General features: G+C 70.0%; 55 protein-coding genes (2 of these 55 only partly in view). 11 read left to right on the top strand and 44 right to left on the bottom strand.

All coding sequences use genetic code 11. From position 1 onward, the window contains the following. From carA to pyrR, 5 genes are all read right to left on the bottom strand, one after another. Nucleotides 1-400: the 5' portion of a glutamine-hydrolyzing carbamoyl-phosphate synthase small subunit gene (carA, locus tag ACWDAG_RS23120; RefSeq protein WP_450697433.1), read on the bottom strand. Its footprint begins 758 nt before the window's first position; only the first 400 of its 1,158 coding nucleotides appear in the window; it begins with the start codon at nt 398-400; its stop codon lies off the left edge, out of view. After that, the gene (locus ACWDAG_RS23115; protein WP_450697432.1) at nt 397-966 is read right to left on the bottom strand and encodes a PH-like domain-containing protein; all 570 of its coding nucleotides are present in this window, start codon (nt 964-966) and stop codon (nt 397-399) included. Before ACWDAG_RS23115 ends, carA begins: the two co-directional genes overlap by 4 nt. After that, complete coding sequence (locus ACWDAG_RS23110; RefSeq protein ID WP_450697431.1) at nt 963-2,249, bottom strand: dihydroorotase; 1,287 nt, start codon at nt 2,247-2,249, stop codon at nt 963-965. Before ACWDAG_RS23110 ends, ACWDAG_RS23115 begins: the two co-directional genes overlap by 4 nt. Nucleotides 2,250-2,254: 5 nt before the next feature. Next, nucleotides 2,255-3,235, bottom strand: a complete 981-nt coding sequence (locus ACWDAG_RS23105) for an aspartate carbamoyltransferase catalytic subunit (RefSeq protein WP_450697430.1) — start codon at nt 3,233-3,235, stop codon at nt 2,255-2,257. A gap of 136 nt (nt 3,236-3,371) precedes the next feature. Next, the gene (pyrR, locus tag ACWDAG_RS23100) at nt 3,372-3,962 is read right to left on the bottom strand and encodes a bifunctional pyr operon transcriptional regulator/uracil phosphoribosyltransferase PyrR (protein WP_365835585.1); all 591 of its coding nucleotides are present in this window, start codon (nt 3,960-3,962) and stop codon (nt 3,372-3,374) included. Nucleotides 3,963-4,215: 253 nt separating this feature from the next. On the opposite strand from pyrR, the gene bldD reads away from it, so the two are divergent. Beyond that, nucleotides 4,216-4,716 carry a transcriptional regulator BldD gene (bldD, locus tag ACWDAG_RS23095; RefSeq protein WP_030946861.1) on the top strand — a complete coding sequence of 167 codons (501 nt, stop codon included), beginning with the start codon at nt 4,216-4,218 and terminating at the stop codon, nt 4,714-4,716. Nucleotides 4,717-4,915: 199 nt separating this feature from the next. Here the strand turns inward: bldD and nusB are convergent, their stop codons facing one another. The 13 genes from nusB to ACWDAG_RS23030 form a co-directional block, all read right to left on the bottom strand. Continuing rightward, nucleotides 4,916-5,350, bottom strand: a complete 435-nt coding sequence (gene nusB / locus ACWDAG_RS23090; protein WP_450697429.1) for a transcription antitermination factor NusB — start codon at nt 5,348-5,350, stop codon at nt 4,916-4,918. 2 nt (nt 5,351-5,352) lie between these two features. Continuing rightward, on the bottom strand, nt 5,353-5,919 hold the full coding sequence (gene efp / locus ACWDAG_RS23085) for an elongation factor P (protein ID WP_020117452.1): 567 nt from the start codon (nt 5,917-5,919) through the stop codon (nt 5,353-5,355). 109 nt (nt 5,920-6,028) lie between these two features. After that, on the bottom strand, nt 6,029-7,135 hold the full coding sequence (locus ACWDAG_RS23080) for an aminopeptidase P family protein (protein ID WP_450697428.1): 1,107 nt from the start codon (nt 7,133-7,135) through the stop codon (nt 6,029-6,031). A 151-nt stretch (nt 7,136-7,286) separates the two neighbouring features. Continuing rightward, a complete protein-coding gene (locus ACWDAG_RS23075) occupies nt 7,287-8,147 on the bottom strand; it encodes a Pro-rich N-terminal domain-containing protein (protein WP_450697427.1) in 861 nt (286 codons plus the stop codon). A gap of 165 nt (nt 8,148-8,312) precedes the next feature. Then, the gene (gene aroB / locus ACWDAG_RS23070) at nt 8,313-9,404 is read right to left on the bottom strand and encodes a 3-dehydroquinate synthase (RefSeq protein WP_450697426.1); all 1,092 of its coding nucleotides are present in this window, start codon (nt 9,402-9,404) and stop codon (nt 8,313-8,315) included. After that, nucleotides 9,401-9,916: a shikimate kinase gene (locus tag ACWDAG_RS23065; protein ID WP_450697425.1), complete on the bottom strand. Its 516-nt coding sequence runs from the start codon at nt 9,914-9,916 to the stop codon at nt 9,401-9,403. Before ACWDAG_RS23065 ends, aroB begins: the two co-directional genes overlap by 4 nt. Beyond that, on the bottom strand, nt 9,913-11,097 hold the full coding sequence (aroC, locus tag ACWDAG_RS23060; protein ID WP_450697424.1) for a chorismate synthase: 1,185 nt from the start codon (nt 11,095-11,097) through the stop codon (nt 9,913-9,915). The genes ACWDAG_RS23065 and aroC overlap by 4 nt, the downstream gene beginning before the upstream one ends. Before the next feature lie 154 nt (nt 11,098-11,251). After that, nucleotides 11,252-12,067 (bottom strand): shikimate dehydrogenase, encoded by an 816-nt coding sequence (locus ACWDAG_RS23055; protein WP_450697423.1) that lies wholly within the window; start codon nt 12,065-12,067, stop codon nt 11,252-11,254. Next, a complete protein-coding gene (mltG, locus tag ACWDAG_RS23050; protein WP_450697422.1) occupies nt 12,067-13,728 on the bottom strand; it encodes an endolytic transglycosylase MltG in 1,662 nt (553 codons plus the stop codon). Before mltG ends, ACWDAG_RS23055 begins: the two co-directional genes overlap by 1 nt. A 121-nt stretch (nt 13,729-13,849) precedes the next feature. After that, nucleotides 13,850-14,314: a Holliday junction resolvase RuvX gene (gene ruvX, locus ACWDAG_RS23045; protein ID WP_450697446.1), complete on the bottom strand. Its 465-nt coding sequence runs from the start codon at nt 14,312-14,314 to the stop codon at nt 13,850-13,852. A 2-nt stretch (nt 14,315-14,316) separates the two neighbouring features. Continuing rightward, nucleotides 14,317-16,989 (bottom strand): alanine--tRNA ligase, encoded by a 2,673-nt coding sequence (alaS, locus tag ACWDAG_RS23040; protein WP_450697421.1) that lies wholly within the window; start codon nt 16,987-16,989, stop codon nt 14,317-14,319. After that, nucleotides 16,989-17,351 carry a hypothetical protein gene (locus ACWDAG_RS23035; protein ID WP_351466613.1) on the bottom strand — a complete coding sequence of 121 codons (363 nt, stop codon included), beginning with the start codon at nt 17,349-17,351 and terminating at the stop codon, nt 16,989-16,991. The genes alaS and ACWDAG_RS23035 overlap by 1 nt, the downstream gene beginning before the upstream one ends. Nucleotides 17,352-17,359: 8 nt before the next feature. Next, the gene (locus tag ACWDAG_RS23030; protein ID WP_099934017.1) at nt 17,360-17,806 is read right to left on the bottom strand and encodes a DUF948 domain-containing protein; all 447 of its coding nucleotides are present in this window, start codon (nt 17,804-17,806) and stop codon (nt 17,360-17,362) included. Nucleotides 17,807-17,967: 161 nt separating this feature from the next. On the opposite strand from ACWDAG_RS23030, the gene ACWDAG_RS23025 reads away from it, so the two are divergent. Then, entirely contained in the window at nt 17,968-20,121 is a 2,154-nt protein-coding gene (locus tag ACWDAG_RS23025) for an ATP-binding protein (protein WP_450697420.1), read from the top strand. Nucleotides 20,122-20,145: 24 nt separating this feature from the next. On the opposite strand, the gene rpsD is transcribed toward ACWDAG_RS23025, so the two are convergent. From rpsD to ACWDAG_RS23010, 3 genes are all read right to left on the bottom strand, one after another. Further along, complete coding sequence (rpsD, locus tag ACWDAG_RS23020; RefSeq protein ID WP_062674288.1) at nt 20,146-20,760, bottom strand: 30S ribosomal protein S4; 615 nt, start codon at nt 20,758-20,760, stop codon at nt 20,146-20,148. Between the two features lie 303 nt (nt 20,761-21,063). Then, nucleotides 21,064-22,419: a replication-associated recombination protein A gene (locus ACWDAG_RS23015; protein ID WP_450697419.1), complete on the bottom strand. Its 1,356-nt coding sequence runs from the start codon at nt 22,417-22,419 to the stop codon at nt 21,064-21,066. A gap of 71 nt (nt 22,420-22,490) precedes the next feature. After that, entirely contained in the window at nt 22,491-23,147 is a 657-nt protein-coding gene (locus ACWDAG_RS23010; protein WP_450697418.1) for a vitamin K epoxide reductase family protein, read from the bottom strand. A gap of 146 nt (nt 23,148-23,293) precedes the next feature. On the opposite strand from ACWDAG_RS23010, the gene ACWDAG_RS23005 reads away from it, so the two are divergent. From ACWDAG_RS23005 to ACWDAG_RS22990, 4 genes are read left to right on the top strand one after another with little or no spacing between them, the layout of a single operon-like run. Continuing rightward, nucleotides 23,294-24,160: an ABC transporter ATP-binding protein gene (locus ACWDAG_RS23005; RefSeq protein ID WP_450697417.1), complete on the top strand. Its 867-nt coding sequence runs from the start codon at nt 23,294-23,296 to the stop codon at nt 24,158-24,160. Beyond that, nucleotides 24,157-25,002, top strand: coding sequence for an ABC transporter permease (locus tag ACWDAG_RS23000; RefSeq protein ID WP_450697416.1), 846 nt, complete (start codon nt 24,157-24,159; stop codon nt 25,000-25,002). Before ACWDAG_RS23005 ends, ACWDAG_RS23000 begins: the two co-directional genes overlap by 4 nt. Beyond that, on the top strand, nt 24,999-26,210 hold the full coding sequence (locus ACWDAG_RS22995; protein WP_450697445.1) for a sensor histidine kinase: 1,212 nt from the start codon (nt 24,999-25,001) through the stop codon (nt 26,208-26,210). Before ACWDAG_RS23000 ends, ACWDAG_RS22995 begins: the two co-directional genes overlap by 4 nt. Then, on the top strand, nt 26,207-26,830 hold the full coding sequence (locus ACWDAG_RS22990) for a response regulator (protein WP_450697415.1): 624 nt from the start codon (nt 26,207-26,209) through the stop codon (nt 26,828-26,830). Before ACWDAG_RS22995 ends, ACWDAG_RS22990 begins: the two co-directional genes overlap by 4 nt. A gap of 177 nt (nt 26,831-27,007) precedes the next feature. Here the strand turns inward: ACWDAG_RS22990 and hisS are convergent, their stop codons facing one another. Further along, nucleotides 27,008-28,270, bottom strand: a complete 1,263-nt coding sequence (gene hisS, locus ACWDAG_RS22985) for a histidine--tRNA ligase (protein ID WP_450697414.1) — start codon at nt 28,268-28,270, stop codon at nt 27,008-27,010. A gap of 11 nt (nt 28,271-28,281) precedes the next feature. After that, entirely contained in the window at nt 28,282-28,989 is a 708-nt protein-coding gene (locus ACWDAG_RS22980) for an MBL fold metallo-hydrolase (protein ID WP_450697413.1), read from the bottom strand. Nucleotides 28,990-29,156: 167 nt separating this feature from the next. Between ACWDAG_RS22980 and ACWDAG_RS22975 the strand changes: the two genes are divergently transcribed. Beyond that, nucleotides 29,157-30,011 (top strand): peptidylprolyl isomerase, encoded by an 855-nt coding sequence (locus tag ACWDAG_RS22975; protein ID WP_450697412.1) that lies wholly within the window; start codon nt 29,157-29,159, stop codon nt 30,009-30,011. Between the two features lie 135 nt (nt 30,012-30,146). Then, nucleotides 30,147-31,376 carry a DUF349 domain-containing protein gene (locus ACWDAG_RS22970; RefSeq protein WP_450697411.1) on the top strand — a complete coding sequence of 410 codons (1,230 nt, stop codon included), beginning with the start codon at nt 30,147-30,149 and terminating at the stop codon, nt 31,374-31,376. A gap of 75 nt (nt 31,377-31,451) precedes the next feature. Here the strand turns inward: ACWDAG_RS22970 and ACWDAG_RS22965 are convergent, their stop codons facing one another. The 17 genes from ACWDAG_RS22965 to pgsA form a co-directional block, all read right to left on the bottom strand. Next, entirely contained in the window at nt 31,452-33,986 is a 2,535-nt protein-coding gene (locus tag ACWDAG_RS22965) for a RelA/SpoT family protein (RefSeq protein ID WP_450697410.1), read from the bottom strand. 1,056 nt (nt 33,987-35,042) lie between these two features. Next, on the bottom strand, nt 35,043-35,582 hold the full coding sequence (locus ACWDAG_RS22960; protein WP_450697409.1) for an adenine phosphoribosyltransferase: 540 nt from the start codon (nt 35,580-35,582) through the stop codon (nt 35,043-35,045). Further along, nucleotides 35,579-36,697 (bottom strand): protein translocase subunit SecF, encoded by a 1,119-nt coding sequence (secF, locus tag ACWDAG_RS22955; protein WP_450697408.1) that lies wholly within the window; start codon nt 36,695-36,697, stop codon nt 35,579-35,581. Before secF ends, ACWDAG_RS22960 begins: the two co-directional genes overlap by 4 nt. A gap of 1 nt (nt 36,698) precedes the next feature. After that, a complete protein-coding gene (gene secD / locus ACWDAG_RS22950) occupies nt 36,699-38,474 on the bottom strand; it encodes a protein translocase subunit SecD (RefSeq protein ID WP_450697407.1) in 1,776 nt (591 codons plus the stop codon). Nucleotides 38,475-38,608: 134 nt separating this feature from the next. After that, nucleotides 38,609-39,097, bottom strand: a complete 489-nt coding sequence (gene yajC, locus ACWDAG_RS22945) for a preprotein translocase subunit YajC (RefSeq protein ID WP_450697444.1) — start codon at nt 39,095-39,097, stop codon at nt 38,609-38,611. 187 nt (nt 39,098-39,284) lie between these two features. Beyond that, nucleotides 39,285-40,355: a Holliday junction branch migration DNA helicase RuvB gene (gene ruvB / locus ACWDAG_RS22940; protein WP_450697406.1), complete on the bottom strand. Its 1,071-nt coding sequence runs from the start codon at nt 40,353-40,355 to the stop codon at nt 39,285-39,287. Between the two features lie 34 nt (nt 40,356-40,389). Further along, entirely contained in the window at nt 40,390-40,995 is a 606-nt protein-coding gene (ruvA, locus tag ACWDAG_RS22935; protein ID WP_450697405.1) for a Holliday junction branch migration protein RuvA, read from the bottom strand. Continuing rightward, nucleotides 40,992-41,531, bottom strand: coding sequence for a crossover junction endodeoxyribonuclease RuvC (gene ruvC, locus ACWDAG_RS22930; protein WP_099927474.1), 540 nt, complete (start codon nt 41,529-41,531; stop codon nt 40,992-40,994). Before ruvC ends, ruvA begins: the two co-directional genes overlap by 4 nt. 124 nt (nt 41,532-41,655) lie before the next feature. Next, nucleotides 41,656-42,408: a YebC/PmpR family DNA-binding transcriptional regulator gene (locus ACWDAG_RS22925; RefSeq protein ID WP_344405749.1), complete on the bottom strand. Its 753-nt coding sequence runs from the start codon at nt 42,406-42,408 to the stop codon at nt 41,656-41,658. 65 nt (nt 42,409-42,473) lie between these two features. Next, nucleotides 42,474-43,073 (bottom strand): pyridoxal 5'-phosphate synthase glutaminase subunit PdxT, encoded by a 600-nt coding sequence (pdxT, locus tag ACWDAG_RS22920; RefSeq protein WP_450697404.1) that lies wholly within the window; start codon nt 43,071-43,073, stop codon nt 42,474-42,476. Between the two features lie 13 nt (nt 43,074-43,086). Next, nucleotides 43,087-43,998 carry a pyridoxal 5'-phosphate synthase lyase subunit PdxS gene (gene pdxS, locus ACWDAG_RS22915; RefSeq protein ID WP_123963898.1) on the bottom strand — a complete coding sequence of 304 codons (912 nt, stop codon included), beginning with the start codon at nt 43,996-43,998 and terminating at the stop codon, nt 43,087-43,089. A gap of 128 nt (nt 43,999-44,126) precedes the next feature. Then, entirely contained in the window at nt 44,127-44,399 is a 273-nt protein-coding gene (locus ACWDAG_RS22910) for a DUF6210 family protein (protein WP_450697403.1), read from the bottom strand. 9 nt (nt 44,400-44,408) lie between these two features. Then, a complete protein-coding gene (locus ACWDAG_RS22905; RefSeq protein WP_450697402.1) occupies nt 44,409-44,555 on the bottom strand; it encodes a hypothetical protein in 147 nt (48 codons plus the stop codon). Nucleotides 44,556-44,568: 13 nt separating this feature from the next. After that, nucleotides 44,569-45,111, bottom strand: a complete 543-nt coding sequence (locus ACWDAG_RS22900) for a hypothetical protein (protein ID WP_450697401.1) — start codon at nt 45,109-45,111, stop codon at nt 44,569-44,571. A 164-nt stretch (nt 45,112-45,275) separates the two neighbouring features. Next, nucleotides 45,276-46,445 carry a glycosyltransferase family 4 protein gene (locus tag ACWDAG_RS22895; RefSeq protein ID WP_450697400.1) on the bottom strand — a complete coding sequence of 390 codons (1,170 nt, stop codon included), beginning with the start codon at nt 46,443-46,445 and terminating at the stop codon, nt 45,276-45,278. After that, on the bottom strand, nt 46,442-47,371 hold the full coding sequence (locus ACWDAG_RS22890; RefSeq protein WP_450697399.1) for a phosphatidylinositol mannoside acyltransferase: 930 nt from the start codon (nt 47,369-47,371) through the stop codon (nt 46,442-46,444). The genes ACWDAG_RS22895 and ACWDAG_RS22890 overlap by 4 nt, the downstream gene beginning before the upstream one ends. Then, nucleotides 47,368-48,048 carry a phosphatidylinositol phosphate synthase gene (gene pgsA, locus ACWDAG_RS22885; RefSeq protein WP_450697398.1) on the bottom strand — a complete coding sequence of 227 codons (681 nt, stop codon included), beginning with the start codon at nt 48,046-48,048 and terminating at the stop codon, nt 47,368-47,370. Before pgsA ends, ACWDAG_RS22890 begins: the two co-directional genes overlap by 4 nt. Before the next feature lie 271 nt (nt 48,049-48,319). Here pgsA and ACWDAG_RS22880 point away from each other — a divergent pair, with 271 nt between their 5' ends. Then, a complete protein-coding gene (locus ACWDAG_RS22880; RefSeq protein WP_450697397.1) occupies nt 48,320-50,518 on the top strand; it encodes an elongation factor G-like protein EF-G2 in 2,199 nt (732 codons plus the stop codon). Nucleotides 50,519-50,732: 214 nt separating this feature from the next. After that, the gene (locus ACWDAG_RS22875; RefSeq protein WP_450697396.1) at nt 50,733-52,394 is read left to right on the top strand and encodes a hypothetical protein; all 1,662 of its coding nucleotides are present in this window, start codon (nt 50,733-50,735) and stop codon (nt 52,392-52,394) included. 3 nt (nt 52,395-52,397) lie between these two features. On the opposite strand, the gene ACWDAG_RS22870 is transcribed toward ACWDAG_RS22875, so the two are convergent. Further along, nucleotides 52,398-52,958, bottom strand: a complete 561-nt coding sequence (locus ACWDAG_RS22870; RefSeq protein ID WP_450697395.1) for an HIT family protein — start codon at nt 52,956-52,958, stop codon at nt 52,398-52,400. A gap of 67 nt (nt 52,959-53,025) precedes the next feature. On the opposite strand from ACWDAG_RS22870, the gene ACWDAG_RS22865 reads away from it, so the two are divergent. Then, the gene (locus ACWDAG_RS22865) at nt 53,026-53,682 is read left to right on the top strand and encodes a potassium channel family protein (protein WP_450697394.1); all 657 of its coding nucleotides are present in this window, start codon (nt 53,026-53,028) and stop codon (nt 53,680-53,682) included. 27 nt (nt 53,683-53,709) lie between these two features. Here ACWDAG_RS22865 and thrS read toward each other — a convergent pair whose 3' ends face one another. The 3 genes from thrS to ACWDAG_RS22850 form a co-directional block, all read right to left on the bottom strand. Further along, the gene (gene thrS, locus ACWDAG_RS22860; RefSeq protein ID WP_450697393.1) at nt 53,710-55,686 is read right to left on the bottom strand and encodes a threonine--tRNA ligase; all 1,977 of its coding nucleotides are present in this window, start codon (nt 55,684-55,686) and stop codon (nt 53,710-53,712) included. A gap of 121 nt (nt 55,687-55,807) precedes the next feature. Continuing rightward, the gene (locus ACWDAG_RS22855; protein ID WP_450697392.1) at nt 55,808-57,034 is read right to left on the bottom strand and encodes a hypothetical protein; all 1,227 of its coding nucleotides are present in this window, start codon (nt 57,032-57,034) and stop codon (nt 55,808-55,810) included. Further along, nucleotides 57,031-57,088, bottom strand: partial view of a DUF4365 domain-containing protein gene (locus ACWDAG_RS22850; protein WP_450697391.1) — the end only. The gene runs 509 nt beyond the window's last position; 58 of the gene's 567 nt are visible here — the last part of the coding sequence; its start codon lies beyond the right edge, outside the window; it ends in the stop codon at nt 57,031-57,033. Before ACWDAG_RS22850 ends, ACWDAG_RS22855 begins: the two co-directional genes overlap by 4 nt.

Here is a 57,088-nt window from a genome sequence, read left to right as displayed (position 1 = left end):
CGCGCTCGCGCAGATGGCGCGTGAGCGCGCGCGTGTCGATGCCGGAGATCCCGACGACGCCCTGGTGGCGCAGCTCGTCGTCGAGCGAGCGGCGGGAGCGCCAGTTGGACGGCACGCGCGCGGGGTCGCGCACCACGTATCCGGCGACCCAGATCCGCTTGCTCTCCGGGTCCTCGTCGTTGACGCCGGTGTTGCCGACGTGCGGGGCTGTCATCACGACGACCTGGCGGTGGTACGAGGGGTCGGTCAGGGTCTCCTGGTAGCCGGTCATGCCGGTCGAGAAGACCGCCTCGCCGAAGGTCACCCCCACGGCCCCGTAGGCGCGACCGCGGAAGATCCGGCCGTCCTCCAGGACGAGTACGGCGGGAACCTTGGCGGCTCCCCTGGTGGAGGTTGTCATCGTGCGCCTTCCATCTTGTTGATCATGTGGTTCAGGGTTTCGACCCACTCGGTGTGCTCAGCGGCACGGTCGGAGCGGAACCCGGAGTCGATCAGCCGCTCACCGTGCGCCCAGGTCACCACGAGCAGCCCGCCCTCGGTGAGGACCTTGCCGGCGATGCCCTTGTCGAGCCGGGCCTCGCGCAGCTGCGCGGCCGGGACGAAGAAATCGCTCGCACCGGGGCGTACGACGTCCAGTCCCGCGTCCGTCAGGGTGAGCTCGACCCGGCTGCGGGTTCCGAGGCCGTGCGCCACGATGCGGTCCAGCCACTGCCCGGCGGTGGTGGAGCCGTGATAGCGGCCGCTCATCGACAACACAGTCAGTCTCGCCTCGCCCGGCTCGTCCGGCGCGCTGGGCAGCTCCGGCAGGTCGCCCTGGAGCGTGCCGCGCCACTTCCAGCCCTCGCGCATCAGCCAGTAGACGAGCGCGATGAAGAGAGCTAGTCCGACGAGCCAGCCGGCACGGGCGGCCCAGTCGGTGACCTCGGCCGACTTCTTCTCGGCTGCGAGCAGGATTACAGGTGTCACGTGAGCTTCCCGTCGACGAGCGTGGCCTTGCCCCGGAGCCACGTGTGCGTGACACGGCCCGGCAGCTCACGCCCCTCGTACGGAGTGTTGCGGCTGCGCGAGGCGAAGCCCGCGGGGTCCACGGACCCACGGTATTCCGTGTCGACGAGCGTGAGGTTGGCGGGCTCACCAGCCGAGACGGGACGCCCGTGCCCCTTCGCCTGCCCGATCTCGGCGGGCCTGAAGGACATGCGCTCGGCGACCCCGGCCCAGTCGATCAGCCCGGTGTCCACCATCGTCTCCTGCACCACTGACAACGCGGTCTCCAGGCCGACCATCCCCATGGCGGCCGCGGCCCACTCGCAGTCCTTGTCCTCGTGCGGGTGCGGGGCGTGGTCGGTGGCGACGATGTCGATCGTGCCGTCGGCGAGCGCCTCGCGCAGGGCCATCACGTCCCGCTCGGTCCGCAGCGGCGGGTTCACCTTGTAGACCGGGTTGTACGTCCGCACCAGCTCGTCGGTGAGGAGCAGGTGGTGCGGGGTGACCTCGGCGGTGACGTCGATGCCGCGGGACTTGGCCCAGCGCACGATCTCGACGGACCCCGCGGTCGACAGATGGCAGATGTGGACGCGGGAGCCGACGTGCTCGGCGAGCAGGACATCCCGGGCGATGATCGATTCTTCGGCCACCGCGGGCCAGCCGCCGAGCCCCAGCTCGGCGGAGACGATGCCCTCGTTCATCTGGGCGCCCTCGGTCAGCCGGGGCTCCTGCGCGTGCTGGGCGACGACCCCGCCGAAGGCCTTCACGTACTCCAGCGCCCGCCGCATGATCACGGCGTCGTCGACGCACTTGCCGTCGTCGGAGAAGACGGTGACACCGGCTGCCGACTCGTGCATGGCGCCCAGCTCGGCGAGCTTCTTGCCCTCCAGGCCGACGGTGACGGCGCCGATGGGCTGCACATCGCAGTAGCCGTGCTCCTGGCCCAGCCGGTAGACCTGCTCGACGACGCCGGCGGTGTCGGCGACCGGGAAGGTGTTGGCCATGGCGAAGACGGCGGTGTAGCCACCGGAGGCGGCCGCGCGCGTGCCGGTCAGCACGGTCTCGGAGTCCTCGCGCCCCGGCTCGCGCAGGTGGGTGTGCAGGTCGACGAGCCCCGGCAGCAGCACCTTGCCGGCCGCCTCGACGACCTCGGCGCCCTCGTCACTCAGTCCGACACCCACCTCGGCGATGGTCTGGCCGTCGATCAGCACGTCCTGCGGCTCGCCGCCGAGCACCTTCGCACCACGGATCAGGATCTTGCTCATGAGTCTTACTTCTCCTCGGTGGTACGGGCGTGGGTGACGGCGGGTTCGTTGCCGCCCAGGAGCAGGTACAGGACAGCCATCCGGATGGAGACTCCGTTTGCGACCTGCTCGACGACGGTGCAGCGCTCGGAGTCGGCGACCTCGGCGGTGATCTCCATGCCGCGGACCATCGGGCCGGGGTGCATCACGATGGCGTGCTCGGGCATCCGCGCCATGCGGTCGCCGTCGAGGCCGTAGCGCCGCGAGTACTCGCGCTCCGTCGGGAAGAACGCGGCATTCATGCGCTCGCGCTGGACCCGCAGCATCATCACCGCGTCGGACTTGGGCAGTACGGCGTCCAGGTCGTACGACACCTCGCAGGGCCAGCGCTCGACGCCGACCGGCACCAGCGTGGGCGGCGCTACGAGGGTGACCTCGGCGCCCAGCGTGTGCAGCAGGTCGACGTTGGAGCGGGCGACTCTGCTGTGCAGCACGTCACCGACGATGGTGATCCGCTTGCCGGACAGGTCGTGCCCTATCCCGGCGTCCCTTCCGACCAGCCGGCGGCGCATGGTGAACGCGTCGAGCAGGGCCTGGGTGGGGTGCTGGTGGGTGCCGTCGCCGGCGTTGATGACGGCCGCGTCGATCCAGCCGGAGTTGGCGAGCCGGTACGGGGCCCCGGAGGCGCCGTGCCGGATGACCACGGCGTCGACACCCATGGCCTCCAGGGTCTGGGCGGTGTCCTTCAGGGACTCGCCCTTGGAGACGCTCGACCCCTTGGCGGTGAAGTTGATGACGTCCGCAGAGAGGCGCTTCTCGGCGGCTTCGAAGGAGATACGCGTGCGCGTGGAGTCCTCGAAGAAGAGGTTGACGATCGTGCGGCCGCGCAGGGTCGGCAGTTTCTTGATCGGCCGGTCGGCGACCCGGGCCATCTCCTCGGCGGTGTCGAGGATCAGGACGGCGTCGTCGCGGGTGAGGTCGGCGGCCGAGATGAGATGACGCTGCATCTGTCAGGCTCCGTAAGGCAGTTCAGGTTTTGGGGAGGCCGGGGCTCTGGGGGTGTCCCCCAGAAAGCACAGCCGGGCAGACGGGCTCGCACAGAGCGCACGGAACAGGCGTACGGCGGTGACGTACGCGCGCGTGCTACTGCTGCTCGCCCGGGGCGGCCGGCTTCGCACCGAGCAGCACGGTGTCGCGACCGTCCTCCTCGGCGAGCTGGACCTTGACCGTCTCCCGCAGCGACGTGGGGAGGTTCTTGCCGACGTAGTCGGCGCGGATGGGCAGTTCGCGATGGCCCCGGTCGACGAGGACCGCGAGCTGCACGGCGCGCGGACGCCCGATGTCGTTCAGGGCATCGAGGGCCGCGCGGATGGTACGACCGGAGAACAGCACGTCGTCGACGAGGACGACCAGGCGGCCGTCGATGCCGTCACCGGGGATCTCGGTCCGGGCCAGCGCACGCGGCGGATGCATGCGCAGGTCGTCCCGGTACATGGTGATGTCGAGAGAACCCACCGGGATCTTGCGGTCGGTGATCTCCTCCAGCTTGGCGGCGAGCCGCTGGGCGAGGAAGACCCCTCGGGTCGGAATGCCGAGGAGCACCACGTCGTCGGCGCCCTTGGCGCGCTCGACGATCTCGTGGGCGATGCGGGTCAACACCCGCGCGATGTCGGGGCCTTCGAGAACGGGCCGCGCATCGGACGCCGGAATTCCGGATGTGTCCTGCTTGTCCATACGAAACGGACCTCCTTCTCCGCCTCACGGGACGGACCTTAAAGGACGTCGGATTTGCGCCATCCACGGTAGCAGGCCCCGGCGACGCCCCTGATCACCCCCATGGCGTAATCGGCCACCGCAGCCTCGGAAGAGTCGGTGTGGACCATTCGGCTTGACGCAGAAGAGTCACGCTGCGTAACCTCACAGTGAGTTACCAGACGCGCGGCTCGGAACCTCTGCAGCCGCGTCGACACAGTGTCCGGGGAGCTATATGTCCAGCGAATACGCCAAACAGCTCGGGGCCAAGCTCCGGGCCATCCGCACCCAGCAGGGCCTTTCCCTCCACGGTGTCGAGGAGAAGAGTCAGGGACGCTGGAAGGCGGTCGTGGTCGGTTCGTACGAGCGCGGCGACCGTGCCGTGACCGTACAGCGCCTCGCCGAACTGGCGGATTTCTATGGGGTCCCGGTGCAGGAGCTGCTGCCGGGCACCACCCCGGGCGGCGCCGCCGAGCCGCCGCCGAAGCTGGTCCTGGACCTGGAGCGGCTGGCGACCGTGCCGGCCGAGAAGGCGGGCCCGCTGCAGCGCTATGCGGCGACGATCCAGTCGCAGCGCGGTGACTACAACGGCAAGGTGCTGTCGATCCGCCAGGACGACCTGCGCACACTCGCCGTCATCTACGACCAGTCCCCCTCGGTCCTCACCGAGCAGCTGATCAGCTGGGGCGTGCTGGACGCGGACGCGCGCCGCGCGGTCGCCCACGAAGAGGTCTGACATCGTCCGAGAGCCCTTGGGGGCTCTCAGCAGAAACGTGCCGCCGGGGTGGCTGGAATTTCACTGTTCCGGCCACCCCGGCGGCTTTCTGCGGCCTTCGGGAGGCGCACAGGTACGGGAACGCCAGGGGGCCCGCAGCAGTCACGCTGCGGGCCCCCTGGCGATGTCTGCCTCTTGCGACCTGAAGTGCAACAGGTCGTTACGCCTCGTCCCGGCGCAGTGAGGGCTTCAGCTCCTTGAGCCGGCCCAGCAGGCCGTTGACGAACGCGGGCGACTCGTCCGTGGAGAACTCCTTCGCCAGCTGCACCATCTCGTCCAGCACGACGGCGTCCGGGATCTCGTCGGCCCAGATCAGCTCGTAGGCGCCGAGACGCAGGATGTTGCGGTCCACGACGGGCATCCGGTCGAGCGTCCAGCCGACCGAGTACTGCGCGATCAGCTCGTCGATGCGCTTCGCGTGCTTCGCGTAGCCCTCGACCAACTGCATCGTGTACTCGCTCACCGGCGGCTGCCGGGTGTCGTCCCGGGAGAGCCGGATCCAGTCCGCGAGGACCGTCAGGACGTCCGCGCCGCGCTGGTCGCCCTCGAAGAGGATCTGGAAGGCGCGCTTGCGGGCCGTGTTGCGGGCAGCCACGGTTAGCTGTTCACCCGGCCGAGGTAGTCGCTCGTGCGGGTGTCGACCTTGATCTTCTCACCGGTGGTGATGAAGAGCGGGACCTGGATCTGGTGGCCGGTCTCCAGCGTGGCGGGCTTGGTGCCGCCGGTGGAGCGGTCGCCCTGCAGGCCCGGCTCGGTCTCCTGGACGACGAGCTCGACGGCGGCCGGGAGCTCGACGAAGAGCACCTCGCCCTCGTGCTGCGCGACCGTCGCGGTGAAGCCCTCGATGAGGAAGTTGGCGGCGTCGCCGACAGCCTTGCGGTCGACCATGAGCTGGTCGTAGGTCTCCATGTCCATGAAGACGAAGTACTCGCCGTCCATGTACGAGAACTGCATGTCGCGCTTGTCGACAGTGGCCGTCTCGACCTTGACGCCGGCGTTGAACGTCTTGTCGACGACCTTGCCGGAGAGCACGTTCTTCAGCTTGGTGCGCACGAAGGCCGGGCCCTTGCCGGGCTTGACGTGCTGGAACTCGACGACGGACCAGAGCTGGCCGCCTTCGAGCTTGAGCACCAGGCCGTTCTTGAGGTCGTTCGTGGAAGCCACGGTTGCGGAATCTCCTGGACTGACGTGGACGACCCCGGCGCACGCACCTGCCGGCGGCGCCGGGGAAGGCCGGGCGTCGTGGGGACGAGCCTGGTCTTCCCTGGGGTCGCTAGAGTGCGAGCAGCTCCTTGGTCGTGATGGTGAGTAGCTCGGGTCCGCCGTCCGCCTCGGGGCGGACGACGAGCGTGTCATCGATCCGGACGCCGCCCCGGCCCGGGAGGTGGACCCCCGGTTCGACGGTGACCGGCACGCAAGCGTCCAGTTTACCCATGGCCGCAGGGGCAAGCTGCGGGTCCTCGTCGATTTCGAGCCCCACGCCGTGCCCCGTCAGGGCCGGGAGCCCTTCCGCGTACCCCGCGGAGTCCAGGACCTGACGTGCGGCGCGGTCCACATCACGGCAGGCCGCGCCGGGCATCAGGGACTCCCGTCCGGCGCGCTGGGCGGCGAAGACGAGGTCGTACAACTCGATCTGCCAGTCCGCGGGAGACGTGCCGATGACGAAGGTGCGGCCGATCTCGCAGCGGTAGCCGCGGTAGGCGGCGCCCAGACAGACGGAGAGGAAGTCACCCTCCTCGACACGGCGGTCGGTGGGCCGGTGGGCGCGCCTGCCGGCGTTGGGGCCGGTGGCCACGGAGGTCGGGAAGGCGGGGCCGTCGGCGCCGTGGTCGACGAGGCGGCGCTCCAGCTCCAGGGCGAGATGGCGTTCCGTGCGGCCGACGAGGATGGACTCCAGGAGTTCACCGAGGGCCTGATCGGCGATTTCGGCGCCGATACGGAGGCAGGAGATCTCCTCCTCGTCCTTGACCACCCTGAGCTGCTCCACGGCTGGGCCGAGGTCGGTGAGGCGCAGGCGCGGGACGACCGAGCGGATCTCCCGGTGCCGGGCCACGGTGAGGTGGTGTTCCTCCACGGCGAGGGTGTCGGCGCGCTGGGCTTCGGCGAGGTCGGCGGCGGCCACCGCGGGATCACCTGCGCTGCCGGGCAGGGTCTGGACGCGCAGCGCCTCGTCCGGCCGGCCCTCGGCGGGGCGGTCGTCCGGCGGGCCGGCGCAGAGCAGCAGGTCTTCGGTCTTGCCCAGGAGCAGGACGGCGCCCCGCGGGGCGGTGCCCGCGAGGTAGCGGACATTGGCGGGCCGGGAGATCAGCGCGGACTGGCTGCCGCCGGCCTTGCAGCGGTCTCTCAGCCTTGCTCGGCGGAGTGCGTACACCTCGGACATGAGATGAGCGTAGGAGCGGTGGGGGATTTGTGCCGGTTGGGGTGCCGATTGGGGGATGGGGGTGCCTCAACGGTTGTTCGCCCTCTACGGCCGAGTGGGGGCTGGTCGCGCAGTTCCCCGCGCCCCCAAAAGCCTTCCGGTTCCCCTGCGGTTACCAGTTCGGGGGGCTGGCTATCGACCTTGCCAGTACGTCGTCCAGCACCCGTGCCGTCTGCGGTACGTCCAGTTGGCTGTTGTCGATGATCGGGAGGCCCGAGCCGTACCAGCCCGCCATGCGGCCGTGGATGCGGGCGACCTCCTCGTCGGTGAGGCGGCGGTTGCCGGAGCGTTCCGCGTTGCGTTCCAGGACGATCTCCAGGCCGGGGAGGAGGACGACCGGGAGAAGGCCGGGGCCCACATGGCGCTTCCAGCCGCCGAGGCCGACGACCGGGCGGTCGGGGAAGACGGCGTCGTCGAGGATGCAGGAGATGCCGTTGGCCAGGAAGTTCCGGGCGGCGAAGCCGCAGGTGCGGCGGGCCAGGCGGTACTGCGCCTCCGAGTGGTCGTTCCACCCCGACTGCGGGTCGGCGAAGCCGGAGCGGACCCATTCGCGTACGTCGTCGAGGCTGATGTGGGCGGTGGGGACCCTGCGGTGGTCCGCCCAGTACTTGGCGACGCTCGTCTTGCCGGCGCCCGCGGGCCCGATGAGCAGCACCGCGAGGGTCGTGGCGGTGGGGTCGGGAGCGGTGGTGGCGGGCGCTGCGCTGGGCATGGCGACCGGGCCGCCGGGTGGCAGCGGGACGTGGCCGGTGGTGTCCGGGGCCGGCGGGGCCGGCATGTGCTGCGGCGCCGGCGGGACCGGGGGCGTTTGGGGATAGCCCGGTGCCGGGGGCGGCGGGGGCACGGGGACGGAGCCCTGGTGCGGACCCGGCTGGTGCGGACCCGGCTGGTGTGCGGCCGGCGACCAGCCTCCGGCCGGTCCGTGCCCCGGCTGATGGGGCGGCGGCAGCGGAGAACCCACTGCGTGCTGCATCCGGTGCCACTCCGTCTCGTACAGGCAATTGGTGCTGGCAGCGGGGTCAGAGGCCCGCTCCCTACCGAACGGTACCTGCCCCGGCCGCCGTTTGGTGAACGGCCGGGGACGGCCCGAAGTGCCCATGTCCGTAAGGCAAATCGGACGGACGACACTCCGGCGGACTTACTCGCCCACTTCGCCGTAGGCGGCCAGCAGGACGGCCGGGTCGGGGCTTTCCAGGACGGTCGGCTTGGCCAGGCCGTCCAGGACGATGAAGCGCAGCAGGTCGCCTCGGGACTTCTTGTCGACCTTCATCGCCTCCAGCAGCTTGGGCCACTGGTCGTAACGGTAGTGCAGGGGAAGGCCGACGGATTCGAGGACCGTGCGGTGCCGGTCGGCCGTGGCGTCGTCCAACCTCCCTGCCAGGCGGCCGAGTTCGGCGGCGAAGTGCATGCCGACCGAGACCGCGGCGCCGTGCCGCCACTGGTAGCGCTCGTTCTTCTCGATGGCGTGGCCCAGGGTGTGGCCGTAGTTGAGGATCTCCCTGAGGCCCGCCTCCTTCAGGTCGGACGAGACGACTTCGGCCTTGACCCTGATGGAGCGCTCGATGAGCTCGGCGGTGTGCGGGCCCGCAGGGGTCCGGGCGGCCTGCGGGTCGGCCTCGATCAGCTCCAGGATGGTCGGGTCGGCGATGAAGCCGGCCTTGATGATCTCGGCGAGCCCGGAGACGTAGTCGTTGACCGGCAGGGAGTCCAGCGCCGCGAGGTCGCACAGCACACCGGCGGGCGGGTGGAAGGCGCCGACGAGGTTCTTGCCCTCGGCGGTGTTGATGCCGGTCTTGCCGCCGACCGCGGCGTCCACCATGGCCAGCACGGTGGTCGGGATCGCGATCCAGCGCACCCCGCGCAGCCAGGTGGCGGCCACGAACCCGGCGAGGTCGGTGGTGGCACCGCCGCCGACGCCGACGATGACGTCGGTGCGGGTGAACCCGGACTGGCCCAGCGCCTTCCAGCAGTAGGCGGCGACCTCGGCGGTCTTGGCCTCCTCCGCGTTCGGCACCTGGATGGCGACGGCCTCGAAGCCCTGCCCGGCCAGATCGGCCCGCAGCGCGTCACCGGTCTCGGCGAGCGCCTCGGGGTGGACGACGGCGACCCGCTTGACCTTCTCCCCGATCAACCCGCCCAGCTCGCCCAGCAGCTGACGCCCCACCAGGACCTCGTACGGCTCGCTGCCCGCGCTCCCACCGACCTGGATCCGGGTGACTGCCTCGCTCATGCTTCCTTCAACTCCAGTGCGTCCAGGGCGACTTGGGTGACTTCTTCGGGGGTACGGCCGTCGGTGGCCACCACCGCCGTGGCCACCGCCTCGTACAGCGAACGGCGGGCCTCCATCAGCTCGCGCCACTGCTTGCGCGGGTTGACCGCGAGCAGCGGCCGGGCCGCGTTCAGCCCGGTGCGCTTGACGGCCTCCTCGACGTCCATCGAGAGGTAGACGACCCGCTGCCCGGCCAGCAGGGCGCGGGTGTCGGCGTCCAGGATCGAGCCGCCGCCGAGGGCGAGGACACCGTCGTGCTCGGCCAGTGCCTTGTGTACGGCGGCCTTCTCGATCGCCCGGAAGGCCGGCTCGCCCTCGTCGACGAAGATCTCCGCGATCGTGCGGCCCTCGGCCGCCACGATGTCGTCGTCGGTGTCCCGGTAGCCGACACCGAGCCGCTCGGCCAGCAATCTGCCGACGGTGGACTTGCCCACGCCCATCGGACCGACCAGCACCACCTGCACAGCACTCACCGGATGGCCAGGTTGTCGAGGTAGGACTGCACATTGCGGCGGGTCTCGGTGACCGAGTCGCCGCCGAACTTCTCCGCCACCGCGTCCGCCAGCACCAGGGCCACCATCGCCTCCGCGACAATCCCGGCGGCCGGCACCGCGGACACGTCCGAGCGCTGGTGGTGCGCCTGCGTCGCCTCGCCGGTGGTCACGTCGATGGTCTGCAGGGCGCGCGGCACGGTCGCGATCGGCTTCATCGCCGCCCGCACCCGCAGCAGCTCGCCGGTGGTCAGGCCGCCCTCGGTGCCGCCGGAGCGGCCGGAGGTGCGCTTGATGCCCTCGGGCGTGCCCACGATCTCATCGTGCGCCTTCGAACCCGGCACCCGCGCCAGCTCGAAGCCGTCGCCGAGCTCCACGCCCTTGATGGCCTGGATGCCCATCAGCGCACCCGCCAGCCGGGCGTCCAGCTTGCGGTCCCAGTGCACGTGCGAGCCCAGGCCCACCGGCACCCCGTACGCCAGGACCTCCACCACGCCGCCGAGGGTGTCGCCGTCCTTGTGGGCCTGGTCGACCTCGGCGACCATCGCCTTCGACGCGTCCGCGTCCAGGCAGCGCAGCGGGTCGGCGTCAAGCCTCTCGACATCGGCCGGGGTGGGGTAGACACCTTGCGGGGCCTTCACGGAGCACAGCTCGACGACATGGCTGACGATCTCGATGCCGGCCGTCTCCTTCAGGTACGACCGGGCCACCGCACCCAGCGCCACCCGGGCCGCGGTCTCCCGCGCCGACGCGCGCTCCAGGATCGGCCGGGCCTCGTCGAAACCGTACTTCTGCATGCCCGCCAGATCCGCATGGCCGGGACGGGGACGGGTCAGCGGGGCGTTGCGGGCCAGCCCGGCGAGGATCTCCGGGTCGACGGGATCGGCCGCCATGACCTGCTCCCACTTCGGCCACTCGGTGTTGCCCACCATGATCGCGACCGGGGAACCGAGGGTCAGTCCGTGCCGCACCCCGCCCAGGAAGGTGACCTCGTCGCGCTCGAACTTCATCCGCGCACCGCGTCCATAACCGAGCCGGCGCCGGGCCAGGTGGTCCGCCACCATCTCCGTGGTGATCGGCACACCGGCGGGAAGACCCTCCAGCGTCGCCACGAGTGCGGGACCGTGGGACTCCCCCGCGGTCAGCCAGCGCAACCTGCTCAACGGTGCTCCTCAGTGCTCGCGCCCTCGTACTGCCCTGCGTACGCACGTCCTCGCGTACGGCGACGGCGCGACCAGGTGCGCGGCCCCGGCCCGCCACCTCCGATCCTCCCACGTCCGGGCAACGGGTCCGATCCGAGTCCGACAAACGGACAGATCAGCCCAGCTGTGCGGCTTCGCGCATGGCAGCGAGCGGCGAGCGCGGGTCGCCGGTGAACTGGCGGAACTGGAAGACCGCCTGGTGCACCAGCAGGTCGAGGCCGCTGAGCACCTGCCCGCCCCGCTGTTGCCAGGCGGCGGCGAGAGGGGTGGGCCACGGTTCGTAGAGCACGTCGAAGAGGGTGCCGACCTGCGCGGGAACCTGCGCGGCCAGTTCGTCGGTGCCCCCGGCGGGCGTGGTCGAGATGACCAGGGGTGCGTCGAAGGCCCGTACCGCATCCGTCCAGTCGGCCGGGCTGACCTGCACGCCGAGCCGCTCGCCCCACTGCCGCATCTCGTCCGCGCGCCGCTCGCTGCGCACGTACACGGTGACCTCGCCGGTGCAGATCCGGGCGAGCGCGGCCAGCGCAGAGGAAGCGGTGGCGCCCGCGCCCAGGATCGCCGCCGACTCGGCCTTCTCCACGCCGCGCTCGTGCAGCGCCGCCACCAGGCCGGGGATGTCGGTGTTGTCGCCGACCTTTCGCCCGTCGGGCCGGAACACCACGGTGTTGACCGCCTCCACCGAGGCCGCCGTGTCGGTGATCTCGTCGAGCAGCGGGATCACCGCCCGCTTCAACGGCATCGTCAGCGACAGCCCCGCCCACTCCGGGCCGAGCTGTGCGAAGAACCCGGGCAGCGCCGCCTCGTCGATCTCGAACCTGTCGTACGACCAGTCGTCCAGGCCGAGCGCCCGGTACCCCGCGTTGTGCAGCTGCGGGGACAGGGAGTGGGCGATGGGCGAGCCCAGCACGGCCGCCCTTCGGGTCGCAGTCATCAGCTCTTTTTCCTCGACGCATTGAATTCGTCGACCAGCTTGTTGTGCTCGGCGAGCGTCTTGGTGAACTTGCTGGTCTTGCCGTCCAACGAGATGAAGTAGTACCAGCCGTCGTGCGTCGGGTCGAGCGCCCCCTTGAGGGCCAGCTCGCCGGGGTTGTCGATCGGGCCGGGCGGCAGCCCCTTGACGTAGTACGTGTTGTACGGGTTGTTGTACTTCCGCAGCTCGGCGATGCTCAGGTCGATCTTGGTCTGGTTCTTGATGTAGTTGTACGTGGAGTCGAACTCCAGCGAACCGTAGGTCTCGGGGTTCCCCGGCTTGAGGCGGTTGTAGACGACCTCGGCCATCTTGCGGAAGTCGTCGTGGCTGGTGCCCTCGGCCTGCGCCAGACTGGCCACGGTGAGCAGCTGCCAGGGGCTGTCGAGGCCGAGGCTCTTCGCCTTCTTGGTGAGGCCGAGTTCCTCGTACTTGTCGTTGGCCCGCGTGACCATGTCCTTCAGGACGTCCTCGGGCTTCTGGCCCTTGCTGACCGCGTAGCTGGACGGGTAGAGGAATCCTTCCAGCGGATCCTTCACGTTCGGGTGGTTCAGCGCCCAGGAGGGCAGGCCGAGGTTCTTGTAGTCCTGCTTCGCGACCTTGGCCGTGGTGCCCGCGGCGACGCCAAGACGGGTGTCGATCTGTTTGTAGATCTGCGAGTTGCGCAGGCCCTCGGCGAGGACCAGGTTGCTGCGGCTCTTGTTGCTGAGCATCAGTTCGACTGCGCTCGCGGCCGACATGTGCTTCTGCAGCGTGTAGACGCCGTCCTGGATCTTCTTGCCATCGGGGTTCGACTGCTGCGCGGAGACGAACGCGTCGACGCTCTCGACGACGCCTGCCGCCTTGAGCCTCTGCCCGATCACATAACCGCCCGCACCCTTGGGGATGGTGACGCTGACCATCTGGCCGTTTCCGTCACCCTCGTAGTCGGCCGACGGGCCGAAACGATCCTTGTAGAAGTGGTAGCCGAAGTAGCCGACCCCTGCGGTGCCTCCGGCGAAGATCACGACCAGCACGAGGCAGGCGCAGCCGCTGCGGCGCTTCTTGGGCTTCTTGCCGCCGCGGGCCTTACGGCCGGCGCGCGGGTCGTCGTCCTCGTCCTCGTCGTCCCCGCCGCCGGCGAAGAAGGCGTGTTCTCCCTGGTCGGGGCCCGGGTCCCAGTCGATCTGCGGCGGCTCGGGCTCGGCCTGCCTGCGGCCGGGCGGCTCGGGTGGCGGGTACGCGTCGGGAGTGCCGTAGTAGTCGGGCTGGTCGCCGCCGTATGCGGCGGCCTGCTGGGCATACGGGTCCGACGGATCCGTGTACTGGACATGTGTGTGGGTGCCGGTGCCCCAGCTGCCCTGGTCGTACGACTGCTGGCCCTGACCTGCGTAGTACTGCTGGTCGTAGCCCTGGTACTGCTGCTGCGGGTACTGCTGCTGCGCCTGGCCGTAGGTGGACTGCCCGCCGTTGCCCCAGTCACCGTAGTGCTGCTGCTGCGGCTGCTCCGGATAGTGCTGTGGCTGGCCGCCGTAGGGGGACTGCTGGCCCGCCTGGGCCTGCTGTCCGCCCCATCCGTCGTTCCCGTACAACGGGTCCTCCGGATGCCACGGTTCGGAGCCTTGGCCCCGGCCATACTCAGTCATCGATCCCCTAGAGCCGCGAGGCGGCGGTTACGCGGCTCTAGGCCGGGTTCCGTCCCGCCTCTTGCTGTGCAGCCGCTGTTCGAACAGCGGCGCAGACGCGCGGAACGTTACCGTATCGCGATCAGATGACCACTTCGACGCCCTCGCCGGGTGCTTTGCCTGACACCCGTTCGGATTCGAGGGCCTGCTGGAGGATGATCACAGCGGCTGCCTGGTCGATGACCGAGCGGCCCTTCTTCGACTTCACGCCCGAGGCGCGCAGTCCCTGACTGGCCGTCACCGTGGTCATCCGCTCGTCCACGAGCCGGACCGGGACGGGGGCGATGTTCTTTGCGAGCTCCTGCGCGAAGCCGCGAACCTTCACCGCGGCGGGGCCCTCGCCCCCCTTGAGGGAACGAGGGAGGCCGACGACGACCTCGATCGGCTCGTACTCCTCGACGAGTTGCTTGAGCCGTCGGTGAGCTGCCGGGATGTCCCGGCCGGGGACCGTCTCCACCGGGGTGGCGAGGATCCCGTCGGGGTCGCACGAGGCGACCCCGATGCGGGCGTCCCCGACATCGATCGCGAGTCGACGGCCTCTGCGCATCGTCACTTCGCGGTGTCCGTGACCAGCCGCTCGACGGCGTCCACGGCCTCGCCGATCGCGGCCGGGTTCTGACCGCCGCCCTGGGCGACGTCCGGCTTGCCGCCACCGCCGCCGCCGAGGGTCTTGGCGGCCGTGCGGACCAGGTCACCGGCCTTGAGGCCGCGCTCGCGGGCGGCCTCGTTGGTGGCGATGACCGTCAGCGGCTTGCCGTTGTTGACCGTGAACAGGGCGACCACGGCGGCCCGTCCGCCCTGGATGCGGCCGCGCACATCGAGGACCAGCTTGCGCAGGTCGTCGGGGGTCGTGCCGTCCGGTACCTGGCCGGTGACGACGGCGACGCCACGGATGTCCTTGGCGGACTCGACGAGACCGGCGGCGGCCTGCAGCACCTTCTCGGCGCGGAACTTCTCGATCTCCTTCTCGGCGTCCTTCAGCTTGCCGAGCATCGAGGAGACCTTCTCCGGCAGCTCCTCCGGGCGGCCCTTGAGCAGCTCGGTCAGCTGGTTGACGACCGTGTGCTCACGGGCGAGGAAGCTGTAGGCGTCGACACCGACGAGAGCCTCGATACGGCGGACGCCCGAGCCGATCGACGACTCGCCGAGCAGCTTCACCAGGCCCAGCTGGGCGGTGTTGTGCACGTGCGTGCCGCCGCAGAGCTCCTTGGAGAAGTCGCCGATGGTCACGACGCGGACCCGCTCGCCGTACTTCTCGCCGAACTCGGCGATGGCGCCCTGCTTCTTTGCCTCGTCGATGCCCATGACATCGGCGCGGACGTCGAGGTCGCGGGCGAGCACCTCGTTGATCTTCTGCTCGACGTCGCTCATCACGGCCGTGGGAACGGCGGACGGAGAGCCGAAGTCGAAGCGGAAGCGGCCGGGCTGGTTCTCGGAACCGGCCTGGGCGGCCGTCGGGCCGAGCGCGTCACGCAGCGCCTGGTGGGTGAGGTGCGTGGCGGAGTGGGCGCGGGCGATGGCCTTGCGGCGACGGGCGTCGATGGAGGCGTGGGCCTTGGCTCCGACGGTGACCTCGCCGACCTGGACGACGCCCTTGTGGACGTAGACGCCGGGGACCGGCTTCTGGCAGTCGCGGATCTCGATGACGGCACCGGAGTCGACCTTGATCTTGCCGGTGTCGCCGATCTGGCCGCCGCCCTCGGCGTAGAAGGGAGTGCGGTCGAGGACGATCTCGACCTCGTCGCCCTCGGTGGCGGCCGGGGAGGAGGCGCCGTCGACGAGGATGCCGACGATGGTGGACTCGCCCTCGGTGTCGCTGTAGCCGATGAAGTCGGTCTCACCGACCTTGTCGGCGATCTCACGGTAGGCGCCTGCACCGGCGTGACCGGTTTTCTTGGCCTGGGCGTCGGCCTTGGCGCGCTCCCGCTGCTCCTTCATCAGGCGGCGGAAGCCGTCCTCGTCCACGGAGAGGCCCTGCTCGGCGGCCATCTCCAGGGTGAGGTCGATCGGGAAGCCCCAGGTGTCGTGGAGCAGGAACGCCTTGTCGCCGGCGAGGACCGTGCCACCGGAGGCCTTGGTCTCGGTGACGGCGGTGTCGAGGATGTTGGTGCCGGCCTTCAGCGTCTTGAGGAAGGCGTTCTCCTCGGCGACGGCGACCTTCTCGATGCGCTCGCGGTCGGTGACCAGCTCGGGGTACTGCTGGCCCATCATGCCGATCACGGTGTCGATGAGGTCCAGGACGACCGGGCCGGTGGCGCCGAGCAGGCGCATGTTGCGGATGGCGCGGCGCATGATGCGGCGCAGGACGTAGCCGCGGCCCTCGTTGCCGGGCGTGACACCGTCGCCGATCAGCATCACGGACGTACGCATGTGGTCGGTGACCACGCGCAGGGAGACGTCCGAGTCGTGGGCGTCGCCGTAGGCCACACCGGTCAGCTCGGTGGCCTTGTTGATGACGGCCATCGAGGTGTCGATCTCGTACATGTTCTGCACGCCCTGCAGAATCATGGCGAGTCGTTCGAGGCCGAGGCCGGTGTCGATGTTCTTGCTGGGGAGCTCGCCGAGGATCTCGAAGTTGTCCTTGCCGATGCCCTCGCCGCGCTCGTACTGCATGAAGACGAGGTTCCAGATCTCCACGTACCGCTCGTCGTTGACGGCGGGGCCGCCCTCGACGCCGAACTCGGGGCCGCGGTCGTAGTTGATCTCGGAACAGGGGCCGCAGGGGCCAGGGACGCCCATGGACCAGTAGTTGTCCTTCATGCCCAGGCGCTGGATGCGCTCCTTGGGCACGCCGACGACCTCGTGCCAGATGCGCTCGGCCTCGTCGTCGTCCTTGTAGACGGTGATCCAGAGCTTCTCCGGCTCCAGGCCGTAACCACCCTTGTCCTGGGGGCTGGTGAGCAGCTCCCAGGCGTACTTGATGGCGCCTTCCTTGAAGTAGTCGCCGAAGGAGAAGTTGCCGCACATCTGGAAGAACGTGCCGTGCCGGGTGGTCTTGCCGACCTCTTCGATGTCGGGCGTCCGCACGCACTTCTGGACGCTGGTGGCGCGCGGGAAGGGCGGCTTGACCTCACCCAGGAAGTAGGGCTTGAAGGGCACCATGCCGGCCGGGACCAGGAGCAGAGTCGGGTCGTCCGCGATGAGCGACGCCGAAGGGACGACGGTGTGACCGCGCTCCTCGAAGAAGCTCAGCCAGCGGCGGCGAATCTCGGCCGACTCCATCAGTGGTCCTCATTCCGGTTGTACGAGTTGTTCGAGTACGTCTGGTACGTCGAGCCCTCGACGTACTTCGGGCTGTTGCGGTTCTCGATGGCGGGGTAGCGCCGAGGGGCGGGGAGTTCGGGGGCTGCGTTGATGCCGAGGGCCTCCCCCAGCTCCTCCTCCCGCAGGGCCATGTTGTCCCGGACGTCCAGCGCGAAGCCGACCGCGCGGTCCTTGAGCCGGTGACCGGCCTCGAGCGCCTTGTTGGCCGCGGAGGCGGCAAGGTTCTCGGGCGTCAGCTGCTTCAGCTTGCGGTTGACCTTGGTGGTGGCCCACACACCGGCGGCGACGCCCGTGGTGAACCAGAACGTACGACGGAACATCGCTGGTCTCAGTCCCTCTTCCCACGGAGGTTTCGCTTGCCCCGCCGCGCGGCCGGGACGGTCCGGCCCACGATCACGGTACGCCTGGACTCCTTGGCGGGCACATCGTCCCGGCGGGCGCCCAGGGCCCGGCGGACGCCGTAGCCGAACGCCGCGACCTTGACCAGGGGGCCGCCGAAGGTGGAGGCGACGGTGGTCGACAGCGCCGACGCGTTCGACGTGACCTCCTGGACGTCCGTGGCGATCGCGTCGACCCGGTCGATCTGGGTCTGTGCGGAGCGGACCGCCGACGAGGCGTCGGCCAGCAGCGGGACGGCCTGATCGGTCACGTCCGCCACGAGCTTGGTGGTCGCCTTGAGCGTCTGGGCCACCCTCGCCAGCGCGACGGCGAGGAAGGAGACCAGGATCGCCCAGAAGACAGCCACCAGGATCCCGGCCACCTCTCCACCGGACACCACGCGCACCCGCTCCCTGGAACATGCCTGAACATCGAAAAGTCGTAGGCCGAGCCTATCGCGCCGGGGACGGGGCTCCGCACCGGATTACCGTCAGCGCGCTGCCGAGTTGTGCGAAGCGATTGTACGGACTGAATACGGGTCAGTACGCTCCGTGTTCCATGCGGGATCATCAGCGCGGCGGCGGCTCCGTGCACGGCAATCTCCCCCTGGAGCTCAATGCGTTCGTGGGCCGCTCGGCCGAACTCGCCGGGCTGGAGGGGGCGCTCGGCGCGGTTCGGCTGGTGACGGTGACGGGCGCGGGCGGGGTCGGCAAGTCACGGCTCGCGGCGCGGGCGGCCGTGCGGTGCGCGCCGCGTGACGGGGTGTGGCGGGTGGAGCTGGCGCCGGTGCGCGATCCGGAGTTCGTGGACTACGCCGTCGTGGAGGCCCTGGGGCTGACCGACCACACGAGGCGGCTGCCTCGCGAGACGCTGCTCGCTCATCTCGCCGAGCGTCAACTCCTGCTTGTACTGGACGGGTTCGAGCATCTGGTGGAGGTGTGTGCCGGTCTGGTGGGCGAGTTGCTCGGGCAGCTCCCCGGGCTGCGGGTGCTCGCCGTGGGGCGCAGGCCGCTGGGCGTGGCGGGTGAGCGGGTGTTTCCGCTGGCGCCGCTCGGCGAGGACGAAGCGGTCGCACTGTTGCTGAGCCGGGCGGCCGAACAGGGTCAGGCGGTGGCGGACGGGCCGGAGGTACGGGAGGTGTGCCGGCGTCTGGACGGCATCCCGCTCGCCGTCGAGCTGGCCGCGGGCCGGCTGCGGGCCCTGTCTCCCGGGCAGCTGCTGGACCGGCTCGACGACCGTTTCCGGCTGCTGACCGGCGGCGGAAGGGATGCCCTGCCCCGCCATCGAACCCTGCGTCTGGCCATCGGCTGGAGCCATGAACTGTGCACGCCCCAGGAGCGGTTGCTGTGGTCGCGGCTGTCGGTGTTCGCCGGGCGGTTCGAGCTGGAGGCCGTCGAGTACGTGTGCAGCGGGTACGGCCTGGAGGCCGACGACGTCCTCGACGTGCTCACCGAGCTGCTCGCGCAGTCGCTGGTCGTGCGCGAGGAGACGCCGGCGGGGGTGCGCTACCGGATGCTGGACACGGTCCGGGCGTACGGCGCCGACTGGCTGGAGGCGACCGGGGACGCGGCCCGGCTGCGGCGCCGGCACCGCGACTGGTATCTGGGCCTTGCGACCTGGTGCGAGCTGGACTGGTTCTCGCCGCGCCAGAACGAGGTGGCCGCGCGTGTGGAGGCGGAGCTGTCGAATCTGCGCTGCGCGCTGGAGCACTGCCTGGCCGAGCCGGAGTCGGCGTATCTGGGCCAGTACCTCGCGGGCTCGCTGTGGTTCTACTGGGCGGGCTGCGGGCGGCTGTCGGAGGGGCGGCACTGGCTGGAGCAGGTCGTGCAGCCGGATGCCGGCCACGAGCGGTCCCGGCTGAAGGCGCTGTGGGTGCTCGGCTATGTGGCGATCCTGCAGGGGGACAAGGCGGCCGCGCTGGCGGCGCTGCAGGAGTGCCGGGAGGAGGCGGAGCGCTCGGGGGACGCGACGGCGGTGGCGTACGCGGAGCACCGCACCGGATGCCTGGCCCTGGTCACGGACGACATGGCGCGCGCGGAGACCCTGCTGCGCTCGGCTCTGGACCGCTACCGGGAGATCGGCGAGCTCAACAGCAATGTGCTGATGGGGCAGGTCGAACTGGCCATGGCGCGCGCGTTCCAGGGCGATCTGCCGGATGCGGTGCGGTTGTGCGAGGAGGTCCGCCGGATGTGCGAGGACCACGGCGAACGGTGGACCCGCACCTATGCCCTGTACGTCCTGGCGTACGCGGCCTGGGCCGACGGCGACCCGGCAAGGGCTCGCACCCTGCTGACGGACTGCCTCGCCGGCGCCCACTCCTTCCACGACCTGCTCGGTTCGGTGCTGGCGGTCGAGCTGCTGGCCCTGGTCACGGCGGTGCAGGGCGATGTGGCGGAGGCGGCGGTGCTGCAGGGCGCGGCGGCCCGGATGTGGCCGTCGGTCGGTCTGCGGCTGTTCGGGTCGGCGTACTACAACGCGCCGCACGAGCTGTGCGAGGCCACGGCGCGGGAGCGGCTGGGCGACGAGCGGTACGAGGAGTGCGTGGCGGAAGGGCGTCGGCTGGTGCGGGAGGCGGCGGTGTCGCGGGCGCTGGAGCGGCCGCCGCAGACCGTTCCGTCGCCGCGGGGGCCGGTCCGGCATGCGACGGCGAGCGTGAACATGCACGAACCCGCCGCCCCCCGCGCCCACAGGGGCGGGGAGACGGCGGGCTGAGGTGGTGCTACCGCCTGCTGGTGATCAGCGGGCGTAGTACTCGACGACGAGCTGCTCGTCGCAGATCACCGGGATCTCCTTGCGGTTCGGCTCGCGGTCCAGGCGGAACGCCAGGGCCTTGAGGTTCACCTGGAGGTAGCGCGGGGTCTCGCCCTCGGGGGCGAAGCCGCCCTCACGGGCGATGGAGAAGAGGGTCTTCTCGCGGCTGCGCTCGCGGACCATCACGACGTCGTCGGGCTTGACGCGGAAGGACGGCTTGTCGACCTTCTGGCCGTTGACCTCGATGTGGCCGTGAACGACCATCTGACGGGCCTGGTAGATGGTGCGGGCGATGCCCGAACGCAGGACCAGGGCGTCGAGACGGCGCTCGAGCTCGATGATCAGGGCCTCACCGGTCTTGCCCTGGACCTTGGAGGCACGCTCGTAGGCGCGGACGAGCTGGCGCTCGGACACGTCGTACTGCGCACGCAGACGCTGCTTCTCGAGCAGACGGACCTTGTAGTCCGAGTTCTGCTTGCGGCCACGGCCGTGCTCACCCGGCGGGTAGGGACGGGCCTCGAAGTACTTGACGGCCTTCGGGGTCAGCGCGATGCCGAGGGCACGCGACTTCTTGACCTTGGGGCGGGACTGGTTCGCCACAATCTCTCATTTCTCAGTGTTCGGCTTGTCAGAGTTGAGGGAGGTCGCATCCGCAGCCGGGGAAACCCGCCGGGTCCGTTGCCGGGCCTGGTGGGCAGCCGCTCCCCTGGTCTGGGCACATATGTGCAGCACGCGAGTGGCCCACCGACCGGTCTCGCCATGCGACGAGTGGTGATGGGCTGCCCGCGACACCATTCGAACGGTGCGCGACGCTCCTGGAGTCCGGTCCGGGGACCGGGCTCCGGCTGACCGTCCCGTTCTGACTGCACGGGACACAGCACTCCGAGGGAGTCTACAGGGCGCTCAGGACCGCTTGCGACCGAGGTGCTGTCTGGTCCATTCGACCGCGTCCGCGTACCGCGCCTCGGCTCCGTGTCTGGTCGGGGTGTAGTACTCGCGGTCCTTGAGGGCGTCCGGGGCGTACTGCTGCTCGGCGATGCCCTCCGCGAGGTCGTGCGGATACACGTATCCCTGCGCGTGCCCGAGCTTTGCGGCGCCCTTGTAGTGCCCGTCGCGCAGGTGCGGGGGCACGGGACCCGCCAGTCCCTTGCGTACGTCTTCCATGGCGGCGCCGATCGCCGTCGTCGCGGCGTTCGACTTCGGGGCCAGGGCGAGGGCGATGGTGGCGTGGCTGAGGGTGAGGGCGGCCTCGGGGAAACCGATCATGGCGACGGCCTGGGCGGCCGCGACGGCTATCGGCAGCGCGTTCGGGTCGGCCAGGCCGATGTCCTCGCTGGCGGAGATCATCAGACGGCGGGCGATGAAACGGGGGTCCTCGCCGGCCTCGATCATGCGGGCCAGGTAGTGCAGGGCGGCGTCGACGTCGGAGCCGCGGATGGACTTGATGAGGGCGCTGGCGACGTCGTAGTGCTGGTCGCCGTCGCGGTCGTACTTCACCGCCGCCCGGTCGACCGTCTCCTCCAGGGTCGTCAGGGAAACCTCCGTCTCGCCCTTGTCGAGGGCGGCTCCGGCCGCTGCTTCCAGCGCGGTCAGGGCGCGGCGGGCGTCGCCGCCCGCGATGCGCAGGAGGTGGTCCTCGGTGTCCTCGGGGAGGGTGACGGCGTCCTTCAAGCCGCGCTCGTCACTCAGCGCGCGCTTGAGCAGCCCCCGGAGGTCGTCGTCGGTGAGGGGTTCGAGGGTGAGGAGGAGGGAGCGGGACAGGAGTGGGGAGATCACCGAGAAGTACGGGTTCTCCGTGGTCGCCGCGATCAGGGTCACCCAGCGGTTCTCGACCGCCGGGAGGAGGGAGTCCTGCTGGGCCTTGCTGAAGCGGTGGATCTCGTCGAGGAAGAGGACGGTCTCCTTGCCGAAGCCGCCCGTGGCCCGGCGGGCGCCGTCGATGACCGCGCGGACCTCCTTGACGCCCGCGGTGATCGCCGAGAGCTCGACGAAGCGCTTGTTGGTGGCCTTGGAGACGACGTACGCCAAGGTCGTCTTGCCGGTGCCGGGCGGGCCCCAGAGGATCACCGAGGAGGGTCCTGCGGGGCCACCCGCGCCCTCGCCGACCAGACGCCGCAGAGGCGAACCGGGCTTCAGCAGGTGCTGCTGACCCACCACCTCGTCAAGCGTGCGCGGGCGCATCCGCACCGCCAGGGGACTCCCGGTCGGGTCCTTCTCCTGGCGTTCTTCTGCGGCTGCGGTGAACAGGTCTGGCTCCACGTCCAAAACCCTAAATCACCGGACTGACAATCCCCTCGGGCCCTGGGAAGCCGGGGCCCCGAGGCCGGGGCTCAGCTGGTCCAGAAGTCCCACCAGCGGGTCAGCACCAGCATGCCGATGATGCCGACGTGCAGGACGGGCATGACCCAGGTGAACTCGCCGAAGAAGCTCTTCAGCCAGCGCGGGGCGGGCAGGAAGCTGTTGCGGATGTTGAACGAGGTCACGTACCAGAACATGGTGATCGTCGCGACCCAGGCCAGGGAGCACCACAGGCAGAGCGCGTTGATGCGGTACAGCGACTGGAACTGCAGCCAGGTGCAGAAGCCGACACCGAAGAGCGTGCCGAAGTTGAAGGTGAGCCAGTACCAGCGCGGGAAGCGGGCGCGGGCCAGCAGGCTCATGCCGACACAGATGACGATGCCGTAGCAGACCAGGCCCAGCATCGGATTGGGGAACCCGAAGGCGGCGGCCTGCTTGGACTCCATCACGCTGCCGCAGGAGACGACCGGGTTGAGGCTGCAGCCGGGGGTGAAGGTCTTGCCCTCGACCTTGGCCTCGAGCAGCTTGAACTTGTCGATCGTGATGACCCACGCGGCGAGCAGACCGGCCGCACCCGTGATGATCAGCAGGAGGGCGAATGCCCGGCTGCCGCCCACTGTGCGTGATCCCGTGGGGTTGTGGTCCCCGGCGGGCTCGGTGGAGAGGTCTTTGACTGTGGTCTTGCTCATCACGCCGATTCCGTCTGCTTGAGAGTTGGACCTTCTTCGGGCAGGGGCCATTGTGCCGCACTAAGGCCACTGTCCACCGTTCGGTGGACATAAGGAAGTACGCACGGTCGTCCCGGAGCGTTCGGTTCCGGCCGAGGCTGAACGGCATGACAGCACACGGAGACGAACTCGCGGTGGACGTACGGGGGCTGCGCAAGCAGTACGGGGACGTGACCGCGGTGGACGGCATCGATCTGGGCATTCGGCGTGGCGAGGTGTTCGGCCTGCTGGGACCCAACGGCGCGGGCAAGAGCACGACGGTGGAGATCCTTCAGGGCAACCGGACGCGGGACGCGGGCGAGGTGTCGGTGCTCGGCTGGGACCCGGCGACCGGCACGCGCGCGTGGCGCTCACGTGTCGGAATCGTCTGGCAGGACGAATCGGCGCCCGCCGAGTTGACGGTCCGCGAGACCGTACGGCACTTCGCCCGCTACTACCCGAGGCCACGCGACCCGGAGGAGGTCATCGGCCTGGTGGGGCTGGAGGCGAAGGCGGGCAGCCGGATCAAGGCGCTCTCCGGAGGCCAGCGCCGCCGTCTCGATGTCGCCCTGGGGGTGATCGGCGACCCCGAGCTGCTGCTCCTGGACGAGCCGACGACCGGTTTCGACCCGGCGGCCCGGCGGCAGTTCTGGGACCTGATCCGGCTGCTGTCCGAGGAGGGCACGACGATCCTGCTGACCACGCACTATCTGGAGGAGGCGGAGGCACTCGCCGACCGGCTCGCCGTCGTCGCCAAGGGGCAGGTCGTCGCCGAAGGCGAGCCCGCCGCCCTGCGGGAGCGGTACGGCACGGAGGCCACCGTCGAGTGGACCGAGCCGGACGGCGTCACCCGCAGCGAACGCACCGACACCCCCACCAGGACGGTCGCCGAGCTCATGCACCACTTCGACGGCGAGATCCCGGGCCTGCGGGTGGCCCGCCCCACCCTGGAGGACGTCTACCTCCGGCTGACCGGGCAGGAGGACGCGCGATGACGACGACCGCCGTACGGAGCAGGGCCGAGGCGCCCGCCCAGCGGCTGCCGGGAGCCTGGGGGCTGGGCCTGCAACGCGGCGCACTGGAGATCAAGCAGTTCTTCCGGCAGCGCGACCAGGTGGTGTTCACGTTCGCGTTCCCGGTCGTGTTCCTGTTCCTGTTCGCGTCGATCTTCCACGACGACGTCCACGGCTCCGGCGTCACCGCCTCCCAGCTGTACGTTCCCGCGATGATGGCCTCCGGCATCATGTCGACCAGCTTCCAGTCGCTGGGCATCTCGATCGCGGTCGAACGGGACGAGAAGGTGCTGCGCCGGCTGCGCGGCACACCGATGCCTCCGTCGGCGTACTTCCTGGGCAAGATCTGGCTGGTTCTGTTCACCGGTGTCGTGGAGACCGCGATCCTCCTCCTCGTCGGCACCACCTTGTACGGCGTCGACCTGCCGTCGGACGCGTCCCGGTGGTTCGACTTCGCCTGGATCTTCGTCCTGGGGCTGACCGGGTGCGCGCTGCTCGGCATCGCGATCAGCTCGGTGCCCAAGTCGGCGAAGAGCGCCAGCTCCGTGGTCGTACTCCCCTTCCTGGTGCTGCAGTTCATCTCCGGGGTGTACATCTCCATCAACACCATCCCGGACTGGATGCTGAACGTCGGTGCCCTGTTCCCGCTGAAGTGGCTGTGTCAGGGTCTTCGGGGCGTGTTCCTGCCGGATTCCGCGCGGGTCCTGGAGCAGGCCGGGAGCTGGGAGTTCGGGAAGGTCGCGCTGGTGCTGGCCGCCTGGTGCGTCGGAGGATTGGTGCTGTGTCTGCTGACCTTCCGCTGGAAGACCCGGCGCGACGGATGAACCGTCCGGGTGCGGCCCGTGAGGAGCACGCCTGGGACCGGACGATCCGGCTCTGGGACGGGTACTTCGCGGTCGCCTGGGCGGCCACCCTCGCCTTCGTGCTCGCCGCGGCCCACCCGGGGTTCCCGGTCCGTGCGGTCGCGGCGGCGCTGCTCGTCCCGTTGGTGCCCTGGTACGCGGTCGTGGGGCGCCCGCTGCTCCAGGAGGATCCGCCGGACCAGGGGCAGGCACTGCGCTATCTCGCCGGGGCGATGGCACTGTTCCTGCCGTCGGCCGTGCTGGTGGGCGAGACGCGGCTGATGGCGTTCGCCCTGATCCCCCAGTGCTTCATGACGCTGCGCATGAGGTGGTCGCTGGCCGCGGTCAGCGTGATCAACCTGGTGCCGGTGGCCGGTTGGGCGCTGTTGTGGCGGCCCAGCGGCGCGGACCTGTTCGCCAACTTCCTCTTCTCGGTGGTCACCCTCGTCTTCTCGATGGTGATCGGCAGCTGGATCATCCGGATCATCGAACAGAGCTGGGAGCGGGCCGAGCTGATCGCCGAACTCGACGCCAGCCGTCACGAGATCTCCCGCCTCTCGGCCGCGCACGGCGCCCTCGCCGAGCGGGAGCGCATGGCCCGCGAGATCCACGACACCCTCGCGCAGGGGTTCACCAGCCTGCTGATGCTGATCCAGGCGGTGGAGGCCGAACTCGACGACGACGTCCCGCAGGCCCGCCGCCATCTGGCGCTGATGGACGAGACGGCCCGGCAGAACCTCGCCGAGGCCCGCGCCCTGGTCGCCGGTGCCGCGCCCGCGGACCTCGACGGCAGCTCCCTCCCGGACGCCCTGCGCCGCCTGGCCGCCCGCCACGGGGCGTCGCTGGAGGTGAACGGCCCCGTACGCCCGCTGCCCGCCGCTCCCGAGGTGGTGGCCCTGCGCTCCTGCCAGGAAGCCCTGGCCAACGCCCGTAAACACGCGGGGAGTTCGGCGGCAGTGGGCATCGCGCTGGCATACTCCGACGACGCGCTCACCGTGTCCGTACGGGACGACGGCTGCGGCTTCGACCCCGGCGCCCCCTGCGACGGCTACGGTCTGGCGGGGCTGCGGGCCCGGGCCGGCGAGGTCGGCGGAACGGCGCGGATCCGCAGCGCACCGGGCGTCGGCACGACGGTGACGGTCAGCCTGCCCGTATCACTGGCCGTATCACCGGGGAGGAGCTCATCGTGATCCGGATCGTCCTGGCCGACGACCACCCCGTCGTACGGGAGGGCCTACGGGCGATGCTCAGCGCCGAGCCGGACCTGGAGGTCGTCGGCGACGCGGCGAGCGGACCGCAGGCAGAGGCGCTCGCGGCCGAACTCCGGCCCGACATCGTGCTGATGGATCTGCGGATGCCGGGCGGCGGGGGCGTGGACTCCATCGTGCGGATGGGCGAGGCGGGGCTGCCGTGCCGGGTGATCGTCCTGACGACGTACGAGACGGACCGGGACATCCTGCGGGCGGTGGAGGCCGGCGCGGCGGGTTATCTGCTCAAGGACATGCCCCGGGCGGAACTGGCGGAAGCGGTGCGGGCGGCTGCGCGCGGCGAGACGGTGCTGGCGCCCTCGGTGGCGGCCCGGCTGGTCGACCAGCTGCGCAGCAAGCCGGAGCGGCCGCGGTTGTCCGAGCGGGAGGCGGCGGTGTTGCGGTTGGTGGCGGAGGGGTGCACGAACGCGGAGATCGGGCGGCGGTTGTTCATCGGCGAGTCGACGGTGAAGACCCATCTGCTGCGGGCCTTCGGGAAGCTGGGGGTGGACGACCGGACTGCGGCGGTGACGAGTGCGATGCGGTTCGGGCTGCTCGACTGAGTTTTCCTCGCCCCCCCGACCCCCGCTTTCGGCCTGAACGGCCTCGTCCTCAAACGCCGGACGGGCTTAAAGATCAAGCCCCGGCCGGTGAAATTCAGCCCCTCCGGCGTTTGAGGAGCGGGGGTCCGGGGGCTGGCCCCCGGTACGGGACGGGTAGGGGCGGCGGGGCGAAACCCCTCAGCCCAGCCGGGCTTCCAGCTCCGCCACGATCTCGTTCACGCCGACCGCAGCCTGCTCACCGGACTCCATGTCCTTGAGCTGGACGACACCTTCGGCGAGGTCACGCTCCCCGGCGACGATCGTGTAGCGCGCGCCACTGCGGTTGGCGTTCTTCATCGCGCCCTTGAGCCCCTTGGCCCCGTAGGAGAAGTCCGCGGCGATGCCCAGCTTGCGCAGCTCGGTGACCTTGGCGAACAGGACGCGACGCGCCTCCTCGCCGAGCGGCACCGCGAACACGCTGGTCGTGGAGGGAAGTTCGAGCTCGACACCCTCCGCCTCCAGGGCGAGCACCGTGCGGTCGACACCCAACGCCCAGCCGACCGACGGAAGGGCCGGACCGCCGATCATCTCCGACAGGCCGTCGTAGCGGCCGCCGCCACCCACCGCGGACTGCGAGCCCAGACCGTCGTGGACGAACTCGAAGGTCGTACGGGTGTAGTAGTCCAGGCCGCGCACCAGCTTCGGGTCGTCCTCGAAGGCCACGCCCGCCGCCGTGATCAGCTCGCGGACCTCCTCGTGGTACGCCTTGCACGCGTCGCAGAGGTAGTCGCGCAGCATCGGGGCTTCGCCCAGCTGCTTCTGGACCGACTCGCGCTTGTCGTCCAGGACGCGCAGCGGGTTGATCTCGGCGCGGCGAAGGGTGTCCTCGTCGAGGTCCAGGCCCCGCAGGAAGTCCTGGAGGGCGGCCCGGTACACCGGACGGCACTCCTTGTCGCCCAGGCTGTTGAGCAGGATCCGGAAGTTGCTCAGCCCCAGCGAGCGGTACGCCTGGTCCGCCAGGATGATCAGCTCGGCGTCCAGCGCCGGGTCCTCCGCACCGATCGCCTCCGCGCCGACCTGCGAGAAGTGCCTGTAACGGCCCTTCTGGGGGCGCTCGTAGCGGTAGTAGGAGCCCGAGTACCAGAGCTTGACGGGCAGGTTGCCCAGCTTGTGCAGGTTGGCCTCCAGCGCCGCGCGCAGCACGGAGGCGGTGCCCTCGGGGCGCAGGGCGAGCCTGTCGCCGCCCTTGGTCTCGAAGGCGTACATCTCCTTGGTCACGATGTCGGTGGACTCGCCGACACCGCGGGCGAACAGCTCCACGCTCTCGAAGCCGGGGGTCTCGATGTAGCCGTAACCGGAGTTGCGCAGCGGCGCGGCGATCGCCTCACGGACCGCCAGGTACTTGGCGCTGTCCGGGGGGATCAGGTCGTACGTGCCCTTGGGGGCCTTGAAGGTGCTCACGGAAAGTCTCGTCACATTCCTCGTCGGGGAGCGTCCACGCTCCCGAGGCCGGCGGCCACCTGCCGCAGATACGGGTTGGTGGCGCGCTCCTGGCCGATGGTCGTCTGGGGGCCGTGGCCGGACAGCACCACGGTCGAGTCCTCGAGCGGCAGGCACACGCGGGCCAGCGAGTCGAGCATCTCGGCCATGTCACCGCCGGGCAGGTCGGTGCGTCCGATGGAGCCGGCGAAGAGCAGATCCCCGGAGAAGAACACAGAGGGGATCTCCGTGGTCTCGGGCATCTGGAAGGTCACCGACCCCTTGGTATGGCCGGGCGCATGCGCGACGGAGAACTCCAGACCCGCGAGCGCCAGCTTCGCGCCGTCGGTCAGCTCCTTGACGTCGTCGGGCTCCCCCACCGTCAGCTCGCCCATCAGCTGCATGCCGATGGAGCGGCCGAGCGCCCTCTCCGGGTCCGCCATCATGTAGCGGTCCTCGGGGTGGATCCAGGCCGGTACGTCGTGCGCGCCGCACACCGGGACGACCGAGGCCACATGGTCGATGTGGCCATGGGTGAGGACGACCGCGACGGGCTTGAGCCGATGCTTCTTCAGCGCTTCCTCGACTCCTTGGGCGGCCTGATGGCCCGGGTCGATGATCACGCACTCCTCACCGGCGGCGGGGGCGACGAGATAACAGTTCGTCCCCCAGGCCCCGGCGGGGAACCCGGCAATGAGCACGATCGTCCTTCGTTGTGTCGATACGGGCGGCTGCTGCTGACCTCAGAGCCTACCGGCGCTGCCGATTCCTCAGCGAACCCATATACGGTACGGGGCACACGCAGGCGGTCGGCTCACAAGACACACGCGTACCGGTCGACGTACGAGACGCATGAGGAGAGAACCCGGTGGTCACCCAGGAACAGCGCAAGCGGCAGCTCGCCCGGGAGAAGTTCTTGCGCCAGCAGCAGCGGCGCACGGCCGCGCGGCGCAAGGCGCGCATGCGCAACTCCGTGATCGCATCGGTGCTCGGTGTGGTCGTCATCGGCAGTGTGGCGCTCTACACGACCGGGGTACTCAAGGGCGACAAGGGCGACGACAAGGCCAACGCGAGTTCGCAGACGTCCCCGAGTGCCGCCGCGACCAGCAAGGCGCCCGACCCGTGCGCGAAGCCGGCCAAGGGCTCGGTGAAGAAGCTGAGCTGGAAGAAGGAGCCGGCGTTGACCATCGACAAGTCGGCGAAGTACACGATGGATCTCGCCACGACGTGCGGTGACATAGCCATCGCGCTGAAGGCGTCGGCGGCGCCGCACACCGTCAACTCGTTCAACTTCCTCGCCGCCCAGGGCTACTTCGACCACACCAAGTGCCACCGGCTGGTCCCCCAGGGCATCTACGTGCTGCAGTGCGGCGACCCGACGGGCACCGGCACCGGCGGTCCGGGCTACACGATCCCGGACGAGAACCTCAAGGACAAAAGCCTCAAGGGGCAGGTGTACCCGGCGGGCACGGTCGCCATGGCCAACCAGTACAACGCGCAGACGAAGCAGGGCCGCAACACCGGCGGCAGCCAGTTCTTCCTGGTCTACCAGGACAGTCCGCTGCCGCCCGACTACACCCCGTTCGGCACGATCTCCGCGTCGGGCATGAAGGTTCTCAAGAAGATTGCCGCCGCGGGCGCCCAGCCCGCCGACCCCGCGACGCAGAACACGGCACCCAATGCGACCGTGGTGATCAACAAGGCGACGGTCAGCAAATCCTGACCGTCAAGTGCGAAATTTCGGTCGCGCGGGATGCGGACAGGCAACCCGCCGGTCGCCTATGTTGGCCGTGACGAAACTGTGGACGATGCCCGGGGGCACTGAGGCCCCTTGCAGGCATCATGTGGAGGAGGCGCTGTGAGCAGCGACCCGTGGGGCCGCGTCGACGAGACGGGGACCGTGTACGTGCGTACGGCCGACGGCGAGCAGGTCGTCGGTTCCTGGCAGGCGGGCTCCCCCGAGGAGGCGCTGGCCTATTTTGAGCGCAAGTACGAGGGCCTGGTTGTCGAGATCGGCCTCCTCGAGAAGCGAGTGAAGACCACCGACCTGTCCGCGAAGGACGCGCAGACCGCCATCGACCACATCCGCGAGCAGGTCGACGCGCACCACGCGGTCGGCGATCTGGACGCCCTGCGGACGCGGCTGGACAAGCTGGTCGCGACGGTCGAGGCGCGCCGTGAGGAGCGCAAGCAGCAGCGCGCGAAGCAGTCCGACGAGGCGCGGAACGCCAAGGAGGCCCTGGTCACCGAGGCGGAGCAGCTGGCCCAGTCCGACCAGTGGCGGGCGGCCGGTGAGCGGCTGCGCTCGCTGGTGGACACCTGGAAGGGGCTGCCGCGGCTGGACCGCAAGTCGGACGACGAGCTGTGGCACCGTTTCTCGCACGCCCGGTCGGCGTTCTCCAAGCGCCGCAAGGCGCACTTCGCTTCGCTGGACGCGCAGCGCGAGGACGCCCGCAAGGCCAAGGAGCGGCTGGTCGCCGAGGCCGAGGCGCTGTCCGGCTCGACGGACTGGGGTCCCACGGCCGCGCGCTACCGCGAGCTGATGACGGAGTGGAAGGCCGCGGGCCGCGCCCAGCGCGAGCACGAGGACGACCTGTGGAACCGCTTCCGCGGCGCCCAGGACGTGTTCTTCGCCGCCCGGAGCTCGGTCTTCGCCGAGCGGGACGCCGAGCAGTCGGAGAACCTGAAGCTGAAGGAGGAGCTGGCCGAGGAGGCCGAGAAGATCCTCCCGGTAACGGACCTCAAGGCGGCGCGCGCCGCGTTCCGCTCGGTCAACGAGCGCTGGGAGGCCATCGGCCACGTACCGCGGGACGCGCGGCCGAAGGTCGAGGGCCGGATGCACGCCGTCGAGCGGGCCATCCAGGAGGCCGAGGAGACCGAGTGGCGCCGGACGAACCCGGAGGCACGCGCGCGTGCCGAGGGTCTGACCGGTCAGCTCCAGGCCGCCGTGGACAAGCTGAAGGGCCAGATCGAGCAGGCCAGGGCTCAGGGCAACAACGCCAAGGCCGACAAGCTTGAGCGCGAGCTGGAGGGCCGCCAGGCACTTCTGGACCAGGCACTGAAGGGCCTGCAGGAGTTCGGCGGCTGACGCCTGTTGCATGGAGAAGGGGCCCGTACCGCGAGGTACGGGCCCCTTCTCGTCGTGGGACCGGTTCTACGACCTCTACGACCTACTGCGGGCCGAGGTCACGCGGTACACGTCGTAGACGCCCTCCACGCCACGCACCGCCTTCAGGACATGGCCGAGATGCTTCGGGTCGCCCATCTCGAAGGTGAAGCGGGAGGTGGCCACGCGGTCGCGGGAGGTCTGGACGGCCGCGGAGAGGATGTTGACGTGCTGGTCGGACAGGACGCGGGTGACATCGGAGAGGAGCCGGGAGCGGTCCAGGGCCTCGACCTGGATGGCGACCAGGAAGACCGAGGACTGGGTGGGCGCCCACTCGACCTCGAGGATGCGCTCGGGCTCGCGGGACAGTGACTCCACGTTGACGCAGTCGCTGCGGTGAACCGATACTCCGCTACCGCGCGTGACGAAGCCGATGATGGGGTCGCCGGGGACGGGCGTACAACAGCGGGCCAGTTTGACCCACACGTCCTCGACGCCCTTGACGATGACGCCCGGGTCGGCGCTGGAGCGGCGCTTGCGGCTGCGGCTGCGGGTCGGCGGGACCGACTCGTCGATCTCCTCGGTGGCCGCCTCCTCGCCGCCGAGCGCGGAGACGAGCTTCTGCACGACGTTCTGCGCGGAGACATGGCCCTCGCCGATCGCCGCGTACAGCGCGGAGATGTCCGGGTAGCGCATCTCGTGCGCCAGCGTGACGAGCGAGTCGCCGGTGAGGATGCGCTGGATCGGCAGGTTCTGTTTGCGCATGGCGCGGACGATGGCGTCCTTGCCCTGCTCGATCGCCTCGTCGCGGCGCTCCTTGGAGAACCAGGCGCGGATCTTGTTGCGGGCGCGCGGGGATTTGACGAAGCCCAGCCAGTCGCGGGAGGGCCCCGCGCCGGCCGCCTTCGACGTGAACACCTCCACCAGGTCGCCGTTGTCGAGGGTCGATTCCAGCGGTACGAGACGGCCGTTGACCCGCGCTCCTATCGTCCGGTGGCCGACCTCGGTGTGGACCGCGTACGCGAAGTCCACCGGCGTCGCCCCGGCGGGGAGCGCTATGACGTCGCCCTTCGGGGTGAAGACGAAGACCTCGTTGCGTGAGAGGTCGAAGCGCAGGGACTCCAGGAACTCGCCCGGGTCCTCGGTCTCCTTCTGCCAGTCGAGGAGCTGGCGCAGCCACGCCATGTCGTTGAGGTGGTCGTCCTTGCCGCCGCCCTTGGGGGCGTCCGAACGCACCTTGGAGGCGCCGGCGACGGCCTCCTGCTTGTACTTCCAGTGCGCGGCGATGCCGTACTCGGCGCGGCGGTGCATGTCGAAGGTGCGGATCTGCAGCTCGACGGGCTTGCCGTTGGGGCCGATGACCGTCGTGTGCAGCGACTGGTACATGTTGAACTTGGGCATCGCGATGTAGTCCTTGAACCGGCCGGGGACCGGGTTCCATCGCGCGTGCACGGTGCCGAGGGCGGCGTAGCAGTCGCGGACCGTGTCGACGAGGACACGGATGCCCACCAGGTCGTAGATCTCCGCGAAGTCGCGCCCGCGGACGATCATCTTCTGGTAGACGCTGTAGTAGTGCTTCGGCCGACCGGTCACGGTCGCCTTGATGCGTGCGGCCCGCAGATCCTGCTGCACCTCGTCGGTCACTATGGCGAGGTACTCGTCGCGCTTGGGCGCCCGCTCGGCGACGAGCCGCACGATCTCGTCGTACATCTTGGGGTAGAGGATCGCGAAGGCGAGGTCCTCCAGCTCCCACTTGATGGTGTTCATGCCCAGGCGATGGGCGAGCGGCGCATAGATCTCGAGGGTCTCGCGCGCCTTCTTCTCCTGCTTCTCGCGCTTGAGATAGCGCATGGTGCGCATGTTGTGCAGGCGGTCGGCGAGCTTGATGACCAGGACGCGGGGGTCCTTGGCCATGGCGACGACCATCTTGCGCACGGTCTCGGCCTGCGCGGCCTCGCCGAACTTGACCTTGTCCAGCTTGGTGACGCCGTCGACGAGCAGGGCGACCGAGTCGCCGAAGTCGCGGCGGAGCTGGTCGAGGCCGTACTCGGTGTCCTCGACGGTGTCGTGCAGCAGGCCGGCCATGAGCGTGGCCGGATCCATCCCGAGCTCGGCGAGGATGGTGGTCACGGCGAGCGGATGAGTGATGTAAGGATCGCCGCTCTTGCGCTTCTGGCCGCGGTGCCAGCGCTCGGCGACCTGGTAGGCCTTCTCTATCTGCCGCAGCGTCGACGTCTCGATCTTCGCGTCGTTGCTGCGCACTATCCGCAGCAACGGCTCCAGGACCGGGTTGTACGGGTTGGAGCGCTGGACGCCGAGGCGGGCGAGGCGGGCGCGGACGCGGTTGGAGGAGCCGGAGCGGGTGGGCTGGCCGGTGTTGGGGCGGACCGCAGGGGAGGACGTGGGCCGCTCGGGTGGCGCGGGCTTGGGGCGCGACTGCTCGGCCGACTTGTCGACGGGCGCGGACTGGGCGTGCTCGACCGGCCCGCGGCTGTCGTTCTTCGCGTGCGGTGCGTTCGGCGCTGGCTTGGCCGCGGCGGCCGAGGCGGACTCGGGCTTGGCGGCGGTCAGGTGCTGGGCCTCGTCTGGCAAGAGGACTCCTCGTGCGCGATCCGGGTCCCCCGGTCAGGCTCCGGAGACCCCATGGTAGCGATCCTGGGCCGCAGGATCGCCTTCAGGCCAATGTGAGGACGGTCTACCGAAGAAACACAAGTGGCTGCTGCCGGATTCCGGGGGGCGACTTCGGGGTGATCCGGGGGTGTCCTGCGGGTGGCCGGGTTACCTCATGCGTGTACTCGCGGGGCCATGCGCAGGAAGAGCAGACCGACGCTTGCACCGGAGCGGGTCTTCGCAGCACGGCCTGCCGGGAGAAGGGTTGCGCGCCATGGGCACCGGCGGAGCGAAACCCTGCGCGGGGAGAGCAGGACGGGCGACTACGCCGGAGCCACTGCCCCCAGCAAACGTCCACCGTCCGGCCCGGCAAAAGACGGACGGCCCCGGATGCCCGTGGGGCGCAACCCTGCGCCGGGAGAGCAGGCCGCCGGGCGACCACACCGGAGCACGCCCCCGAGCAAACGTCCACCCTGCAGCCCTGCGAAGGACGAACGAGACCCGGACGCCCACGAGACGCCACCCTGCGCAGGCAAAGCAGGCCGGGAGCGCGGGCCACGCGGAGCACAAGCTGCGCGCTCACCTGGCGGCTGACTTGCCATACCGAAGCGCAAGCCGTCCGCCCGGCGTGGCCTTGCGTGGAGCGCAAGCCCGGCGCTTGCACGGAGCCGGGCCCTTGTCGGGGCTCGACCTTGCACAGCCCGGTCGGGGCGCGTGCCGGAAGCGGTGACGGCGCACAACATGCCCCGGCGCAGAGCACAGACCGAGCGCTCGCCCAAAGCGCGGAGCCAAGGCAGACGAACACACGAACCGCAGGCTCGTCCGCCCCTTGAGGGGAGCACAAGCCGGGCGCATACGCGGAGGCGGACCATTCAAGGGCCAGTGGGGGCGCGTGCCGGAGGCGCTGGCGGCGCACAACACATGCCCCGGCGCAGAGCGGGGCGCAGGCCGTCGGAGGAAGGGCCGTTCGGCGGGAGATGTGCGAACGGCCGTCCCGGAGGGCCGGGGCGGCCGTTCGTTGTGGATGCGTGCCGTTTGTCAGACGGTGAGCAGTGCCTCCAGCGGGGCTGAGGTGAGGGTCGGTTCCAGGCGGGCGCGGCCGCCGAGGAAGCCGAGCTCCATCAGGACCGCGAGGCCGGCGACCTCGGCTCCCGCGCGCCGGATCAGCTGGATGGAGGCCTCGGCCGTGCCGCCCGTGGCGAGGACGTCGTCGACGATCAGGATGCGGTCGTCGGCGAACAGGTCCTCGGCGTGCACCTCGATCTCCGCCGAGCCGTACTCCAGGTCGTACGCCTGGCCGAGGGTTGCTCCGGGGAGCTTGCCCGCCTTGCGTACGGGGATGAAGCCGAGGCCGGCGCGGACGGCGACCGGGGCGCCGAGGATGAACCCGCGGGCCTCCAGGCCGACGACCTTGGTGGCACCCGTGTTCACGGCGATCTCGGCGAGCGCGTCGGTGAGCGCCGTGAAGGCCGCCGGGTCCGCCAGCAGCGGGGTGATGTCCTTGAACATCACACCCGGCTCCGGGTAGTCGGCCACGTCACGAATGCGGCTGAGCAGCAGCTCCTTGATGTCGGTCATCGGCGCTTCCCGGAGGGACGCCCGCGGCCGCGGTTGCGGGAGGCCGGCTGGTTGCGCGGCCCGACGACCGCATGAGCGGCGTCCTCAGGCTCGTCGTCGTAGCGGTCGTCCGGGGTCTCGGTCTCCAGCGGCCCGCCATCCGCCGCGGCCTGGGCGCGCTTGGCGAGGACGCGCTTCTTGAGCGCCTTCATCTGGGGCTCGCGCTCCTTGAGGTCGGCGACGAGCGGCGTGGCGATGAAGATCGAGGAGTACGCACCGGCCGCGAGGCCGACGAACAGCGACAGCGAGATGTCGTTGAGCATGCCGGCGCCGAGGAAACCGCCACCGATGAACAGCAGGCCTGCAACCGGCAGCAGCGCGACCACCGTGGTGTTGATGGACCGCATCAGCGTGCTGTTGATCGAGCGGTTGGCGATGTCGCTGAACGTCCAGCGGGTCTGCTTGGTGATGTCCTTCGTCTGCTCCTTGAGGCTGTCGAAGACGACGACCGTGTCGTAGAGCGAGTAACCGAGGATCGTGAGCAGACCGATCACCGTGCCCGGCGTGACCTCGAAGCCGACGAGGGCGTAGATGCCGGTCGTGATGGTGATGTCGTGGATCAGGGCGACCAGCGCGGCGACGGCCATGCGCCACTCGAAGGCGATCGCCAGGTAGATCACCACGAGGACCATGAAGATCGCCAGGCCCTGCCAGGCCTTGGTGGCGATCTGGTCACCCCAGCTGGGGCCGACCAGGTCGGCGTTGATGTTCTCGGCGTTGACGTTCAGGTCCTTGGCGAGCTTGTCCTTGATCGCGTCGGACTTGTCCGTGTCGATGCCCGCGATCTGGATGCGCAGGCTGCCGTCGCCGAGCTTCTGGACGATCGCGTCGTGACCGGACGCGTCCTGCGCGTACCCCTCGGCCTTGGCGACCGAGGCGGTCATGTGCTTCGGGGTGGTGAAGACGGCACCGCCCTGGAACTCGATGCCCATGTTCAGGCCCCGCACCGCCAGGCCCAGGATGGCCGTGATGGTGATCAGGATCGAGATGCCGTACCAGATCTTGCGCTTGCCGACGAAGTCGTAACCGACCTCGCCACGGTGCAGTCGGGCGCCGAGGCTGCCGAGTTTCGACATCTCACGCCTCCTTCGGGTCGACGGGGGCGGAGGGACGACGAGTGCGGCGCAGCGGCGGCTTGGCGCCCAGTGCCTTCGGGTCGAGGCCCGACCACTTGTGACCGCCGTAGAAGAACTTCTTGCGGGCGAGAAGCGTCATCAGTGGCTTGGTGAACAGGAAGACGACGACCACGTCGAGCACTGTGGTCAGACCGAGCGTGAACGCGAAGCCCTGGACCTTGCCGACCGTGACGATGAACAGCACCGCGGCGGCGAGGAACGACACGAAGTCGGAGACCAGGATGGTGCGCCGGGCGCGCGGCCAGGCCCGCTCGACGGCGGGGCGCAGCGAGCGGCCCTCGCGGATCTCGTCCCGGATCCGTTCGAAGAACACGATGAACGAGTCCGCCGTGATACCGATCGCGACGATCGCACCGCAGACCGCCGGCAGGTTCAATGCGAAGCCGATGGCTTCACCGAGCAGCGACATGAGCGCATAGGTGAGGATCGCGGAGACCAGCAGCGAGGGGATCGCGATGACCGACAGGCCGCGGTAGAAGATCAGCAGGTAGATGACGACCAGTGCGAGGCCGATGGCACCGGCGATCAGACCGGCGTGCAGCTGCTCGCCGCCGAGCGCGGGCGTCACCGTGGTGACGCTGTCCTCCTTGAAGGTCAGCGGCAGCGCGCCGTACGACAGCATGTTGGCGAGGCTCTGGGCCTCCTGCTGGCTGAAGCTGCCGGTGATCTCCGCGTTGCCGCCGGTCAGCGCCTGGTTGACGGACGGGTCGGAGACGACGTTGCCGTCGAGGACGATCGCGAACTGGTTCTGCGGGGACTGGTTCTTGGCCAGCTTGCCGGTGATGTCACCGAACTTCTTGGAGCCCTTGCCCGTGAAGTCCATGGTGACGGTCCAGCCGGCGGCGGTCTGCGTGTTGAAGCGGGCTTGGGCACTCTTGACGTCGGTGCCGTCGACCTCGGCGGGGCCGAGGATGTACTTCTGCCACTGGCCCGAGGAGTTCTGGCCGCAGGCGATCGTCGGGTCGCTGGGCTTGGCGCCCCTGCCTGCGGTGGCGCGCTGCTTCTTGTTGGTGCAGTCGAGCGCGGTGTACTGCGCCTGCAGCTTGGCGGCCGCCGCGTTGCCGGACGAGCTGCTGCTCGCCGACGGGGAGGCGGAGGGGGTCTTCGCGCCGGCGGAGGCGGTGGCGCTCGGCGTCGCGCCGGCCTTCAGGGCGCCGGTGACGGCGCGGCCCTGCGTGGTGGCGGTCGCCGACGGGGTCGCGGAGGAGGACGGGGTCGACTTGCCCGTGGCCTTCTCGGTGGACTTGCCCGTGGCCTTGCCCGAGGGGCTGGTGGAGGCGCTCGGCGACGGGCTGGTCGCGGGGCCGCCGGAGATCTCGGTGGTGAGCACCGGGCGGAAGTACAGCTTGGCGGTGGTACCGACCTGCTGCCGCGCTTCCTTGGAGTTCGTGCCCTTGGGGATGTTGACGATGATGTTCTTGTTGCCCTGGGTCTGAACCTCGGCCTCCGAGACACCAAGACCATTGACGCGGTTGTTCATGATCTCGACCGCGGTGTCCATGTTGGTCTTGTTGATCGCGGACTCCTGGCCCGGCTCTGCGACCGCCCGGAGCGTGATGCTCGTACCACCGGCCAGGTCGATACCGAGACGCGGAGTGGTGTTTCCGGAGGCGAACATTCCGCCGGTGAGCGCCACGATGGCGATCAGAATGAGGGCCAGCGAGCGCCCCGGCTTGCTCTGGGCGCTCGCGCTCCGGCCCTTTTTAGGTGCTGCCACCTTCTCGTACTCCCTCTCGGGCCGCTCCGCGCCGGGTCAGCGCGGGGTCGGCCATGACTGGTGTCGGGATCCCCGTGTGCGAGATGCGCACGGCCCCGGGGCGCGCGAGGTCGGCCGCGCGCCCCTGGAGGCGACTACTTCGCCTCGGAGTCGCCCTCGGACTTCTTCGGCTCTTCGTCCGACTTGGCCTCGGCGGCCGGGGTGTCTTCGGTCGGCTCCTCGGGCGCGTCCTTCTTGTCGAGGTCGACGGACTTGTCGTCGGAGGCGGCAGCTTCGTCGGCGGAGTCGTCGGTCTCGGTGAGGGAGGAGGCGTCGTCCGGGACCAGGTCGGAGTCGGACTTCAGGTCGTGCTCGATGCCGTGCACGATGCGGTTGTACTCGTCGTCGCTGAGCACGGAACCGATGGCGTTCTTCGCGAAGAGGAGCTCGACGCCCGGGCCGGCGTCCAGGAGGACCGTGTCCTCGTTGACCTCCTTGACCGTCGCGTACATGCCCCCGATCGTGCGGACGCCGCTGCCGGGCTGCAGCTCATTGCGCATCTGGGCGGCCTGCTGCTGCTTGCGCTTGGCCGAGCGGGTCATGAGGAACATGGCCCCGATGAGCACGATGAACGGGAGGAGCATGGTGATATTCACGGGACGGAATTTCCTTCGCACGACCGCGATGGAGAGCGGCCTCATGGATGGGGGTATGTATACCGCCGACAAAGGCGGCATCGGCGGAGTCTAAGCGAGTCTCCGCGCAGGGAACAACGCTCAGCATGGCACCTGGGTTCCTGACCCGGCCAATGCCCGCGCCGTCACAAAGGCATCACGTCCCGAACAGGTCCTGTTGTCCGTTTCCGGCAGTGGCGGAGCGGGGCGGAGTGAGGCCGAGATGCGCCCATGCGGCAGGCGTGGCGACCCGGCCGCGCGGGGTGCGGGCGAGCAGGCCCTCCCGGACCAGGAAGGGCTCGGCGACTTCCTCGACGGTTTCGCGCTCCTCCCCGACCGCGACCGCGAGCGTGGACAGGCCGACGGGGCCGCCGCCGAACAGCTTGAGCAGTGCCTGAAGGACGCCGCGGTCGAGGCGGTCCAGGCCGCGGGCGTCGACCTCGTAGACCTTCAGCGCGGCTCCCGCGATGTCCCGCGTGATGATTCCGTCGGCCTTGACCTGGGCGTAGTCCCGCACCCGGCGCAGCAGGCGGTTGGCGATACGGGGTGTGCCGCGGGAGCGGCCGGCGATCTCGGCGGCGCCCTCGGCCTGGATCTCGACGTCGAGCAGGTTCGCCGAGCGGTGGATGACGCGCTCCAGTTCGGCGGGCTCGTAGAACTCCATGTGTGCGGTGAAGCCGAAGCGGTCGCGCAGCGGGGGCGGCAGCAGTCCCGCGCGCGTGGTGGCGCCGACCAGCGTGAACGGGGGCAGTTCGAGCGGGATGGCGGTGGCGCCGGGGCCCTTGCCGACGATGACGTCGACGCGGAAGTCCTCCATCGCCATGTACAGCATCTCCTCGGCGGGCCGGGACATGCGGTGGATCTCGTCGAGGAAGAGGACCTCGCCCTCCTGGAGGGAGGAGAGGATCGCGGCGAGATCGCCTGCGTGCTGGATGGCGGGGCCGGAGGTGATGCGGATCGGGGCGCCCATCTCGGCCGCGATGATCATCGACAGGGTGGTCTTGCCGAGGCCCGGGGCGCCGGAGAGCAACACGTGGTCGGCGGTGGCGCCACGCGCGCGTGCGGCGCGCAGGACCAGGTCGAGTTGCTCACGGACCTTCTCCTGGCCGATGAACTCGTCCAGGTCCTTGGGGCGCAGGGCCGCCTCGACGGCCTGGTCCTCACGGTCGGCGACAGAGCCCACCAGCCGCTCGGGGCCGGGGGCGTCGGTCGGGTCGTCCCAGTTCACTGAGATCTCTCCTCACTGGGGTGGCGCAGGTGGGTCAGCGGGCACGGTTGAGGGTCTGCAGGGCCGCCTTCAGCAGCTGACCGACCTGGGGCGTGCCCCCGGCCGCCTCGGCCTGCGGTGCTACGGCGGACACGGCCTCGTCGGCCTCTCGGGTGGCGTACCCGAGGCCGATGAGGGCGGCGTGCAGCTGATCGCGCCAGCCCTGGGTGACCGGGGCGCCGACCACCGGGGCTCCGATCGGCTCGCCGAGCCGGTCCTTGAGCTCCAGCAGCAGCTTCTGGGCGCCCTTCTTGCCGATGCCCGGGACGGCGATGAGGGCCTTCTCGTCGCTCGTGGACACCGCCCGGCGCAGGGCGTCCGGCGTGTGCACGGCCAGCATCGCCTGCGCCAGCCGCGGGCCGACTCCGCTGGCCGTCTGCAGCAGTTCGAACACCTGGCGCTCGTCGTCGTCCACGAAGCCGTAGAGCGTCAGCGAGTCCTCCCGTACGACCAGGGAGGTGGCGAGCTTGGCCGGCTGGCCGAGACGGAGCGTGGAGAGCGTGTTCGGCGTGCACTGCACGGCCATGCCGACACCGCCGACCTCGACCACGGCGGCGTCGGGGGCGAGTGCGGCGACCGTGCCGCTCACGAAGGCGATCATGCCGTACGGCCTTTCGTTGCGTTGGCTGCGTGCAGGGCGACCGCCTGCTGGAGTCGGTTCTGGGCGGGGGCGCGCCAGATGTGGCAGATGGCGAGCGCGAGGGCGTCGGCCGCGTCGGCCGGTTTCGGGGGTGCGTCGAGCCGGAGCAGACGCGTCACCATGGCGCCGACCTGAGCCTTCTCCGCTCGCCCGCTGCCGGTGACGGCGGCCTTGACCTCGCTGGGGGTGTGCAGGGCGACGGGGAGGCCGCGGCGGGCGGCGCACAGCATGGCGACGGCGCTGGCCTGGGCGGTGCCCATCACGGTCCGTACGTTGTGCTGGCTGAACACCCGCTCCACGGCGACGACTTCGGGCCGGTGTTCGTCCAGCCACTGCTCGATGCCCTGCTCGATGGCGACGAGGCGCTGCCCCAACTCGGCGTCCACGGGCGTACGTACGACACCGACGCCCACCATGGTGAGCGGCCGGCCCGCGACCCCCTCGACCACGCCGACGCCGCATCGCGTGAGCCCAGGGTCCACCCCCAACACCCGCACGCGCCCCTCCCCTCAGTGATCTTCGACTTCCACGCCAGGCTAGCCGCTGCCACCGACAACGGCGGCGGGCCGGTGGGACGTGTTGTCCCACCGGCCCGCCGAAACCGCTTCGTTCGCGGCAGCGTTACGCGTCGACCTTCTCCATGACCTCGTCGCTGACGTCGAAGTTGGCGAAGACGTTCTGCACGTCGTCGCTGTCCTCGAGCGCGTCGATCAGCTTGAAGATCTTCTTGGCGCCCTCCTCGTCCAGTTCGACCTGGACGGACGGCACGAAGCTGGAGTCGGCGGAGTCGTAGTCGATCCCGGCGTCCTGGAGGGCGGTGCGGACCGCGACCAGATCGGTGGCCTCGCTGATGACCTCGAAGGACTCACCGAGGTCGTTGACCTCCTCGGCGCCCGCATCCAGGACGGCACCCAGGACGTCGTCCTCGGTCAGCTCGCCCTTGGGGACGATGATGACGCCCTTGCGGCTGAACATGTACGACACGGAGCCCGGGTCGGCCATGTTGCCGCCGTTGCGGGTCATGGCGACGCGGACGTCGGAGGCGGCGCGGTTGCGGTTGTCGGTGAGGCACTCGATGAGCACCGCGACGCCGTTCGGGCCGTAGCCCTCGTACATGATCGTCTCGTAGTCGGCGCCACCGGCCTCGAGACCGCCGCCGCGCTTGATCGCGGAGTCGATGTTCTTGTTCGGCACCGACTGCTTCTTGGCCTTCTGCACGGCGTCGTACAGCGTCGGGTTGCCTTCGAGGTCGACACCGCCCATACGCGCAGCGACCTCGATGTTCTTGATCAGCTTCGCGAAGAGCTTGCCGCGCTTGGCGTCGATCACGGCCTTCTTGTGCTTCGTCGTGGCCCATTTAGAGTGGCCGGACATCTGCCTGTCTCCTTCGCGTAACCCATCTATGAACGAACGCCAGAGATCCTACAAGGACTCCGGCGTTACTCCGCTGTCCGGTTCGCGCGCACCATGTCGACGAACAGGGAGTGCACGCGGTGGTCGCCGGTCAGTTCCGGGTGGAACGACGTGGCGAGCGCGTTGCCCTGGCGGACCGCGACGATGTGGCCGTCGTGGTCGGCGAGCACCTCGGTCTCGGCGCCGACGGACTCCACCCAGGGGGCGCGGATGAAGACGCCCTCTACAGGATCGCCCTCGACGCCCCGGACGTCGACCGCCGCTTCGAAGGACTCGTTCTGCCGTCCGAAGGCGTTGCGGCGCACGATCATGTCGATGCCGCCGATGGTCTCCTGGCCCGAGCGCGGGTCGAGGATCTTGTCGGCGAGCATGATCATGCCCGCGCAGGTGCCGTAGACGGGCATTCCGTCACGCACGCGCGCGCGTAGCGGGTCCATCACGCCGAAGAGTACGGCCAGCTTGGAGATGGTGGTGGACTCGCCGCCGGGGATGACGAGGCCGTCCACCTCGGCGAGCTCCTCGGGGCGCCGCACCGGCCTGGCCACGGCGTCGGCCGCGGCCAGGGCGATGAGGTGCTCCCGTACGTCGCCCTGGAGAGCCAGGACACCTATGACGGGGGTGTTCATGTGATCCAGTGCCTTACCAGCCGCGGTTGGCGTAGCGCTCGGCCTCGGGGAGGGTGTCGCAGTTGATGCCGACCATGGCCTCGCCGAGGTTGCGGGACGCGTCCGCGATGATCTTCGGGTCGTCGTAGAAGGTGGTCGCCTTGACGATGGCGGCGGCGCGCTTGGCCGGGTCGCCGGACTTGAAGATGCCGGAGCCGACGAAGACGCCCTCGGCGCCGAGCTGGCGCATCAGGGCCGCGTCGGCCGGGGTGGCCACACCGCCGGCGGAGAACAGCACCACGGGGAGCTTGCCGAGCTCGGCGACCTCCTTGACCAGCTCGTACGGGGCGCGCAGGTCCTTGGCGGCGGCGTACAGCTCGTTGTTGTCGAAGCCGCGCAGCTTGGCGATCTCGTTCTTGATCTGGCGCAGGTGGCGGACGGCCTCGACGACGTTGCCGGTGCCGGCCTCGCCCTTGGAGCGGATCATGGCCGCGCCCTCGGCGATACGGCGCAGGGCCTCGCCCAGGTTGGTGGCACCGCAGACGAAGGGGGTGGTGAACGCCCACTTGTCGGAGTGGTTGACCTCGTCGGCCGGGGTGAGGACCTCGGACTCGTCGATGTAGTCGACGCCGAGGGACTGCAGCACCTGGGCCTCGACGAAGTGGCCGATGCGGGACTTGGCCATGACCGGGATGGAGACGGCCTCGATGATGCCCTCGATCATGTCGGGGTCGGACATCCGGGCCACGCCGCCGTCCTTGCGGATGTCGGCCGGGACCCGCTCCAGGGCCATGACGGCGACGGCGCCCGCGTCCTCGGCGATCTTCGCCTGCTCCGGCGTGACGACGTCCATGATCACGCCACCCTTGAGCTGCTCGGCCATTCCGCGCTTCACGCGCGCGGTGCCGGTCTCGGGGGCCTGGTTTTCGGAGAGCGTGCTGGACACGGGTTGACCTCACTGAAGTGAAAGAGGGCTTCTGCAAGCACCGAGGAAACGTGAGTGGGCCAGTCCACAGCAAGGGCCAATGAGAAGCCGGTGGATCCTTTTCTCCTCCGGCGCCTCCTCGACCGGCGTCAGTCGGAGTTCTCCCACACGAGGACCCCCGGCCCGTCCGGCGTCAGAACCGGCACCCACGCCTCGTCCGCCTCGGCCAGTCGCGACTCGTCCAGCACCAAGGGCGCGGGATACAGGTCGTCCCGGTTCGAGGAGCCGTAGACATGCAGGGCGACCGCGCCCCGCAGTCGCTCCAGCAGAGCCGGAGGCCAGGTCAGGCCCTGGGCGCCCGCCCCCTGCAGCTCGCCCGCGAAGATGTCCTTCAGCTCCTCGTCGAGGCCTCTTCCCGGCACCGGGAGCAGCTAGCCCTCCAGCTCGTACGGTACGCAGCCGTGGCCGCCGCCCTGGATCTCGTAGACCACCCCGGTCGGCGCTGCCACGATGACGAAGGCCGTCCCGTTGTCGTTGCCCTCGAGGTCGAGGAAGAGGCGGCGCTTCCCGTCATCCATGGCCGGCGGTCCCCTAGGCCGCGCGGTCGGCCAGTGCCGCCGGTGGCTCGTCGTCCATCTCGAAGGCCATCGGGAAGGGGGCGTGGCCGGCCAGGCGGAACCAGCGGACCTTGCGGTGTTCGCGCAGCCGGCGGGCCGCGCCCACGGCGTCGTTGTGGAAGCGGCGGGCCATCGGGACCCGGCGTACGGCCTCGGTGAGCTCGTGGGCGGCCGCTTCCCCGCCGGGTGCCTCGCGGACCGCCTCCACCTGGGCTGCCTCCGCGAAGACGGCCCGCAGTGCCTGGCTCAACTCGCTCTCGGCGACCTCCCGTTGCTCCTCCTCGGCCTGCCGGGCGGCGTGCGCCGCCTCGTACAGGACGATCGACGCCGCCGGGTCGAGGACTCCGGAGGTGGCGAGTTCCTGGGCCACGGAGGCCCTGCGCAGCAGCTGTGCGTCGAGCGCGGCCCGTGCGGCGTCGATGCGGGCGTGCAGCCGGTCCAGACGGCCCGCCGTCCAGCTCAGGTACAGGCCGATCGCCAGGAGGGCGACGAGGATCCAGATGAGGGTTGCGGTCACGGGCGGCAAGGTTACGCGCCGCTGGTTCGCCGGATGACGTGCGGGGCGTTGGCGTCACCGGGTCAGGGGCTGCCGCCCCCGAACCCCCGCTTCGGCCCTGAACGGGCCTCGTCCTCAAACGCCGGACGGGCTGAGAATTCCTGACCGGCGTTCGAAGGAAACCCTCAGTCCCGTGCCAGACCCAACCGCGACCGAAGGCCCGGTCCCCGCTCGTCCTCCGAGGCCGCCACCGCAGCGGCTCCCGCCGTCACCGTCTCGTACACCGACAGGATGTCCGCTCCCACGGTCGACCAGTCGAAGCGTCGTACGTGGGCGCTCCCCCGCTCCCGCAGCTCGGCCCGGCGTTCCGGGTCCGCCAGCAGCCGCAGGGCCGCCTCGGCCAGTGCGTCGGAGTCCTCGTTGGCGAACAGCTCGCCCGCCGCGCCCTGGTCCAGGACCTGGGCGAAGGCGTCCAGGTCGGAGGCGAGCACGGGGGCGCCCGCGGACATGGCCTCGACGAGGATGATGCCGAAGCTCTCGCCCCCGGTGTTCGGCGCCACGTACAGGTCGACGCTGCGCAGGAAACGGGCCTTGTCCTCGTCGCTGACCATGCCGAGGAACTGCACGCGCGGGCGCAGTTCGGCGGGCAGCGACTCCACCGCCTCCTCCTCGTCCCCGCGCCCGGCGACCAGCAGCCGGGTCTGCGGGCGCTCGGCGAGGATCCTGGGCAGCGCCTTCATGAGCACTGGCAGACCCTTGCGGGGCTCGTCGATGCGGCCGATGAAGCCGATGGTGTCGCCCTGCCACTGGGCCTTGGGCTTGGCCCGGGCGAAGAAGTCGACGTCGACGCCGTTCGGGATGACGACCGCGTCGCCGCCGAGGTGTTCGACGAGCGTGCGGCGGGCGTACTCGCTCACCGCGATCCGGGCGCTGATCTTCTCCAGGGCCGCCTGGAGGATCGAATAGGCGGCGATCATGGCCCGCGAGCGCGGGTTGGAGGTGTGGAAGGTGGCCACTATCGGGCCGGACGCCGCCCAGCAGGTCAGCAGGCCCAGCGACGGCGAGGTCGGCTCGTGGATGTGGACGACGTCGAACTCGCCGTCGTGCAGCCAGCGCCGGACGCGGGCGGCGCTCAGGAAGCCGAAGTTCAGCCGGGCCACCGAGCCGTTGTACGGCACCGGGACCGCGCGGCCGGCCGAGACGACGTACGGCGGCAGGGGCGTGTCGTCGTCGGCGGGAGCCAGCACCGAGACCTCGTGGCCCAGGCGGATGAAGTAGTCGGCGAGGTCGCGGATGTGGAACTGGACGCCGCCCGGCACGTCCCAGGAGTACGGGCAGACGATGCCGATCCTCACGACGTGCCCTTCTCGGGAGCCGGGGGTTTCTTCGCAGGATCGAGGTCCTTGAGCCACAAGCGCTGCAGCATGTGCCAGTCCTCCGGATGGTCGGCGATCCCGGTGGCGAAGGCATCGGCCAGCGCCTGTGTCATGACAGACGTCTTTTCGGCCCTGCTACCTGTCTCGGGTACCTCGACCGGCGGATGCACACGCCCCTGCATCACCGGCGAGTCGTCGTACCAGAGGGTGACCGGCAGGAGCAGAGCGCCGGTCTGCTGGGCGAGGAGGGCGGGGCCCGCCGGCATCCGGGTGGCCTCGCCGAAGAACTCGACCTCGACGCCCGAGGACGACAGGTCGCGCTCGGCGACCAGGCAGACCAGGCCGCCGTCGCGCAGCCGCCGGGCGAGCGTGCCGAAGGCGGTGCCGCCGCTGTGCGGCAGGACCTCCATGCCGAGACCCTCACGGTAGGCGACGAAGCGGTCGTAGAGGGTCTCGGGCTTGAGGCGCTCGGCGACCGTCGTGAACGGCGTCTCGAGCTTGGTGGTGACCCAGGCGCCGGCGAGGTCCCAGTTGGCCATGTGCGGGAGCGCGAGGATGACGCCCTGGTCGGAGGCGATCCCGTCGGTCAGGTAGTGCACGTCCTTGGGGTCGAAGCCGCCCTTTATGCGCTCGGCGCTCCAGGCGGGCAGCCGGAAGGACTCCATCCAGTAGCGCAGGTACGAGCGCATGCCCGCGCGTGAGAGCTCGGCGAGGCGCTCGGGGCTCGCGTCGGGCACCACGCGCGCGTAGTTGCTCTCCAGGCGCTGCACGCCCTTGCCGCGCTGCTTCCAGGCGAGGTCGGCGATGGAGCGGCCGAGTCGCACGGCGACCGGCTCCGGGAGCTTCTTGACGGTGCCCCAGCCAAGGCCGTACAGCGCGTCCGTCAGCTGATCTCGGGGGCTCACTTCGCCGCCTCGCTCCCCTGGGAGGCGTTCTCCGGGGCGGCCGCCGCGGCCTCCGCCTCCGCCGACTCGCGACGGACGGTGACCACCCGCTGGATCAGCGTGACCAGGCTGCCGACGGCGACGATCCACAGCGCGACCGGCAGCAGGTACTGAATGCCCGGCACACCGAACTTGTGCAGTCCCGCGAACCCGGCCGCGACCAGCGAGATGACCAGGCGTTCGGCGCGCTCGACGAGACCGTTGACGGCGACCGGCAGGCCGATCGATTCGCCACGGGCCTTGGTGTAGGACACCACCTGGCCGCTGGCCAGGCAGAAGATCGAGACGGCGCACAGGACGTTGTCGTTGCCGCTCCCCGCGTACCAGAGGGCGAATCCGCCGAAGATCGCGCCGTCGGCGACCCGGTCGAGCGTGGAGTCCAGGAAAGCGCCCCAGCGGCTGGCGCGGCCCAGCTGGCGGGCCATGTTGCCGTCGACGAGGTCGGAGAACACGAAAAGCGTGATCACGACCGTGCCCCAGAAGAACTCGCCCCGGGGGTAGAAGACCAGCGCGCCCGCGATCACCCCGGCGGTGCCGAGGAGCGTGACCGTGTCGGGGCTGACGCCCCGGCGGATGAGAAACGCGGCGAACGGCGTGAGGACACGCGTGAAGAATGCACGCGCGTACTTGTTCAGCATGGCCTTCCCGACGGTCGGTGTGGCCGCGGCCCCTGCTGGCCTCCGGCTGGCCCATCGTAGCCACGCGCGCGCGTGTGCGACTGCCGGGCACCCGGACGGCTGCGGGGAGATCCCGTGGACGGCCCGGGCGGCGCGATCACGTCCGTCGTATGGACGCGCCGTGACGGGAGTGGAAAGCTCGAAGGACCGCGGGCGTCATCGGAGCCGCCACCGCACGCGGCCCGGCATGCCCGCGCCCACAGTGACCTCACCGTGCACGGGAGGCAAGGCCATGGGCGACAAGGCAAGCGCACACCCCGGAGCCGCCGGCAGGGCTACAGCGGCCGACCACCCCGCGTCCGTACGGAATGTGGTGCTGGTCGGCCACAGCGGATCGGGCAAGACGACACTGGTGGAAGCTCTCGCACTCACCGCGGGAGCAGTGAACCGGGCGGGCCGTGTGGAGGACGGCGGCACCGTCTCCGACTACGACGAGATCGAGCACCGGCAGCAACGCTCGGTGCAGCTCTCCCTGGTGCCGGTCGAATGGGACGGCATCAAGGTCAATCTTCTCGACACCCCCGGATACGCCGACTTCGTCGGGGAGTTGCGGGCCGGTCTGCGAGCGGCGGACGCGGCCCTTTTCGTCGTCTCGGCCTCCGACGGCGTGGACGGCTCGACCCGCATGGTGTGGGAGGAGTGCGCGGCCGTCGGCATGCCGCGGGCGATCGTGATCACCCACCTGGAGGCCGCCCGGGCGGACTTCGAGGGGATGACGCGGATCTGCGCGGAGGCCTTCGGCGGCGACGACCCCGACGCCGTGCTCCCGCTCTATCTGCCGCAGCACGGCCCGCAGGGTCCGGACGGGCACGCGCCCGTGACGGGGCTGACCGGGCTGCTGTCGCAGAAGGTCTTCGACTACTCGTCCGGCGAGCGCAAGGAGTCGGAGCCGGGCGAGGACCAGCTGCCACAGATCGAGGAGGCCCGCAACCGGCTCATCGAGGGGATCATCTCGGAGAGCGAGGACGAGACCCTCATGGACCGCTATCTGGGCGGCGAGCAGATCGACTTCAAGACGCTCGTCGAGGACCTGGAGCGGGCCGTCGCACGCGGGGTCTTCTTCCCGGTCCTGGCCGCCGCCCCCGCGGCCGAGGGCGCCCGGCAGGGCCTCGGCACCGTCGAGCTGCTCGAGCTGGTCACGGGCGGCTTCCCGACGCCGTTCGAGCACCCCACGCCCGGGGTCACCACGATCGACGGCAAGCCGCGCGAGGTGAAGGCCTGCGACACGGACGGCCCGCTGGTCGCCGAGGTCGTGCGGACGGCCTCCGACCCCTACGTCGGCCGGGTCTCCCTGGTCCGCGTCTTCTCCGGCACGCTGCGCCCCGACGAGACGGTGCACGTGTCCGGGCACGGGCTCGCGGACCGCGGGCACGAGGACCACGACGTCGACGAGCGCATCGGGGCGCTGTCCACCCCCTTCGGCAAGCAGCAGCGCACCGTGACGCACGCCATCGCGGGCGACCTGGTGTGTGTCGCGAAGCTGAACCGGGCGGAAACCGGCGACACCCTCTCGGCCAAGGACGACCCGCTGCTCATGGAGCCGTGGCAGATGCCCGACCCGCTGCTGCCGCTCGCCATCCAGGCGCACAGCAAGGCGGACGAGGACAAGCTCTCCCAGGGTCTTTCCCGGCTCGTCGCCGAGGATCCGACCATGCGGCTGGAACAGAACCAGGACACCCACCAGGTGGTGCTGTGGTGTCTGGGCGAGGCGCACGCGGACGTCGCGCTGGAACGGCTGCGCAGCCGCTACGGCGTCCAGGTCGACGTGATCCCGCACAAGGTCTCCCTGCGGGAGACGTTCGCGAGCAAGTCGGCGGGGCGCGGCCGCCATGTGAAGCAGTCCGGCGGGCACGGTCAGTACGCGATCTGCGAGATCGAGGTGGAGCCGCTGCCGGGCGGTTCGGGCATCGAGTTCGTGGACAAGGTCGTCGGCGGCGCGGTGCCGCGGCAGTTCATCCCGTCGGTCGAGAAGGGCATAAGGGCCCAGGCCGCCAAGGGAGTTGCCGCGGGCTACCCGCTCATCGACGTCCGGGTGACCCTGCTGGACGGCAAGGCGCACTCCGTGGACTCCTCGGACGCGGCCTTCCAGACGGCCGGAGCGCTGGCGCTGCGGGAGGCGGCGGCCGACGTGAAGATCCATCTGCTGGAACCGGTGGCCGAGGTGACCGTCCTGGTGGGCGACGAGTACGTGGGCGCCGTGATGAGCGACCTGTCCGGACGGCGCGGCCGGGTGCTCGGCACGGAACAGACCACAGGAAACCGCACACTCGTGCGGGCCGAGGTGCCCGAGATCGAGATCGGACGGTACGCCGTGGACCTGCGCTCCCTCTCGCACGGCACCGCGCGCTTCAACCGCACCTACGCACGGCACGAGCCGATGCCTCCGCAGATCGCCGAAAGGATCCGTGAAGAGGCGCGCGACGCCTCGTAGTTGGCGCCGGGCGCTTCCAAGTCGCTTTTGTGGAACGCTCCCCTCCGTCGGCGGGCGGCTTCGGCCGTCCGCCGACGAATGTCAGTGCCTGCGGATACGCTGATGACCTGATCAAGCTGTCGGGCGAACACCGCGACAACCTGATCAACAGGTGTGCGGAGCAAGGAAGTCGGGAAAGCCGCAGAAGCGACGTCGGCGGCGATCGGGGGCGGGAATGACCGTTGAGAGCGGCTACGGGGACATCTTCGGCCCCCAGGTGCCCCGTACGGGCAACGAGGGGCAGACGGCGACGTTCGCGCTGGCCTCCGCGGCCTACCGGGACAACCCGGTCGCGGACATCAAGAAGGCGGACAACGAGTGGCATCAGACCACCGTCAAACCCGGCCTGAAGTGGGCGCGGATATTCCGGCCCAACCTGGGTGAGGCCTTCTCGCGGGCGGTGGTGGACCGCATGGTGGGGTCCGGCCGCAAGCCCCTCATCCAGTCCTTCGGCGCCGAGCCGCCGGTCGTCGTCGAGCACTGCCTGGCGGCGAACAACATCCGCAAGGACCGCGACAATCTGCTGACCATCGTGATGGTGCTGTGCGGCCTGCTGTTCCTGCCCGGCCTCCTGGTCTGGCTGCTGGTCTTCTCGATCCGCACCACCGTCGCCAAGCGCGACGACAAGCGGGCCGGCGCGCTGGCCACCACTCTGCTGGTGGCGGTGGGCGCCCTCGCCGTGATCTTCCTGATCCGCATGCCGTTCACGGGCTTCTGGGCCTGGTATGCGCGCGCCTCGGTGATCATGCCCGTCATCGGCTGGTTCTGGGCCAAGCAGATCTGCGAGCGCACGGCGAAGGACCTGCGCGAGCGCTGGGACAGCCTGCTGGCCGGCAGCAGCATCGGGGCCAAGGTGCCCGAGGCGGTACCGACCAGCCCGGGCGAGACCAAGGCGGACGCGCTGCGCCAGTCGCTGGCCAAGCTGAGCGCCGAGCAGCAGTCCAACTCCGTGTTCTACGCCGGTCCGAAGGGCATCCTCGGGATGGGCACCCGCTGGGGCAGCTGGCAGCTCGCCGAGGACCTGGTTCCGGCCGACCCCACCCGGGAGATCCACCCCTTCCGCAGCTGGGACGTCATCCGCTCGATCCACGACCAACTGCGCATGCTGGAGCGGAACACGCTGAACACCGGCGGCTTCCCGACCCCCTCCGTGCGGCACTGGATCGTCACGCCGATCGGCGAGGGCGCGAAGGAGGTGTCCCGGCCCGAGGGCACGGACGTGGACGCGTACCAGGTCAAGTCCCACGCGATACAGGACATCTGCAACAAGCAGCAGTTCGGCGCCGGCGACCGGCACTACCTGGGCGTGCAGTGGACGCTGTGGGACGGGCAGCTGGTCATCACGATGATGATCACGGTGACGGTGCTGCACGAGACGCTGCGCATCGAGGTCACCGGGCATGCGCTCGGTCCCGTGAACTCCCTGTTCACCAGCAAGCCCGAGGCGCCGACGAAGGAGGTCCAGAAGTCGTTCAAGCCGTGGGAGACCCGGAAGGTTGCCCTCCCTCTGGTCAACACCGACGAGGTCGTACGACTGGCCGTCCGCGCCCCGCTCTCCTGGTACCCGCCCCTGCTGAACTGGCTGGGCGGCACGATAGCCCTGCCCGAGCCCTTCGGCCTGCGGCACGCCTGGGCCGACCAGCCCTGGCGCCACCGCTTCATGGCCGACGACGCGCTGCGTGCGGCCACACCGGTGCTGCGGGTGGTGCACGCGGCGGCGATACGGGTGCTGGAGGAGAACGGCGTGGACACGGAGAAGTTCGGTACGAGGTCGGCGTTCCTGAGCACGCAGATCCAGGACCCCACGCCCAAGAAAGCGGACGTGTACGACGCATAGGGCCTACGCCGAGGGCCAGGCCTCCGCCAGCATCTTCCGGGTGTCCGCCAGCAGCTGCGGCAGTACCCTTGTGTGGCCGACGACCGGCATGAAGTTCGTGTCGCCGCCCCAGCGGGGGACGATGTGCTGGTGGAGGTGGGCCGCGATGCCGGCGCCCGCGACCGTGCCCTGGTTCATGCCGATGTTGAAGCCGTGGGCGCCCGAGGCCGTGCGCAGGGCCGTCATGGCCTGCTTGGTGAGCGCGGCGAGCTCGACGGTCTCGGCGTCCGTGAGGTCCGTGTAGTCGGCGACATGGCGGTAGGGGACGACCATGAGGTGGCCGCCGTTGTACGGGTACAGGTTGAGCACGGCGTAGACCTGCTCACCGCGCCGGACGATCAGCCCGTCCTCGTCGGACTTGGCCGGGATGGAGCAGAAGGGGCAGCCGTCGTCGGCACCGGGGCCGGTCGGCTTGTTCTCGCCCTGGATGTACGCCATCCGGTGGGGCGTCCACAGGCGCTGGAACGCGTCCTGGACCCCTACTCCCAACTGCTGCTCCGGCTCACTCGTCATGCCATGCAGCATATGGCGTCGCCCGTTCGCAGCGTGTCGGCGGGGTTGCGCGAAAAGCCCGCCGGGCCAAGCTGGGCCGGTGGACGATGACACTCGCGCAGATCGCTGGGAGCAGCGGACCGAGCTTCCGCTCGCCGTCGCGTCGCTGGCCTTCCTCGCCTCGTACGCGATCCGTGTCCTGGCACCCGGTCTGACAGACCCCGTGCAGGACCTGGCTCTCGTGGTGCTGCTGGTCTCCTGGGCATTGTTCGCCTTCAACTACGCGGTGCTCTGGCGACTGAGCGGGCAGGGGCACAGGTTCGTCCGGAAGCACTTGTTGGACACGGCCGTGCTGATCCTGCCGCTGCTGCGACCCCTTCGGATCGTCAAGGTCTACGAGGCCATGCAGCGACGGCACGGAAAGCCCCGGCTCGCGCTGCACGCGCGCGTGATCGCGTACTCCGGGCTGGCGACGGTGCTGCTCGGCTTCGCCGGTGCCCTCGCCGTCTACCAGCAGGAACGCGGCGCGAAGGGCACGTCGATGCGGACGTTCGGCGACGCCGTCTGGTGGACCTGCGAAACCCTCACCACCGTCGGCTACGGCGACATCACCCCGGTGACACCGCTGGGCCGGCTGATCGCGGTCGGGATGATGGCGATCGGTCTGGCCCTGCTGGGTGCGGTGACCGGCACCTTCGCCTCGTGGCTGCTGCAGGTCTTCGCCAGGGAGGACGACGAAAGGCCCCCGGGGATCTGACTCCCCAGGGGCCCACGACATGCCGGTTCAGACCTGCGTCCGCTCCTCCACGACCTTCGCGATCTTCGCGATGGCCTCGTCGAACGGGATGCCGTTCTCCTGCGAGCCGTCGCGGTAGCGGAAGGAGACGGAACCGGCCGACATGTCCTCGTCGCCCGCGATGACCATGAAGGGCACCTTCTGCTTCTGGGCGTTGCGGATCTTCTTCTGCATACGGTCGGAGGAGGAGTCCACCTCGACCCGCAGGCCCTGCTTCTTGGCGGCCGCGGCGAACTTCTCCAGGTACTCCACGTGCCCGTCGCCGATCGGGATGCCGACCGCCTGGACCGGGGCCAGCCAGGCCGGGAAGGCGCCCGCGTAATGCTCCAGGAGCACCGCGAAGAACCGCTCGATGGAGCCGAACAGCGCGCGGTGGATCATGACCGGGCGCTGCTTGGAGCCGTCCGGACCCGTGTACTCCAGGTCGAAGCGCTCCGGCAGGTTGAAGTCGAGCTGGATCGTCGACATCTGCCAGGTCCGGCCGATGGCGTCCTTGGTCTGGACGGAGATCTTCGGCCCGTAGAAGGCCGCGCCCCCCGGGTCGGGAACCAGGGGCAGGCCCTGCTTCTCGGCGACCTGGCGGAGGGTCTCGGTGGCCTCCTCCCAGACCTCGTCGGAGCCGACGAACTTCTCCGGGTCCTTGGTGGACAGCTCCAGGTAGAAGTCGGTCAGGCCATAGTCGCGCAGCAGACCGAGGACGAAGGTGAGCGTCTTGTCGAGCTCCTCCGACATCTGCTCACGGGTGCAGTAGATGTGCGCGTCGTCCTGGGTGAAGCCGCGGGCACGGGTCAGGCCGTGCACGACGCCCGACTTCTCGTACCGGTACACGGTCCCGAACTCGAAGAGGCGCAGCGGCAGTTCACGGTAGGAGCGGCCGCGCGCATCGAAGATCAGGTTGTGCATCGGGCAGTTCATGGGCTTCAGGTAGTAGTCCACACCCTCGTCGAGCTGCATGGGCGGGTACATGCCCTCGGCGTACCAGTCCAGGTGCCCGGACGTCTCGAAGAGCTTCCCCTTGGTCGCGTGCGGGGTGTAGACGAACTCGTAGCCCTCCTCCTCGTGCCGGCGGCGCGAGTAGTCCTCCATCACCCGGCGGATGATGCCGCCCTTGGGGTGGAAGACCGCGAGACCGGAGCCGATCTGCTCGGGGATCGAGAACAGGTCCAGCTCGGAGCCCAGCTTGCGGTGGTCGCGCTTCTCGGCCTCGGCGAGGAAGTCGAGGTAGCCCTTGAGCTCGTCCTTGGTCGGCCACGCCGTCCCGTAGATGCGCTGGAGCATGGGGTTCTTCTCGCTGCCGCGCCAGTAGGCGGCCGCGTTGCGCATCAGCTTGAACGCCGGGATGTTCCGGGTGGACGGCAGGTGGGGACCGCGGCAGAGGTCCTTCCAGCACAGCTCGCCGGTCTTGGCATCGAGATTGTCGTAGATCGTCAGCTCACCGGCGCCGACCTCGACGTCCGCGCCGTCGTCGCTGGACGCCGAGCCCTTGAGGCCGATCAGCTCCAGCTTGTACGGCTCGTCCGCCAGCTCCTCGCGGGCCGCCTCGTCGGTCACCACACGGCGGGAGAACTTCTGCCCCCGCTTCTGGATCTCCTGCATCTTCTTCTCGATGGCCTTGAGATCCTCGGGCGTGAACGGCTTCTCGACGTCGAAGTCGTAGTAGAAGCCGTCCTTGACCGGCGGGCCGATGCCCAGCTTGGCCTCGGGGAACAGCTCCTGCACGGCCTGCGCCATGACGTGCGCGGTGGAGTGGCGCAAGATGTTGAGGCCGTCCTCGGAGGAGATCTCCACCGGCTCCACGACCTCGCCCTCGGCGGGCGCGTAGGCGAGGTCCTTGAGCTCGCCGCCCACGCGCGCAGCGACGATCGAGCGCTCGCCGGCGAAGAGCTCGGCGGCCGTAGTGCCCGTCGTCACCACGCGCTCTTCCCGCTCGGAATCGCGTTGGATGATCACACGGACGTCTGACACCGGTCTCTCCTGACTGAAGGTGGAGTGCGGCGCCATACCAGGAGCGCGCGCAATAGGGGATCGTACCGACCCCGACCCTCCGACCGCGAAACGGTTGCCCTTTGTGCAGGCACGCCCGCGCTCAGTCGTCGTCCTCCCCGCTGCACGCCTCTTCGAAGAAGTCGAGGTTCTCCTGCAGGGACTTCATGAGCCGGTCCCGCTCCGCCTCGTCCACCTGCACCGGTGCGACGCCCGAGGCTCCCGTCAGCCGCCGGAAGCCGCCGCGGCTCTCCAGCCGCCCGTGCAGCCGCACGGGCAGCCCTACGAGGTGGGCGTGCCCGGCGATGCGGTAGTCCTCCTCGTCCAGCGTGATCCGGACGTGCGGGACCTCGGCTCCGGCGATCACGCGCAGCCGTACGCTGCCCTCCCCGCGCGGCCCCGACCTGCGCATCCGCACCACCGTGCCGGTGATCCGGACGGGCACGGACGGCTCCTCGCGCAGATAGCGGGCCCCGGCCTCACGCAGCACGGGCAGGTCGCCCGGTGAGAACTCCACCGGCTCGTCACCCGCCCCGCAGTCCTCGGGCACCCCGGCGGCCGGTGCCCACTCGACGGCGATCCTGGCGCCCTCGGTGCCCCGCACCAGGGCGATCAGCGCCTCGGTGAGCTCACGGCTCACGCCTGCCTCGACGGCGCCGTCGAAGGCGTCCATGCCACCGGTTGCGCGCTGGTAGTCGATGGCCTCGCGGGCGGCGTACAAGGCCTGGTGGAGGCGCACGGCGAGTGGCCGCCCCGAGCCGACGGGCACGAACGCGGTCAGCCGGCTGCCGCCGGCCGCGGATCCGACGAGGACGCTCTCCAGCAGCGCGGCGGCGGCACGGCGGTGCCGGGCGCCGTAATAGCCCGCACGCGCGCGCGTGGCGAGCGCTCCGGCGAGCAGCATCTGGCGGGCGGAGGCACGCAACTGTTCCTCGACCACCCAGGGCGCGGAGCCGGCGGGACCGCTCGGCACATCCCGCCACCAGCGGATCTCGTCGCTGGGCACGGCGAGCCCGACCAGCACCTCGCGGGCGGAGGGCGTGCCGCTGCGGGTCAGCGCGACGAGCGCCTCACCGAGCAGGTCGTCACTGTCGGGGAAGGCACGGCTCTCCGGCACGAGCAGGCTTGTCCCCCCGCCGCCGGGGCCGGGCGGGGTCCAGCGGCCGTACCGGCCGGCGGCTCCGCCGCGCCGCTCCCAGCCGTGCCGGAGCAGCAGCGCGCTGAGCACGGCGGGGTCGACCTCGTCGGGCTCGGGGGGACGGTGCCAGGAGACCTCGACCGGGTGCGGCCTGACGGGCCGCAGCGGCTCCTCCAGCGGGCGGTGCGTCATGGTCTGCCTCCGGCCCCGACCCGCGTCATGATCTCGCACAGCGCTCGGTCGTCG

This window comes from Streptomyces sp. NPDC001157, from assembly GCF_053598255.1.
The sequence above is the reverse complement of the archived record's forward strand: the minus strand, read 5'-3'. Positions and strand labels throughout refer to the sequence as shown.

Bases quoted from the DNA above. Each gene is read 5' to 3' on its own strand.
- ACWDAG_RS23110 (WP_450697431.1), bottom strand. From the start codon at position 2,249: ATGAGCAAGATCCTGATCCGTGGTGCGAAGGTGCTCGGCGGCGAGCCG.
- ACWDAG_RS23105 (WP_450697430.1), bottom strand. From the start codon at position 3,235: ATGCAGCGTCATCTCATCTCGGCCGCCGACCTCACCCGCGACGACGCC.
- pyrR (WP_365835585.1), bottom strand. From the start codon at position 3,962: ATGGACAAGCAGGACACATCCGGAATTCCGGCGTCCGATGCGCGGCCC.
- bldD (WP_030946861.1), top strand. From the start codon at position 4,216: ATGTCCAGCGAATACGCCAAACAGCTCGGGGCCAAGCTCCGGGCCATC.
- ACWDAG_RS23080 (WP_450697428.1), bottom strand. From the start codon at position 7,135: ATGTCCGAGGTGTACGCACTCCGCCGAGCAAGGCTGAGAGACCGCTGC.
- ACWDAG_RS23075 (WP_450697427.1), bottom strand. From the start codon at position 8,147: ATGCAGCACGCAGTGGGTTCTCCGCTGCCGCCGCCCCATCAGCCGGGG.
- aroB (WP_450697426.1), bottom strand. From the start codon at position 9,404: ATGAGCGAGGCAGTCACCCGGATCCAGGTCGGTGGGAGCGCGGGCAGC.
- ACWDAG_RS23055 (WP_450697423.1), bottom strand. From the start codon at position 12,067: ATGACTGCGACCCGAAGGGCGGCCGTGCTGGGCTCGCCCATCGCCCAC.
- mltG (WP_450697422.1), bottom strand. From the start codon at position 13,728: ATGACTGAGTATGGCCGGGGCCAAGGCTCCGAACCGTGGCATCCGGAG.
- ruvX (WP_450697446.1), bottom strand. From the start codon at position 14,314: ATGCGCAGAGGCCGTCGACTCGCGATCGATGTCGGGGACGCCCGCATC.
- alaS (WP_450697421.1), bottom strand. From the start codon at position 16,989: ATGGAGTCGGCCGAGATTCGCCGCCGCTGGCTGAGCTTCTTCGAGGAG.
- ACWDAG_RS23035 (WP_351466613.1), bottom strand. From the start codon at position 17,351: ATGTTCCGTCGTACGTTCTGGTTCACCACGGGCGTCGCCGCCGGTGTG.
- ACWDAG_RS23025 (WP_450697420.1), top strand. From the start codon at position 17,968: ATGCGGGATCATCAGCGCGGCGGCGGCTCCGTGCACGGCAATCTCCCC.
- ACWDAG_RS23010 (WP_450697418.1), bottom strand. From the start codon at position 23,147: ATGAGCAAGACCACAGTCAAAGACCTCTCCACCGAGCCCGCCGGGGAC.
- ACWDAG_RS23005 (WP_450697417.1), top strand. From the start codon at position 23,294: ATGACAGCACACGGAGACGAACTCGCGGTGGACGTACGGGGGCTGCGC.
- ACWDAG_RS23000 (WP_450697416.1), top strand. From the start codon at position 24,157: ATGACGACGACCGCCGTACGGAGCAGGGCCGAGGCGCCCGCCCAGCGG.
- ACWDAG_RS22995 (WP_450697445.1), top strand. From the start codon at position 24,999: ATGAACCGTCCGGGTGCGGCCCGTGAGGAGCACGCCTGGGACCGGACG.
- ACWDAG_RS22960 (WP_450697409.1), bottom strand. From the start codon at position 35,582: ATGACCGACATCAAGGAGCTGCTGCTCAGCCGCATTCGTGACGTGGCC.
- secF (WP_450697408.1), bottom strand. From the start codon at position 36,697: ATGTCGAAACTCGGCAGCCTCGGCGCCCGACTGCACCGTGGCGAGGTC.
- yajC (WP_450697444.1), bottom strand. From the start codon at position 39,097: ATGCTCCTCCCGTTCATCGTGCTCATCGGGGCCATGTTCCTCATGACC.
- ruvA (WP_450697405.1), bottom strand. From the start codon at position 40,995: ATGATCGCCTTCGTGAGCGGCACGGTCGCCGCACTCGCCCCCGACGCC.
- ACWDAG_RS22925 (WP_344405749.1), bottom strand. From the start codon at position 42,408: ATGTCCGGCCACTCTAAATGGGCCACGACGAAGCACAAGAAGGCCGTG.
- pdxT (WP_450697404.1), bottom strand. From the start codon at position 43,073: ATGAACACCCCCGTCATAGGTGTCCTGGCTCTCCAGGGCGACGTACGG.
- ACWDAG_RS22905 (WP_450697402.1), bottom strand. From the start codon at position 44,555: ATGGATGACGGGAAGCGCCGCCTCTTCCTCGACCTCGAGGGCAACGAC.
- pgsA (WP_450697398.1), bottom strand. From the start codon at position 48,048: ATGCTGAACAAGTACGCGCGTGCATTCTTCACGCGTGTCCTCACGCCG.
- ACWDAG_RS22880 (WP_450697397.1), top strand. From the start codon at position 48,320: ATGGGCGACAAGGCAAGCGCACACCCCGGAGCCGCCGGCAGGGCTACA.
- ACWDAG_RS22875 (WP_450697396.1), top strand. From the start codon at position 50,733: ATGACCGTTGAGAGCGGCTACGGGGACATCTTCGGCCCCCAGGTGCCC.
- ACWDAG_RS22870 (WP_450697395.1), bottom strand. From the start codon at position 52,958: ATGCTGCATGGCATGACGAGTGAGCCGGAGCAGCAGTTGGGAGTAGGG.
- ACWDAG_RS22855 (WP_450697392.1), bottom strand. From the start codon at position 57,034: ATGACGCACCGCCCGCTGGAGGAGCCGCTGCGGCCCGTCAGGCCGCAC.